The sequence below is a fragment of the Streptomyces sp. NPDC031479 genome, assembly GCF_055581065.1.
This window is the reverse complement of the sequence record NZ_JBVIKC010000004.1, coordinates 57,250-112,827: the sequence shown is the minus strand read 5'-3', so window position 1 is coordinate 112,827 and position 55,578 is coordinate 57,250. Positions and strand designations below refer to the sequence as shown.

The 55,578-nt window shown below is 73.4% G+C and carries 51 protein-coding genes and 1 pseudogene (2 of these 52 cut by a window edge); 19 read left to right on the top strand and 33 right to left on the bottom strand.

Annotation, left to right across the window (positions count from 1 at the left end):
* Positions 1 to 50, top strand: the 3' end of a protein-coding gene (locus tag ACZ5D2_RS06950) for a DUF4097 family beta strand repeat-containing protein (protein ID WP_371680260.1). 772 nt of this gene lie to the left of the window's left edge; only the last 50 of its 822 coding nucleotides appear in the window; its start codon lies beyond the left edge, outside the window; the stop codon is at positions 48 to 50.
* A 33-nt stretch (positions 51 to 83) separates the two neighbouring features.
* Here the strand turns inward: ACZ5D2_RS06950 and ACZ5D2_RS06945 are convergent, their stop codons facing one another.
* From ACZ5D2_RS06945 to ACZ5D2_RS06895, 11 genes are all read right to left on the bottom strand, one after another.
* Positions 84 to 791, bottom strand: coding sequence for a DUF6882 domain-containing protein (locus tag ACZ5D2_RS06945; protein ID WP_371680261.1), 708 nt, complete (start codon positions 789 to 791; stop codon positions 84 to 86).
* Positions 792 to 819: 28 nt separating this feature from the next.
* On the bottom strand, positions 820 to 1,332 hold the full coding sequence (locus tag ACZ5D2_RS06940; protein ID WP_371680262.1) for a mycothiol transferase: 513 nt from the start codon (positions 1,330 to 1,332) through the stop codon (positions 820 to 822).
* A gap of 108 nt (positions 1,333 to 1,440) precedes the next feature.
* Positions 1,441 to 2,088, bottom strand: coding sequence for a hypothetical protein (locus ACZ5D2_RS06935; RefSeq protein WP_371680263.1), 648 nt, complete (start codon positions 2,086 to 2,088; stop codon positions 1,441 to 1,443).
* A 172-nt stretch (positions 2,089 to 2,260) separates the two neighbouring features.
* On the bottom strand, positions 2,261 to 4,273 hold the full coding sequence (locus ACZ5D2_RS06930) for an RICIN domain-containing protein (protein WP_371680264.1): 2,013 nt from the start codon (positions 4,271 to 4,273) through the stop codon (positions 2,261 to 2,263).
* A gap of 445 nt (positions 4,274 to 4,718) precedes the next feature.
* On the bottom strand, positions 4,719 to 5,051 hold the full coding sequence (locus ACZ5D2_RS06925) for a TcmI family type II polyketide cyclase (RefSeq protein ID WP_371680265.1): 333 nt from the start codon (positions 5,049 to 5,051) through the stop codon (positions 4,719 to 4,721).
* Between the two features lie 45 nt (positions 5,052 to 5,096).
* Positions 5,097 to 5,564: an SRPBCC family protein gene (locus ACZ5D2_RS06920; protein WP_030234396.1), complete on the bottom strand. Its 468-nt coding sequence runs from the start codon at positions 5,562 to 5,564 to the stop codon at positions 5,097 to 5,099.
* Between the two features lies 1 nt (position 5,565).
* Positions 5,566 to 5,820 carry an acyl carrier protein gene (locus tag ACZ5D2_RS06915; RefSeq protein WP_266836585.1) on the bottom strand — a complete coding sequence of 85 codons (255 nt, stop codon included), beginning with the start codon at positions 5,818 to 5,820 and terminating at the stop codon, positions 5,566 to 5,568.
* Between the two features lie 76 nt (positions 5,821 to 5,896).
* A complete protein-coding gene (locus ACZ5D2_RS06910) occupies positions 5,897 to 7,150 on the bottom strand; it encodes a beta-ketoacyl synthase N-terminal-like domain-containing protein (protein ID WP_371680266.1) in 1,254 nt (417 codons plus the stop codon).
* Positions 7,147 to 8,418 (bottom strand): beta-ketoacyl-[acyl-carrier-protein] synthase family protein, encoded by a 1,272-nt coding sequence (locus tag ACZ5D2_RS06905; RefSeq protein ID WP_371680267.1) that lies wholly within the window; start codon positions 8,416 to 8,418, stop codon positions 7,147 to 7,149. The genes ACZ5D2_RS06910 and ACZ5D2_RS06905 overlap by 4 nt, the downstream gene beginning before the upstream one ends.
* Positions 8,415 to 8,861 carry a cupin domain-containing protein gene (locus ACZ5D2_RS06900; protein ID WP_371680268.1) on the bottom strand — a complete coding sequence of 149 codons (447 nt, stop codon included), beginning with the start codon at positions 8,859 to 8,861 and terminating at the stop codon, positions 8,415 to 8,417. Before ACZ5D2_RS06900 ends, ACZ5D2_RS06905 begins: the two co-directional genes overlap by 4 nt.
* A 105-nt stretch (positions 8,862 to 8,966) precedes the next feature.
* The gene (locus ACZ5D2_RS06895) at positions 8,967 to 10,064 is read right to left on the bottom strand and encodes a TcmI family type II polyketide cyclase (protein ID WP_371680269.1); all 1,098 of its coding nucleotides are present in this window, start codon (positions 10,062 to 10,064) and stop codon (positions 8,967 to 8,969) included.
* A 316-nt stretch (positions 10,065 to 10,380) separates the two neighbouring features.
* Between ACZ5D2_RS06895 and ACZ5D2_RS06890 the strand changes: the two genes are divergently transcribed.
* On the top strand, positions 10,381 to 12,015 hold the full coding sequence (locus ACZ5D2_RS06890) for an FAD-dependent oxidoreductase (RefSeq protein ID WP_371680270.1): 1,635 nt from the start codon (positions 10,381 to 10,383) through the stop codon (positions 12,013 to 12,015).
* 17 nt (positions 12,016 to 12,032) lie between these two features.
* On the opposite strand, the gene ACZ5D2_RS06885 is transcribed toward ACZ5D2_RS06890, so the two are convergent.
* Positions 12,033 to 12,242: an acyl-CoA carboxylase subunit epsilon gene (locus ACZ5D2_RS06885; protein WP_371680271.1), complete on the bottom strand. Its 210-nt coding sequence runs from the start codon at positions 12,240 to 12,242 to the stop codon at positions 12,033 to 12,035.
* 64 nt (positions 12,243 to 12,306) lie between these two features.
* A complete protein-coding gene (locus ACZ5D2_RS06880; protein WP_371680272.1) occupies positions 12,307 to 13,230 on the bottom strand; it encodes a DMT family transporter in 924 nt (307 codons plus the stop codon).
* 19 nt (positions 13,231 to 13,249) lie between these two features.
* On the opposite strand from ACZ5D2_RS06880, the gene ACZ5D2_RS06875 reads away from it, so the two are divergent.
* Positions 13,250 to 13,771 carry a MarR family winged helix-turn-helix transcriptional regulator gene (locus ACZ5D2_RS06875; protein ID WP_468927726.1) on the top strand — a complete coding sequence of 174 codons (522 nt, stop codon included), beginning with the start codon at positions 13,250 to 13,252 and terminating at the stop codon, positions 13,769 to 13,771.
* A gap of 15 nt (positions 13,772 to 13,786) precedes the next feature.
* On the opposite strand, the gene ACZ5D2_RS06870 is transcribed toward ACZ5D2_RS06875, so the two are convergent.
* Entirely contained in the window at positions 13,787 to 15,691 is a 1,905-nt protein-coding gene (locus ACZ5D2_RS06870) for a galactose oxidase-like domain-containing protein (RefSeq protein WP_371680274.1), read from the bottom strand.
* A 465-nt stretch (positions 15,692 to 16,156) separates the two neighbouring features.
* Between ACZ5D2_RS06870 and ACZ5D2_RS06865 the strand changes: the two genes are divergently transcribed.
* The 7 genes from ACZ5D2_RS06865 to ACZ5D2_RS06835 all read left to right on the top strand — a co-directional run bounded on the left by ACZ5D2_RS06865 (position 16,157) and on the right by ACZ5D2_RS06835 (position 24,474).
* Positions 16,157 to 16,921, top strand: a complete 765-nt coding sequence (locus ACZ5D2_RS06865) for a tannase/feruloyl esterase family alpha/beta hydrolase (protein WP_371680275.1) — start codon at positions 16,157 to 16,159, stop codon at positions 16,919 to 16,921.
* Between the two features lie 67 nt (positions 16,922 to 16,988).
* Entirely contained in the window at positions 16,989 to 19,250 is a 2,262-nt protein-coding gene (locus ACZ5D2_RS06860) for a HelD family protein (RefSeq protein ID WP_371680276.1), read from the top strand.
* Positions 19,251 to 19,332: 82 nt separating this feature from the next.
* On the top strand, positions 19,333 to 20,526 hold the full coding sequence (locus ACZ5D2_RS06855) for a cytochrome P450 family protein (protein WP_371680277.1): 1,194 nt from the start codon (positions 19,333 to 19,335) through the stop codon (positions 20,524 to 20,526).
* A gap of 120 nt (positions 20,527 to 20,646) precedes the next feature.
* Complete coding sequence (locus ACZ5D2_RS06850; RefSeq protein WP_371680278.1) at positions 20,647 to 21,912, top strand: VWA domain-containing protein; 1,266 nt, start codon at positions 20,647 to 20,649, stop codon at positions 21,910 to 21,912.
* Complete coding sequence (locus tag ACZ5D2_RS06845) at positions 21,912 to 22,706, top strand: hypothetical protein (RefSeq protein ID WP_371680279.1); 795 nt, start codon at positions 21,912 to 21,914, stop codon at positions 22,704 to 22,706. Before ACZ5D2_RS06850 ends, ACZ5D2_RS06845 begins: the two co-directional genes overlap by 1 nt.
* Before the next feature lie 126 nt (positions 22,707 to 22,832).
* Complete coding sequence (locus tag ACZ5D2_RS06840) at positions 22,833 to 23,750, top strand: MurR/RpiR family transcriptional regulator (RefSeq protein WP_371680280.1); 918 nt, start codon at positions 22,833 to 22,835, stop codon at positions 23,748 to 23,750.
* A gap of 337 nt (positions 23,751 to 24,087) precedes the next feature.
* On the top strand, positions 24,088 to 24,474 hold the full coding sequence (locus ACZ5D2_RS06835) for a hypothetical protein (RefSeq protein WP_285525501.1): 387 nt from the start codon (positions 24,088 to 24,090) through the stop codon (positions 24,472 to 24,474).
* A gap of 24 nt (positions 24,475 to 24,498) precedes the next feature.
* On the opposite strand, the gene ACZ5D2_RS06830 is transcribed toward ACZ5D2_RS06835, so the two are convergent.
* Positions 24,499 to 26,094, bottom strand: a complete 1,596-nt coding sequence (locus ACZ5D2_RS06830) for a phospholipase D-like domain-containing protein (RefSeq protein ID WP_371680281.1) — start codon at positions 26,092 to 26,094, stop codon at positions 24,499 to 24,501.
* Positions 26,095 to 26,411: 317 nt separating this feature from the next.
* On the opposite strand from ACZ5D2_RS06830, the gene ACZ5D2_RS06825 reads away from it, so the two are divergent.
* On the top strand, positions 26,412 to 26,612 hold the full coding sequence (locus ACZ5D2_RS06825) for a hypothetical protein (RefSeq protein WP_030234442.1): 201 nt from the start codon (positions 26,412 to 26,414) through the stop codon (positions 26,610 to 26,612).
* A gap of 66 nt (positions 26,613 to 26,678) precedes the next feature.
* Here ACZ5D2_RS06825 and ACZ5D2_RS06820 read toward each other — a convergent pair whose 3' ends face one another.
* The 4 genes from ACZ5D2_RS06820 to ACZ5D2_RS06805 are packed head-to-tail and all read right to left on the bottom strand — an operon-like array spanning position 26,679 to position 30,385.
* Positions 26,679 to 27,788, bottom strand: coding sequence for an aryl-sulfate sulfotransferase (locus ACZ5D2_RS06820; RefSeq protein WP_351029676.1), 1,110 nt, complete (start codon positions 27,786 to 27,788; stop codon positions 26,679 to 26,681).
* Positions 27,789 to 27,843: 55 nt separating this feature from the next.
* A complete protein-coding gene (locus ACZ5D2_RS06815; RefSeq protein ID WP_468927717.1) occupies positions 27,844 to 28,851 on the bottom strand; it encodes an ABC transporter substrate-binding protein in 1,008 nt (335 codons plus the stop codon).
* A gap of 41 nt (positions 28,852 to 28,892) precedes the next feature.
* A complete protein-coding gene (locus ACZ5D2_RS06810; RefSeq protein ID WP_359928447.1) occupies positions 28,893 to 29,609 on the bottom strand; it encodes an ABC transporter ATP-binding protein in 717 nt (238 codons plus the stop codon).
* Positions 29,606 to 30,385, bottom strand: coding sequence for an ABC transporter permease (locus ACZ5D2_RS06805; RefSeq protein ID WP_468927714.1), 780 nt, complete (start codon positions 30,383 to 30,385; stop codon positions 29,606 to 29,608). Before ACZ5D2_RS06805 ends, ACZ5D2_RS06810 begins: the two co-directional genes overlap by 4 nt.
* A 130-nt stretch (positions 30,386 to 30,515) precedes the next feature.
* Here ACZ5D2_RS06805 and ACZ5D2_RS06800 point away from each other — a divergent pair, with 130 nt between their 5' ends.
* Positions 30,516 to 31,088 (top strand): helix-turn-helix domain-containing protein, encoded by a 573-nt coding sequence (locus ACZ5D2_RS06800; RefSeq protein ID WP_468927711.1) that lies wholly within the window; start codon positions 30,516 to 30,518, stop codon positions 31,086 to 31,088.
* Positions 31,089 to 31,097: 9 nt separating this feature from the next.
* Here ACZ5D2_RS06800 and ACZ5D2_RS06795 read toward each other — a convergent pair whose 3' ends face one another.
* Together ACZ5D2_RS06795 and ACZ5D2_RS06790 are read right to left on the bottom strand one after the other, a co-directional pair.
* Complete coding sequence (locus ACZ5D2_RS06795) at positions 31,098 to 31,601, bottom strand: GNAT family N-acetyltransferase (RefSeq protein ID WP_468927708.1); 504 nt, start codon at positions 31,599 to 31,601, stop codon at positions 31,098 to 31,100.
* A 29-nt stretch (positions 31,602 to 31,630) separates the two neighbouring features.
* Positions 31,631 to 34,195, bottom strand: coding sequence for a serine hydrolase (locus ACZ5D2_RS06790; protein WP_468927705.1), 2,565 nt, complete (start codon positions 34,193 to 34,195; stop codon positions 31,631 to 31,633).
* Between the two features lie 250 nt (positions 34,196 to 34,445).
* Here ACZ5D2_RS06790 and ACZ5D2_RS06785 point away from each other — a divergent pair, with 250 nt between their 5' ends.
* From ACZ5D2_RS06785 to ACZ5D2_RS06765, 5 genes and pseudogenes are all read left to right on the top strand, one after another.
* Entirely contained in the window at positions 34,446 to 34,865 is a 420-nt protein-coding gene (locus ACZ5D2_RS06785) for a GntR family transcriptional regulator (RefSeq protein WP_266836529.1), read from the top strand.
* Positions 34,866 to 34,921: 56 nt separating this feature from the next.
* Positions 34,922 to 35,812: pseudogene (locus ACZ5D2_RS06780) on the top strand (ABC transporter ATP-binding protein); the annotation flags it as partial.
* Positions 35,809 to 36,762, top strand: coding sequence for an ABC transporter permease (locus ACZ5D2_RS06775; RefSeq protein ID WP_371680290.1), 954 nt, complete (start codon positions 35,809 to 35,811; stop codon positions 36,760 to 36,762). The pseudogene ACZ5D2_RS06780 and the gene ACZ5D2_RS06775, both read left to right, overlap by 4 nt.
* A 102-nt stretch (positions 36,763 to 36,864) precedes the next feature.
* Positions 36,865 to 37,641, top strand: coding sequence for a class I SAM-dependent methyltransferase (locus ACZ5D2_RS06770; RefSeq protein ID WP_371680291.1), 777 nt, complete (start codon positions 36,865 to 36,867; stop codon positions 37,639 to 37,641).
* A 195-nt stretch (positions 37,642 to 37,836) separates the two neighbouring features.
* Positions 37,837 to 41,055, top strand: a complete 3,219-nt coding sequence (locus ACZ5D2_RS06765; protein ID WP_371680292.1) for a TIM-barrel domain-containing protein — start codon at positions 37,837 to 37,839, stop codon at positions 41,053 to 41,055.
* Positions 41,056 to 41,076: 21 nt separating this feature from the next.
* On the opposite strand, the gene ACZ5D2_RS06760 is transcribed toward ACZ5D2_RS06765, so the two are convergent.
* From ACZ5D2_RS06760 to ACZ5D2_RS06745, 4 genes are all read right to left on the bottom strand, one after another.
* Positions 41,077 to 42,429, bottom strand: coding sequence for an MFS transporter (locus tag ACZ5D2_RS06760; RefSeq protein ID WP_371680293.1), 1,353 nt, complete (start codon positions 42,427 to 42,429; stop codon positions 41,077 to 41,079).
* Complete coding sequence (locus ACZ5D2_RS06755; protein ID WP_468927698.1) at positions 42,426 to 43,040, bottom strand: TetR/AcrR family transcriptional regulator; 615 nt, start codon at positions 43,038 to 43,040, stop codon at positions 42,426 to 42,428. The genes ACZ5D2_RS06760 and ACZ5D2_RS06755 overlap by 4 nt, the downstream gene beginning before the upstream one ends.
* A gap of 42 nt (positions 43,041 to 43,082) precedes the next feature.
* Positions 43,083 to 43,772 (bottom strand): hypothetical protein, encoded by a 690-nt coding sequence (locus tag ACZ5D2_RS06750; protein WP_468927695.1) that lies wholly within the window; start codon positions 43,770 to 43,772, stop codon positions 43,083 to 43,085.
* 109 nt (positions 43,773 to 43,881) lie between these two features.
* On the bottom strand, positions 43,882 to 44,892 hold the full coding sequence (locus tag ACZ5D2_RS06745) for an ArsR/SmtB family transcription factor (protein ID WP_468927692.1): 1,011 nt from the start codon (positions 44,890 to 44,892) through the stop codon (positions 43,882 to 43,884).
* Between the two features lie 81 nt (positions 44,893 to 44,973).
* Between ACZ5D2_RS06745 and ACZ5D2_RS06740 the strand changes: the two genes are divergently transcribed.
* A complete protein-coding gene (locus ACZ5D2_RS06740; RefSeq protein WP_468927689.1) occupies positions 44,974 to 45,903 on the top strand; it encodes an oxidoreductase in 930 nt (309 codons plus the stop codon).
* On the opposite strand, the gene ACZ5D2_RS06735 is transcribed toward ACZ5D2_RS06740, so the two are convergent.
* The 8 genes from ACZ5D2_RS06735 to ACZ5D2_RS06700 form a co-directional block, all read right to left on the bottom strand.
* Positions 45,900 to 47,183: an ATP-grasp domain-containing protein gene (locus tag ACZ5D2_RS06735; RefSeq protein WP_468927686.1), complete on the bottom strand. Its 1,284-nt coding sequence runs from the start codon at positions 47,181 to 47,183 to the stop codon at positions 45,900 to 45,902. The genes ACZ5D2_RS06740 and ACZ5D2_RS06735 overlap by 4 nt on opposite strands.
* Positions 47,180 to 48,739, bottom strand: coding sequence for an amino acid adenylation domain-containing protein (locus ACZ5D2_RS06730; RefSeq protein WP_371680299.1), 1,560 nt, complete (start codon positions 48,737 to 48,739; stop codon positions 47,180 to 47,182). Before ACZ5D2_RS06730 ends, ACZ5D2_RS06735 begins: the two co-directional genes overlap by 4 nt.
* 2 nt (positions 48,740 to 48,741) lie before the next feature.
* Positions 48,742 to 50,046: an MFS transporter gene (locus ACZ5D2_RS06725; RefSeq protein WP_371680300.1), complete on the bottom strand. Its 1,305-nt coding sequence runs from the start codon at positions 50,044 to 50,046 to the stop codon at positions 48,742 to 48,744.
* The gene (locus ACZ5D2_RS06720; RefSeq protein WP_371680301.1) at positions 50,043 to 51,269 is read right to left on the bottom strand and encodes a condensation domain-containing protein; all 1,227 of its coding nucleotides are present in this window, start codon (positions 51,267 to 51,269) and stop codon (positions 50,043 to 50,045) included. The genes ACZ5D2_RS06725 and ACZ5D2_RS06720 overlap by 4 nt, the downstream gene beginning before the upstream one ends.
* Before the next feature lie 201 nt (positions 51,270 to 51,470).
* Positions 51,471 to 51,728, bottom strand: coding sequence for an acyl carrier protein (locus ACZ5D2_RS06715; protein WP_371680302.1), 258 nt, complete (start codon positions 51,726 to 51,728; stop codon positions 51,471 to 51,473).
* Positions 51,725 to 52,684, bottom strand: coding sequence for a 4-(cytidine 5'-diphospho)-2-C-methyl-D-erythritol kinase (locus ACZ5D2_RS06710; protein ID WP_468927680.1), 960 nt, complete (start codon positions 52,682 to 52,684; stop codon positions 51,725 to 51,727). The genes ACZ5D2_RS06715 and ACZ5D2_RS06710 overlap by 4 nt, the downstream gene beginning before the upstream one ends.
* 26 nt (positions 52,685 to 52,710) lie before the next feature.
* Complete coding sequence (locus tag ACZ5D2_RS06705; RefSeq protein WP_371680305.1) at positions 52,711 to 53,430, bottom strand: SDR family oxidoreductase; 720 nt, start codon at positions 53,428 to 53,430, stop codon at positions 52,711 to 52,713.
* On the bottom strand, positions 53,423 to 54,208 hold the full coding sequence (locus ACZ5D2_RS06700; RefSeq protein WP_468927677.1) for an IspD/TarI family cytidylyltransferase: 786 nt from the start codon (positions 54,206 to 54,208) through the stop codon (positions 53,423 to 53,425). The genes ACZ5D2_RS06705 and ACZ5D2_RS06700 overlap by 8 nt, the downstream gene beginning before the upstream one ends.
* Positions 54,209 to 54,444: 236 nt before the next feature.
* Here ACZ5D2_RS06700 and ACZ5D2_RS06695 point away from each other — a divergent pair, with 236 nt between their 5' ends.
* Positions 54,445 to 55,578: the 5' portion of a prolyl oligopeptidase family serine peptidase gene (locus ACZ5D2_RS06695; RefSeq protein WP_371680307.1), read on the top strand. 936 nt of this gene lie beyond the right edge of the window; 1,134 of the gene's 2,070 nt are visible here — the first part of the coding sequence; the start codon lies at positions 54,445 to 54,447; the stop codon falls past the right edge of the window.

Below are 55,578 nucleotides of genomic sequence, written 5' to 3'. Positions count from 1 at the left end.
CCGCCGACTCCGGCACCGCCACGGCGGGCCACCGGGCCCCGTCCGACTGAACGGGCGGCCGGGACCCGCGGACCGGGCACGGGTCAGTGGTGGCCGGCGAGGGTCACGCGGATGTTCGCGATGCGGCCCAGTTCGTCGAAGGTGACCTCGGCTCCCAGGTTCCCGGGCAGGGTGGCCGTGATGCGGCCGGGCTCCTGGTGCTGGGGCAGGCCGTAGTGCTCGAAGTAGCCCGCCGCCATGGCGTACGGGGAGTGGCCGATCAGGCCCATCGCCGAGGTGAGCGCCCCCGGGAGCGCCTTGGAGTCGAAGACGGGGCGCGGCACCCGCGGGTCGTCGGCGAGCAGGTACAGCTGCGTGTCCGGACCGGCCTGCACGCTGAGGTAACCCGGCGCGCCGGTCACCCCCATCGCGGCGAAGGCGAGGGTCTCCGCGGCCCGGCGCGGGTCGGCGAAGCCCGACAGGTCCAGCGTCTCCTGCGCGAACTCGGCCATGCCGTACGTCCTGCCGTACTCCCCGGCGCGCCCGGCGAGCGCGACCACGGGAGTGCCCTGCAGCCCCGGGTTGGCCCAGCCCCACATCCAGGAGCCCCGGGAGAGGTCGTAGGTGCCCAGTACGGACACGCGCAGGTCGAGGCCGCCCTGGCGGTAGAGGCAGGCGTCGAGGTCGGCGGTCCAGTCACCCGCGGGCACGAAGGCCGTCAGGGCCTGGAGCTGCGCCGCGCCCCAGGCGGCGTGGCGTTCGGCTTCGAACAGGAAGGCGTCGCCGAAACGGGAGTTCACAGATGTCGTCACGGGCCACCACCCTAAGCCCGCCCGTGCGCTACTCCAGCCGCTCCAGGGCGCCCCGGACGAAGGCGGCCTGGCCCGCGTGCTGGAGGTCGTCCGCCAGCACGCTGACCAGGCGCACGCCCAGGGTGACCGGCGGGTCCCACCGTTCGTCCACGACCCGGTCGAGGTCGGCCGCCGCGAGGCCGTGCACGAACCGCAGGGTCTGCTCGTGCACGGCGTCGAAGTAGCCCAGCAGCAGCGCGAACTCGTCCACGCGGACCGCCGCGGCCTGGTGCGCGGTGTGCCCGTACCCGGTGGCCCCGACGGGCAGCCGCAGGCCGAAGCGGTCGGCCCAGCCCTGCTCCGGCCACACCTGGGCCAGTCCGGCGGCGTCGGCCACGTGGTCGTCCTGGACCCGCGTCAGGTGCCAGACGAGCCAGGCGATCGAGTTCGCCGCCGGGTCGGTCCGGGCGTTGAGTTCCTCGGCCGAGAGCCCGTCGACCACCTCGTGGACCACGTCCCGGACGCGTTCGAAGCCGTCCACGAGTACCTCGGTGCCCTTCATCGCCCTCTCCCGCCTCTCCCGCCACGTCCGCCGGACCGCCGGTCACCGCCGTTCACCGCCGGGACCACCATGCCGGTCCGCGGCGCGAGGGCGCGGGGCGACACTCCGTCAGGGCCGCCGCAGCCGCCTGCGGCGCAGCAGGATGCCGGCGGCGGCGCCGGCCAGGGCTATTGCGGCCACCCCGGCGGTGGTCCACCAGCCGGCGGCGCCGGTGTCGGAGGCGGGGGAGGCGGCCGGGGAGGCGCTCGGGGCGCCGGCCGGGGTGGCGGACGCCGGCGGAGCCTGCGGGGTCGTGGTCGCCGGGGCGCCGGAGGGGGAGGCGGTGGGAGAGGCGGCGGCGGAGGCGGTGGGCGGGGCCGGGTCAACCACCGGGACGGCCACCTCCTGCTGCGCGTGCCCCAGGGAGGGGAAGCCCGCGTCGACGGTCACCGTCCACGTGCCGGGCGGCAGCGCCTCGGCCGTCGTCCACGTCGCGGCCCCGCCGCTGCCGCGGACCAGCCGCCAGGGTCCCGCCGTACGGGTCCCGTCGGCACTGACCGCGTTCACGGTGGCCGCGACGGCCTCCTCGACGGCGTCGCCGTCGTTCTCCCAGGTGACGTCGGCGGTGACCCGCCCGGCCTGCTGACCGGTGATCACCACTTTGAGGGTGTCCCCGTGGGCGTGCGCGGCTCCGGCCAGGGCGACGGCCTGCACGGGCAGCAGCAGGGCCAGTCCGAGGACGGCGGGGAACGGGAGGGGACGCGGGCGCGTGGTCATGGTGCTCCAGGCGGGAGGTGGGGAGGCGGCGGGATGAGGGGATGTGGGGGGCGAGGGGCGAGGGGCGAGGGGCTTGGGGGGCCTGGGGGGCCTGGGGGAAGCGTGTGGGGAATGCGTGGGGGAGCGGAGCCGGAGGGCGGCCGGGGGAGCGGCCGCCCTCCGGAGCGGTGGGTCAGCCCGCCTTGCGGGCCGTCCAGGCCTGCGCGGGACGGCCGTCCGCGCGCTGGAGTTCGAGCAGCCAGTTCCCGTAGTAGGGACGGTTGCTCACCGCGAGGGCGAAGCCGCCGCTCGGGTCGGAGACGGTCGTCGAGCCGTCCCGGGTGGTCAGCCGCCACTGCTGCGCTGCGGCGTTCCCGCAGGGCTGCTGGGAGACCCACATCCCGGCGGCCGGGGCGCCGCCCGGCTGCAGGCACTTGCCGGAGACGGCGGACCGGATGCGGACGAGCCCGCTGCCGGCGTCGTCGAAGTACCACTGCTGCTGCGCGTAGCCGTTGGTGCGGCCCGCCACCAGGACGGTCCCGTCGGCGGTGCGGCCGTCCCACATCTCGGCGGCCATGCCGCTGCTGCCGTTGCCGAGCACGTAGCGGGTGCCCGGGGTGGTGGCGCCGCCGCCGGTGGCGGTCGTACGGAAGGAGGTGGCCTTGCCGGCGCCGCTGTCACGGCCGGCCGTGTCGCGGACCGAGACGGCGGCGGTGTAGTCGGTCCCGGCGCGCAGGCCGTAGACGCGCAGGGAGGTGGACTGCACCCAGGTCAGGTGCTTGCCGTTCAGCAGCACCTGGTACCAGGCGGCGCCCTCCGTGCGGGGCCAGCTCAGCACCACCGAGTCGGCCTGGATCTGGCCGGCCGTCACGACCGGTCCGCCCGTGGGCTTCTTGGTGGGCGAGGGCGAGGGGGTGGGCTTGGTCGTCGGGCCGGGGTTCGGGTTCGGACCGGGCCCGGTGCCGCCGCCGTCGGCGCGCATCAGGAACTGGTTGTCGGCGATGTTCCAGTGGGTCGCCAGGTAGCTGCCGGGCTTCGGGCTGGTGTGGAAGTAGTCGTCGTGGTTGCAGTCCAGGATGTTCTCGGACGCCTGGTTCGTGCACACGTTGCGCATCTGCGGGTAGTACGGGGTGTCCGAGTAGCACATGACGTCGAACTCGTCGGTGCAGTGCGCGCCGCGGCTGGTGTTGGGGGCGCTGTTGTTGACCGCGCCGAGGTTGTGTCCGAGTTCGTGCGCGGCGGTGTGACCGCCCCAGCAGCCCGAGTCCGTGCGCCCGTAGGAGGGGCCGAAGTTGCTCAGGTTGTTCTGGCCGGGCCGCTCGTCGCCGTTGAAGGTGCCGATGCCGCAGTAGATCTGGGTGTCCGAGAAGATCATGTACTTGCGGTCGCGGCGGTCCAGGCCCTTGCCTGCGAGCGCGGCGTTGGTGGCGCTGAACTCGGCGAGGGCCGAGTCCGGGAGCTCGATGCTGATCACGGACGGGGTGCAGTCGGCGGCCGTCACGTAGCGGATGTGCCGGATGCCGCCGGTCTCCTTGGCGCTGGCCGCGTAGATGAGGTCGGCGTCGGCCGCCCACTTGCGGAAGGACGCCAGGTACTCGGCGTAGCGGTCGCGGCCGGGGCCGTGGGCGTAGACGACCTGGACCCGGTTGCCCGAGGTCCCGTCGCCGTCGCACTGGACGGTCTGTCCGGCCGGTCCGGCCGCGATGCCCTGGCTGCCGGAGGCCGGCGGGGCGGGGGTCGCCGCGGAGGCGGCCGTACGGGCGTCGGCCGCGGGCGCGTCCTGAGGACGCCCGCCGCCCTCCGTGGCCGCCGGGTCGGCGGAGGCGGGCGCCGCGGGATCGGCGGCCGGGGCCTTGGTGCGGACCACGGGCTGGACGTCCTTCTTGATGTCCACGCCCCCGGGGGGAGCGTCGGGCCCGTGGGTGCAGAGTCCGGCGTCCGTGCGGTAGACGCCGACGCAGCGGTCGCCCTTGGGGGCGGCCTCCAGGCCGTCGTAGACCATGCCGCGGGCGTTCTCGTTCGCCGGGGCGCTGGAGAGGGCGGCCGGTTCCGCGTCCCGGGCCGGTGCGGCGGCCGGTTCGGCGGGCGCGCCGGCCCCCGAGGCCTGCGCGGGGGTGCCTGCCTCGGCGTCCGCGTCGAGTCCCGCGTAGGCGATGCCGCCCGCGATCATCGCCGCCGTGGCCATGGCGGCGGTCAGGAGTATCAACCTGCGCGGTTTGCGCCGGTGTTCACGCTGTCTGCGTCGTCGGCCGGTGGATCGTGCTGTCATGCGCACCTCAAGTCCTGGTCAGGAGAGTGGGTGCGCGGAAGCTTGCCAGACGGGAGCCTCGGAGAATTCGGACAAACGGGAGCCGGGTCCGGGAAATCTATCCGTTACCTTGTGACTTGATTTGATGAACTGTCAACTCGCTTTGAAATCAAGCGAGTTACGCGCGTTGCGCGGAAAGGTCCAGGCCTTTTCGGGCGATGTCGTTATCAAATCGAGATAAGCGGGCAATGCTTATTGACGGCAATTCAGTCAGGTATTCATGTAAAAACTACCTGCCGAATTCTCCCCGTCACGAGCGGTGAAGCGCGACGGGGATCCGGACGTGGCCGTGGGTGCCCAGGCCGCCCGGCCGGTGCGGCGCCGGCTTGGGCACCCGTACGGACTAGCGCGCGGCGTCCCGCTCCCAGCGGTAGAACCGGGTGGCCATGGCGTCCTTCGGGCCCCGCCAGGTCTTCGGGTCGTGCGGGCTGATGAAGGCCGAGAGCCGTTCGCTGAGGTCGCGGAACTCCGGGTGGCCGGTGACCTGCGCGATGGCCGGACCGGGGTCCTTCTCGGACTCGATCAGGTGCAGGTACACGTCCCCGAACTGGAAGAGACTGCGGCGGCTGACGCCGACCAGTCGGGGGAGCTCGCCCGCGTCCGAGGTGGCGAACAGGTCGGCGATGTCGGGTGCCGATCCGGGCGCCATGCGGGCCACGATGAGGGCTTGGTGCATCGGGAGGGTTGCCTTTCGACTCTGAGGGTGCGGAGGGCGGTGCGCTCAGCGGCGGGAGGCCACCCGCTCGCGGCGCTCGATCTTGTCCCGGATCAGTTCCATCTGGATGCGGGAGTTGTGGTTGATGCGGTCGGTCATCCCCGCGTCGTCGATCGGCGCGTCCGGCTTCATCGCGAAGTCCTGGACCCACCGCATGCGGGTGCCGCCGCCGGGCGCCTCGCCGTACTCCCAGTGGATGTCCATGTGCGCGAACGGACCCGTCTCGACCCGGCGCGCCTTCACCGTCAGGCCCGCGCGGTCCACCGTCCGCTCCGAGACCCAGCTCCACACCACCCCGTTCTCGTCCGGGTGCATGGCGAGACGGAACCGGGTGGTGTTCCCGGCCTTCTCCAGGATCTCGATCGACGCGTACTCGCTGAACAGCTCCGGCCAGTTGGGGAGGTCGTTCGTGACGTCCCAGACGACGTCGACGGGCGCGTTGACGGTGATCTCGTTGTCGGTGTGTCCAGGCATCTCAGGCTCCGGTCATGAGGCTGTTGTTGACGAGGTCGACGAACTCGCGGGGGCTCTTGCAGCGGTCCGCGTCGGTGGGCAGCGCGCGGCCGCGCCGGTTCTCCAGCTCACCGACGATGCCCAGCAGGCCCAGCGAGTCCAGGCCGTAGTCGTCGAACCGGGAGTCCGGACGACTCGCCAGCTCGGTGGGGTCGACGGTGATGCCGGCGGACTTCATGAGCGTCGCCAGCTCTTCCATGGTCAGTCGGTCGGACATGGTGCCTTCTCTCTCTTCCAGCTTCCGGGGGCCGCGCCGAACCCTGCGCGGCCCTGACCAGCCGGGGTCCCGGTCCCTACGCGCGGGATTCGGGCCCCTTGCGGAGGACGAGTGCCGCGTTCGACCCCATCCGGCCGCGGCTCAGGACGAGCGCGGTCCGCACGGGGGCGACCCGGGCGCTGCCGGTGACCACGTCGAGGTCGTGGCAGACGTCGAACACGTTCGGGGTCGGCGGCACGACCCCGTGTTCCAGGGCCAGCACGGCCGCGGCCGTGTCGAGGGTGCCGGCCGCGCAGTACGCACGTCCGATCCCCGTCTTGGGGGCGGTCACCGCCACCTTGGAGCCGTGACCGCCGAGCGCGTCGCGGATCGCCCGCGCCTCCGCCGCGTCGGCCTCGGGCGTACCCAGGGCGTCCGCGAAGACCACGTCCACCTCCTCGGGCGCGCAGCCCGCCTCCCGCAGCGCACCGCGGATGGCGTGGGCCAGGCCCTCGCCGTCCCCGTCCGGCCGCCGCGTCCCGGTGAAGGTGGCGGCGTGGCCGGCCAGCAGGGCCCGGACCGTCGCGCCCCGCCGCCGGGCGGCCTCCGCGTCCTCGACGACGAACATCGCGCCGCCCTCGGCCGGGACGAACCCGCACGCCTTGGCCGTGAAGGGCCGGTAGGCGCGCTCCGGGTCGTCCCAGGTGCTGAGGCCCTCGTAGCCGAGCTGGCAGACCACCGAGTACGGGGCGAGCGGGGCCTCCGTCGCGCCGGCCAGCATGGCCCGGCTGCCCTGCCGGATCGCCCGGGTGGCGTGCGCGAAGGCGTCCAGGCCGCCCGCCTCGTCGCTCGCGACGACCCCGCACGGGCCCTTGAACCCGCGCCGGATGGAGATCTGGCCGGTGCTGGCCGCGTAGAACCAGGCGATCGACTGGTACGGGCCGACGAAGCGGGGGCCCTGCCCCCACAGCCGTTGCAGCTCGCGCTGCCCGAACTCGCCGCCGCCCGAGCCGGCCGCGGTGACGACGCCCACCGCGTACGGGTCGTCCTCGTAGTCGGCCCGCCCCAGCCGGGCGTGCTCCAGCGCCAGATCGGCGGCGGCCAGCGCGTAGTGGCTGAAGCGGTCGGTCTGCACGAGGAAGCGGTCCTCGACCAGCGCCCCGGGATCGAATCCCCGGACCTCGCCCGCGACCCGCACGGGAAGGTGCTCGCAGCCCTGCCGGGTCACCCGGTCCAGGACGCTGTCGCCCGCCTGCGTCGCCTTCCAGAAGGCGTCCGCGCCGATCCCGTTGGGGGCGACGACCCCGATGCCGGTGACGGCCACCGACGTGCCGGCAGTACGGCTCTTCACGCGCGTACCTCCTTGGGCTGGGTCAGGACCACGGCGGACTGGAAGCCGCCGAACCCGCTGCCGACGGACAGCACGCTGCGCAGGGTGTGGCTGCGGGCGGTGCGCGGCACGTAGTCCAGGTCGCATTCGGGGTCGGGGGTCTCGTAGTTCGCGGTCGGCGGCACCACGTGATGGGTCATCGCCAGGACGCAGGCCGCGAGTTCGATCGCCCCGATGGCGCCGAGGGAGTGTCCCACCATGGACTTGATGGAGGTCATCGGCGTCCTGTAGGCGTGGTCCCCGAGCACCCGCTTGACGGCCGCCGTCTCGTGGCGGTCGTTCTGCTTGGTGCCGGAGCCGTGCGCGTTGACGTAGTCGATCTCACCGGCGCCGACCCGGGCCTGGGCCAGGGCCCTTTCGATGGCCCGCGCCATCTCCAGGCCCTCGGTGGTCAGCCCCGTCATGTGGTGGGCGTTGCCGAAGGTGGCGTACCCGCCGATCTCGCAGTAGACGGTCGCGCCGCGGGCCCGGGCGTGCTCCAGCTCCTCCAGGACCAGCACGGCGCCGCCCTCGCCGAGGACGAAACCGTCCCGGTCTGCGTCGAAGGGCCGAGAGGCGTGCGCCGGGTCGTCGTTGTTCGCCGAGGTCGCCTTGATGGCGTCGAAGCAGGCCACGGTGATGGGGGAGACCGGGGAGTCCGACGCCCCGGCTATGCACACGTCCATCCGGCCCTCCTGGATGGAGTGCACGGCGTAGCCGACGGCGTCGAGCCCGGACGTGCAGCCCGTGGAGACGGTCTGCACCGGCCCGCGCGCCCCCGTCTGCTCCGCCACCGCCGAGGCGAGGGTGGCGGGGGTGAACGCGCGGTGCAGGAAGGGGGAGGACAGCCGGTGGTCCACGTCCCACCAGTCGCCGTGCTGGCTGACCGCCACGTAGTCGTGCTCCAGCCGGGTGGTACCGCCGACCGCCGTGCCCAGGGAGACGCCGGTGCGCCAGGCGCTCTCGTCGTCGAGTTCCAGGCCGGAGTCGGCCACCGCCTCGCGGGCGGCGACCAGGGCGAACTGGATGTACCGGTCCGCGCGGGCCGCCTCGTCCTCGCTCAGGCCGTGCTCGGCCGGGTCGAAATCGACCTCGGCGGCTATCCGGGAGCGGAACCCGGCCGGGTCGAAGAGGGTGATGCCACGCGTCGCCGTACGGCCGTTGGACAGCAGGTCCCAGAAGGCGGGGGCGCCGATGCCCCCCGGAGCCACGACACCGACCCCGGTCACGGCCACCCGCCGGCGGGTCACGAAACCGCTCCGGTGCGCTCCGGCGGACGCTCCGCCCACCCGGAGGCCTCCGGGTGGGCCGCCTCCTCGGTGTCGACGTGGCCCAGTTCCGGGCGCGGGGCGAGCGGACCCAGGTGGAAGACCATCCGGGCCTCGGTGGAGCCGACGTTGCGGAACCGGTGGCGCATGTTCAGCGGGACGAGCAGCCCCTGGTCGACGCGCAGCGGGTGCGGCTCGCCGTCCAGGTCGACTTCGAGGGTCCCGGCGACCACGTACACGAACTCCTCGGAGTACGGGTGGTAGTGCTCGGCGATCGACTCGCCCGGGGCCATCACCGCCAGTCCCATGAAGCCGCTGGTCGAGCCCACCGACGTCGGGGTGAGCACGGCGCGCAGATCACCTCCGCGCCTGCGGTTGGGCTGGGTCTCGCTGAGGTCGACGATGCGCGGGTGATGTCTGGTCATGCTGGCTTCCTCCTGGCGGATCGGGAGCCCGCGGTGCGCACGGACTGCCGGATGGGTGGTGGGGACGGGACGGGGTACGGGGGCTCCGGGCGCGGGGCGCCCGGATCAGTCCCGCGCCGGCGCGCGCCGGTCGGTGATGGGGGTCATGGGGCGGGGGGCGTCGGCCGCGGTGGCGGGATCCCCGGTGAGCAGGCGCCGCAGCACGGCCGCCCGCCGGGGGCCCTCGATGCCGAAGCCGCCGGCGAAGCGGCCGTCGGCCGGTCCGTCCACGTCGAGGAGGCGGACCACCACGTCGTCCCGCTGGAAGATGCTGCTGCTGAGCACGGGACTCGTGGGGAGCTTCGCCGCCGCCTCGTCCTGCCGGGCGAGGAAGCGGGCCACGAGCGGGCCGCAGCCGGGCTTGGCCGGATACAGGAGCGCGTGCCGCGTCACCTCCGCCGGCTGCTGCCCGTGCGCCGCCACGTGGTGCACGGCGGGCAGCGCCGCGCGCATGAAGAACATCCGCGCCGACTCCGGATCGGCCAGGTCCCGGTCCTGTTCCAGGTACGGGTTGATGGCGTGCTCCACGGCACGGACCTCGGGCTGCTCCGACACGTGCCGCAGCGCCGCCGTCAGGTCGCCCTCGACCTCCACCGCCCGCACCACCCGGTTGCCGTACATGAACAGGGAGGTGCGGCACAGCCGGGTGTGGTCGTCGACGCGGGCCTGCGGGGAGTCGTAGGACGACAGGATCCGAGCGACCTTCTCCTCGCTGCCCGGCTTGACCGTGAAGGTCAGCGCGTGCCGGACGATCCCCGCGCCGAGCCGGGGCGAGCCCTGGAGCCGGGCGCGGAGCGCCCGCTCGGGAGCCTCGTAGCGCTTGCCGGTCTCCCGCAGCACGGTGAACGTCAGCGGGCGCATCGAGCGGGCGCAGGCACCCAGCGGCCGGACCTGCGCCGCGTGCTCCTCGCTGTTCACCCAGGCGAGGTACTGCGGGGCGCTCTCCCACTCACTGGTGATCAGCCACTGCGAGGGGTTCGCGAAGGACTGGCAGAGCTGGTCGCCCAGGTGCCCGGGCACCGACGCGATGTCGTGCCGGAGCTGCTCGTACGCCTCGAAGAAGCGCTGTTGGGCGCCCTCGTGGAGATCCATCAGCAGGACGACCCGGAGCATGGAGCCGTCGAAGGCGGACTGCGACACCCGTTCGGACAGGGTGGTTGTCATCTGCTCACTCCTTCGTGAGTGCACGGAGACCGCCACGTACGCGTTCCGGTGCGTGATCGGCGGCAACGGCCCGGGGGCGGGCGGTCCGCCGGCCGGTGGGCCGGTGGGTCCCGCGGGCTCGCGGGCCTCCGCGGTCGGGGACGGCGGGCGGTGTGGCCGAAAGGGCTCCCGCTGTCGCTCATCGTCATCCGGCGGGGTACGGATCGCTACATCTCCGGATCAAGCGGGTGACAAGACGCGACTCGCCAGGGCAAGAACCCTGATCGGGGGCATAAGGCGTCCACTGCCCCCCACACGAAACAGGAGCCCGCAGCCGATGGAAGAGCATGCCGATGTCCGCGTACCGGTCCTCGTCGTGGGAGGCTCCCTCGTGGGCCTGTCCACCTCGCTGTTCCTGAGCCGTCACGGCATCAGGCACCTGTTGGTCGAGAAGCACGCCGGTACCTCGGTCCACCCCCGCGGCCGGGGGATCAACGCCCGCACGATGGAACTGTTCCGCACGGCGGGCGTCGAACCCGCCATCCGCAAGGAAGCTTCCGCCCTGGAGGCCAATCAGGGCATCCTGCAGACCCGGTCGTCGCTCGTCGACGGCGAGCACAAGTGGCTCGTCAAGGCCGTCGACCCGTCCGGCGCGCTCAAGAAGTTCAGCCCCACCGGCTGGTGCCTGTGCAGCCAGAACAACATCGAGCCGGTACTCGCCGCGCAGAGCCGCGCCCAGGGCGCCGACGTGCGCTTCGCCACCGAACTGATGAGCTTCGACCAGGACGAGACCGGTGTGAGCGCCGTGGTGAAGGACCGGGAGACCGGCGAACACCTCACCGTCCGCGCCGACTACCTGATCGCCGCCGACGGACCGCGCAGCCCCGTCCGTGAGGCGCTGCGCATCCGCCAGACGGGCAACGGCGAGCTCTTCCACAACGTGAGCATCGTCTTCCGCTCGGAGCGGCTCGCCGACGTCCTGGGCGACCTGCGCTTCATCGTCTGCTACCTGATGAAGCCGGGCGCCGACGGGGCGCTGCTGCCGGTGGACAACGAGACCCAGTGGGTCTTCCACGCCCCCTGGCACCCGGAGACGGGCGAGACCCTGGAGGACTTCACCGACGAGCGCTGCAGGGAGCAGATCCGCTCGGCGATCGGCGTGCCCGACCTGGACGTGGAGATCGGCGGCAAGGCGCCCTGGCACGCCGCCGAACGGGTCGCGGAGCAGTACGGCGTCGGCCGGGTCTTCGTGGTGGGCGACGCCGCCCACGAGATGTGCCCGACCGGCGCCTTCGGCTCCAACACCGGCATCCAGGACGCGCACAACCTCGCCTGGAAGGTCGCCGCGGTCCTCGAAGGCGCCGCCGGACCGGAGCTGCTGCACACCTACGAGCAGGAGCGGCTCCCCGTGGCCCGGGCCACCAGCGAGCGCGCCTCGGCCCGTTCGGCCGAACACAGCCACCCCGGGTACGTACCGCCCCCCACCATGGGCGGCGGTCCGGGCAGCGGGGTCCTCACCACCGCGATGGGCTACTGCTACCCCGAGGGCGCGGTCCTCGGCGGCGACCCGTCCCGGCCGGTCATCCCCGAGACCATGCGGCTGCGGGGCGACGTGGGTACCCGCGCCCCGCACATGTGGCTGACCCGGGCCGGCGAGCGGATCTCCGCCCTCGACCTCTACGAGCGCTCCTTCGTGCTGCTCAGCGGACCGGGCACGCCCTGGCGGGAGGCGGCGCGGGAGGTGGCGCGGCAGACGGGCGTGCGCCTGGACGCCTACGCGATCGGCTCCGGAGCCGACGCCGACCTGGTCCAGCCGGACGGCGCCGACTGGGCCGAGCTGCACGAGGTGCCGGCCGACGGGGCGGTCCTGGTGCGCCCGGACGGGTTCGTCGCCTGGCGTTCGGAAGGGGCCGCTGCGGACCCGCGGGCCGTCCTGACGGACGCGCTGACGCGGCTGCTGCGCCGCCCCTGACACCACTCGGGCAGGGCCTATTGGCAGGCCCAGCACCCCGCCCAGCATCCGTGGCCCGCGGGCCGCGGACGCTGGCGGTGGTGCGCGGTGCGCTCGGTGCGGTCGCAGGAGGGCGTGACCCGGCCGGCGAGGCAGGCGACCACCACGGTGATCGCGGCCAGTTCCTCGGGTTCGGCGGTGCCCCGGTGGACCCGGAGCAGGCTCGATATGGCGGCGTCGCTTCGCATCGGCACGGCCTCCCGGCAGGAGAGTTCGCCCTCGCCGGGCCGTCCGGCGCCGACGCTGACGACGCTACGAGCCGGCGGGTGGGCTGTCGTGCCGGGGAGCTCCGTCCACAGCCATCCGTGCGACGCGCGCGGGCCGGGCGGCCGCGGCCCCCGGGCGGCCGAGGAAGACGCCGGCCACCGCCAGCAGCAGCCCGCACAGCTGGCGCGCCGTCAGGCTCTCCCCGGCCACCGCGAGCCCCAGCAGCACTCCCGTCACCGGATTGAGCAGCCCGAGCAGCCCGACCGTGGCCGCGGGCAGCCGCCGCAGCCCCGCGAACCAGGTGGTGAAGGCGAGGGCCGTCGCCACCAGGACCGCGTAGCCGAACCCGATCGCCGCCCGGCCGTCGACGGCCGGCGGCGCGCCCTCCACCGCGACGGCGAAGGGCAGCAGCAGGAGCCCGCCGCCGAGCAGCTGCCAGGAGGCCGAGGCGAGCACCCCGGCGCCGGCGCTCCAGCGTTTGGCCAGGACGTAGCCGAGCGCGGACATGGCCATGGCGACGGCGGCGGCCAGGACCCCGAGCGCGTCGGCGGGCACGCTGCCCGTGAACAGCATCAGCGCCACCCCGCCCGCCCCCAGCCCCGCCCCGGCCAGGTGCCGCGAGGCCGGCCGCTCGCCCACCAGGGGCCAGGCGATCAGCATCATGGTCAGCGGTCCGGTCGCCATCACCGTCGCGGCCACACTGCTCGGCAGCCGTTGCGCGGCCACGTACACGAGGGCGAAGAACCCGCCCATGTTGAGCACGCCCAGCAGGAGCGACTTCCACCACCAGGAGCCGCGCGGCAGCTCGCGGCTCACGGCCAGGAGCAGCAGCCCGGCGGGCAGGGCGCGGATCGCCGATCCGTAGAGGGGGTGGCCGTCGGGGAGGAACGCGCGGGTGACGTAGTAGTTGGCGCCCCAGGCCACCGGGGCTATCGCCGTGACCAGGGACCACCGTAGATTCGCTTCCATGGAAGGTACAGTACCTTCCATGGAAGACATCAAGAGCGGTCCGCCGGACCACGTCGCCCGCATCCAGGCGGAGTGGGCCCGTGAGCGCCCCGACCTGGACGTGGCCCCCCAGGCGGTGATCGGCCGGCTGCACCGCCTCGGCCTGCTGCTGACCGAACGCCTCACCCCCGTCTACCGGCGCCACGGCCTGGGCGAGGGCGAGTTCGACGTCCTGGCCGCGCTGCGCCGGGCGGGCGAACCCTTCGAGCGGGCGCCCGGCGAGCTGGCCGCCCACACGATGGTCACCACGGGAGCCATGACCAAGCGGATCGACCGGCTCGAACGGGACGGGCTGGTCACCCGCCGCCGGTCGGCCGTCGACGGCCGCGGCCGCGTGGTCGCCCTCACCCCGGCGGGCCGCGAGGTGATCGACCGCGCCTTCGCCGACCACATCCGCAACGAACGCGCCCTCCTCGACGCGCTGACCCCCGCCGAGGCCGCCGGACTGGAGGTGCTCCTCACCGCCTGGCTCTCCCGCGTCGAACCGCCCGCGGAGGTCTGAGCGGAGTCCGGTCCGCTAGCGGACCCCGAGCTTCAGCCACTTCGCCGTACTGGGGACGCCCCGGCCGTCCAGGAGGAAGAGCATGTAGTACCCGGGCGGCGCGTCGGCCGGCGTGGCCGGCGTGCGCAGGGTGATCGTGTCGCCGCGCACCCCGCTGACCGGCAGCTCCAGGTGGCGCTGGCTGGTGTTCACCGCGTGGGTGACCGTGGTCGGCGCCAGCAGGACGGCCCGTCGCACGGCGGACGCGGTGGAGCTGCGCACCTCGAAGGCCGCGCCGTGGGGGAGCTCGCCGCCCGGGGCCCGGTCGAGGGCGGGCCGGGGACCCCGGTGCAGGTACGCGGGCTCGTAGAGCTCGATGCTGCCGTCCATCGCGTCGCGGATGTCGGGGTCGTTGGCGATCTGCTGGAGCTCGTCACCGGTCACCATGACCCGGCCGTCCGGCATGACCAGGGCGTTGGAGTGGTAGCCGCGCGGCAGCCGCTGGGCGGGGCCCAGCCGCCAGCGGCCGTCCGCGCCGCGCAGTTCGGTCTGCCGGTACTTGAGGTCGGCCTTCGGGTTGAAGGGGCCGTTGCCGTAGTCCCGGGTGCTCAGGGCGCCGTTGACGGTGAGCAGGGTGGCGTCGGGCAGGATCAGGGTGTCGTCCTGGGTGCGGCCGAAGGCCCGGGGCTCCTCGGTGGTCCACCCCGCCCCCGACAGCCTGTACGTGTTCGGGTCGAGCGGGTCGCCGCCGAGGACCAGGATGGAGTCGGGGCCGCGCAGGCCGGCCGGGAGCGGTACGGCGGATCCGTACCCGCGGAAGTCGGCCGGACGCCGGGGGAGGTCGCGGCGGGTCTCCTTGACGGGGTCGAACAGCCATTGCTGGTCGGCGTCGCGGCCCAGGCCGTAGATCATGCCGTCGCGCAGGGAGAAGAGGTGCGGGTAGTCGTTGCGGAAGGGCGCGTCCGCGCCGAAGCGTTCCGAGGCGATGTCGAGGGGGATGTCGTACGGGCGCCAGGGGACGGGCAGCCGCTTCGCCGGGAACCGCTCCACCACCGGGGTGGGGGTGCCCGTACCGCGCTCGGACTGGCCCGACATGATGATCTGGCGGCCGTCCGCGCCGGTGACCACCGAGGGGTACCAGCGGCCCACGGACATGTCCCGGTTGCGGTACCAGTTCTCGGTCCAGGGGTCGAACACGAAGGAGAGGCGGGCGCCGCTGCCCCCCTTGCCGCCGTTGTTGCCGCCGAACACGGCGACCATCCCGTTGGGCAGGAAGGCGTGTCCGGCACAGAAGAACGGAGCGGGGCGCGGGGAGTGGGTGCCGTCCGGGATCAGGACGGTCGGCGGCCGGACCTCCTTGAAGGCCCGCGCGCCCGTTCCGCGGGCCGGGTCCCAGAGGAAGGCGCGGCCGGCGTTGGTCCGTCCGAGCCGGTCGGTGGGGCCGGTCTCCTTGGTGGGGTCGGTCTCGATCCGTTCGAAGGAGAACAGCAGCACCTTGCCGGTGGGGAGCTGGGCGACGTGGACACCGAAGTCGGGGGAGGGGAAGAACTCGGCGAACCGGCCGAACCGGGCGGCCGGGAAAGCGGCGTTGGCGCGGGCCTGGGAGTCCGTCAGAGCGGCCAGGCTCGCCGTACGGGTGGCCTGCGGGTAGCCGCCGGCGTCCCGGGCGGCCCGGCGCCGCCCCGCGTGGGCCCGTGCGTGCTCCTCGCCGATCAGGGCCGCTTCGCCGGGGTCGGCCGCGGCGGGAGCCGCTCCGGCCGGGGCCGGCCCGCCGTGGTGCGCGTCCCCGCGGCCGCCGTCGTGCGCCGGGGGCCGGAGCGGCCCGGAGGCGGCGGCCGCGGCAGGGACGGCGGCCGAGGCCGCCACGGCCAGCGCGGAGACGAGGACGCCCGCGGACAGGACGGCGGATCGTACGGCGGACCGGTGTGCTGCTCGGGGCATGCGTCTCCTCGGTGGGCAACCGCCGGGTCGGGACGGCCCATGGTAGAAGAACCGGGATGAATCACCTCATACCGCGCGAGTGTGTTTCCCCGGGACCGCTGTTTCCCGGGATCACCGACGGGACGCCGCCCGCGCGCGGTGCCCGTTCTCCTCCTCGGACCGGTTCAGAGCAGCCCGTTGTCCCGGGCGTACAGGGCGGCCTGCTGACGGCCCCGGCGGCCGCCCGGACGGGCCCCCGACGGCGTACGGGTCCCGGGTGCCGAGTACACCGTCTCCGCCCGTCTCGCCGACCTGAGCACGACGGGCACGGTCCCCACCGGGCACACCGACCCCGTCGACTGGGCGGGTCTGGAGGCCTCCGGCACCACGACCCCGTCCGGGGTCCCCGGGGTCCAGATCGACGGCTACTTCCCCGATACCTCCACGACCAACACCAACCACCACTGGAACCACGACAGTCAGTTCGTGATCCGGCTGCCCGACCACTGGAACGGCGGGCTCGTCGTCGCCGGGCCGCCGGGGCTGCGCGAGCAGTACGCCGACGACCGGATCATCAGCGACCAGATCCTCGCGAAGGGATACGCCTACGCCGCCACCGACAAGGGGAACACCGGCGAGGAGATCTACAAGGACGGGGAACGTCCCGGCGACGCCATCATGGAATGGCACCGCAGGTTCACCGAAATCACCGTCGCCGCCGAGAAGGTGACCGACCGGCACTACGGCCGCACCCCGCGCTTCACCTACGCCGCGGGCCTGTCCGCGGGCGGCCACCCCGTCCGCCGGCAGCTCGAACACCGCCCGGACCTGTACACCGGGGGGCTGGACTGGAACGCCCTCACCTTCACCACCGACGGTGGTCTGCTCAAGACCCTGCCGCCCGCGCTCGACGCCCTCACCCCGCAGACCGCCTTCGGCGACGTCTACCACCGCATGGTCACCGACTCCGGACGCGGCGCCCTGCACCGCTACATCACGGTCCCCGGCGGTGCGCACGCCGACGGCCTGGTCGCGCTGGACGAGGAGCACCTGCGCCCGATGCCGGGGAACTTCACGGCCGCCTTCGCAGACCTCGAAACCTGGACCCGGCCGACCTCGGGCCGGCAGTCCCGGACGGCCGCGAGCCGCTCCGGCCCCGGGTGGACATCCCCGCGACGCACCTGCCCCGGAATACAGGAAATGCCCCGGACGAATTGGCGTCCGGGGCATGCATTCGCGTATATTCAATAGTTCACGCCCTGTTGATTGAGGGCGTAGCTATGCTGTGTAGAGGCATCGTATCGCGCCGGGAGTGGAATTGTCAAACATCGCATTTCAGAGTGAGCAGCGATTCGTCACCGAGCTGTACGCGCGCCTCGAAGATCTGCGGGACCGGGCCGATCGCGCCGTCCGGGCGGCGCTGCGCCAGGGCGGCAACGGATTTCAGGAACGGCTGGAGCGCGACGTTGCCGTCGCCGAACAGTCCGGTCTCCTCGCCGCGCTGAACGCCGCCGAACACGGTCTCTGTTTCGGCCGGCTGGAATTCTCGGACGGCCGGGACCACCACATCGGCCGGATCGGAATCAGGCAGGACGACGCCGAACGCACACCCCTCGTACTCGACTGGCGCGCCGAAACGGCCCGCCCGTTCTATCTCGCCACCGGGTACGTCCCGATGGGGCTGCGCCGCCGCCGGCACATCACCACCCTGGGGCGGGAGGTGACCGCCCTGCACGACGAGATCCTCGACCTCGCCGACACCGAACGCACCGGTTACGAGGGCGCCGACGCGGACGCCGTGCTGCTCGCCGCCCTCGACGCCGCCCGCACCGGCCGCATGCACGACATCGTGCAGACCATCCAGGCCGAACAGGACGGGATCATCCGCTCCTCCCACCGCGGCGTCCTGGTCGTCGAGGGCGGCCCCGGCACCGGCAAGACCGCCGTCGCCCTGCACCGTGCCGCCTTCCTCCTGTACGCGCACCGCGAGCTCCTCGCCCGGCGCGGCGTACTGATCGTCGGCCCGAACCCCGCCTTCCTCGGCTACATCGGCGAGGTGCTGCCCTCCCTCGGCGAGACCGGGGTGCTCCTGTCCTCCCCGGGCGACCTCTTCCCCGGCGTGCGCGCCACCGGCACCGACCGCCCCGGAGCCGCCGAGGTCAAGGGCCGTGCCGCCATGGCGGAAGTCCTCGCCCGGGTAGTCGCCGACCGCCAGACCCTCCCCGAGGGAGTGCCCGCGGGCAGCGGCGAGGACAGCGACACGGTGCCGGAGCCGGCCCTGGAGATCGACCACGAGGACTACGGGACGCTCCTGCTCGACCGGACCATGGCCCACGCCGCGCGCGACCGGGCCCGCGCCACCGCCCTGCCGCACAACCTGGCCCGCCCCTACTTCGCGTTCGCCGTCATCGACGCCCTCACCGCGCAGCTCGTCGACCGGCTCGGCGCCGACCCCTACGGCGGCCCCAACCTGCTCGGCCCCGACGACGCGGCCCAACTCGGCAAGGAGATCGCCACCAGCGCCGACGTGCACGCCGCCATCGACAGCCTCTGGCCGCCGCTCACCCCGGAGCAGCTGGTCACCGAGTTCCTCGCCGAACCCTCCCACCTCGCCGAGGCGGACGCCGACCTGATCCGCCGGCCCGCGGGGGAGTGGACCCCGGCCGACGTCCCGCTCCTCGACGAGGCCGCGGAACTGCTCGGGACCGACGACAGCGCCGAACGCGCCGCCGCCGAGCGGGCCCGGCTGGAGCGCATCGACTACGCCCAGGGCGTCCTGGACCTCTCCCAGGGCTCCGAGTCCTACGAGTTCGAGGACATGGAGAACGAATACCTCGCCGCCCACGACATCATCGACGCGGAACGGATGGCCGAGCGCCACGAGGAGGCCGACCGCCGCACCACGGCCGAACGCGCCGCCGCCGACCGCACCTGGGCCTTCGGGCACGTGATCGTCGACGAGGCGCAGGAGCTGTCCGAGATGGCCTGGCGCCTGCTGATGCGCCGCTGCCCCACCCGCTCCATGACCCTCGTCGGAGACCCGGCCCAGACCGGCGACGAGGCGGGCTGCGGCTCCTGGCACCAGATCCTGGACCCGTACGTCGGCGACCGCTGGGAACGCGTCCGGCTCGCCGTCAACTACCGTACGCCCGCCGAGATCATGGAGGTCGCCGCCGCCGTCCTGCGCGCCCACCACCCCGGCTTCGAACCGCCGAGCTCGGTGCGCTCCACCGGCGTGCGCCCCTGGGTGCGCGGGACCGGGGACCTGCCGGGGGCCGTCGCCGAGGCCGTCCGCGCCGACGCCCCGGCCGAGGGCCGCCTCGCGGTGATCGCACCCCGCCCCCTGCACCCCGCGCTGGCCGCGGCCCTGCCCGGCGTACGGGCCGGAGAGGAGCCCGACCTCACCCGGCCCGTCGTGCTGCTCGACCCGCGCCAGGCCAAGGGGCTGGAGTTCGACACGGTGATCGTGGCCGAGCCGGCCGGCTTCCCGCCCAGCGACCTCTACGTGGCACTCACCCGCGCCACCCAGCACCTGGGCGTGCTGCACACCGGCCGCCTGCCCGAAGGACTGGACGGCTGAGCCGCGGCGGACCGGCCACACGCGCGACAAGTGGCCGGATCCGCCCGTCTCCGGGGGGCGTCGGCCGTCGTACCGTGAACAGATGCCCGTGGTCGACATCAGCTCCGGCGCCGAGGACTTCGCCGCCGACCCCTACTCCTTCTACGCGGCGCTGCGCGCGGCCGGACCGGTCCACCGGGTCGGCGGCGGCTCCCCCGACGACAGCCCCTGCTGGATCGTCGTCGGGTACGAGGAGGCCCGCCAGGCCCTGAGCCACCCGTCCCTGCTGAAGGACTGGCGCAGCGCCGGGACGTTCCCCGGCATCGAGCCCACCGCGGCCAACTCCAACATGCTGGAGTCCGATCCGCCCCAGCACACCCGGCTGCGCCGCCTGGTGGCCCGCGAGTTCACCGGCCGCCGGGTCCAGACGATGCGCCCGCTCGTCGAACGGACCACCGGCGAGCTCCTCGACGCCATGGCCGCCCGCCCCGAGCGCACCGCCGACCTGGTCCGGGACCTGGCCTTCCCCTTGCCGATGACGGTGATCTGCGAGCTCCTCGGCGTCCCCGACCTCGACCGCGACCGCTTCCGCCACTGGTCGAACGCGGTCGTCACCCCGCTGCCGGGCACCGTCGGCAACGAGGCGCACCGGCAGTTGAGCGGTTACCTCGCGGAGCTCGTCGCGCGGAAGGCCGCCCACCCGGGCGACGACCTGTTCAGCGCTCTGATCCGGACCCGCGACGAGGACGGCGACTCGCTCTCGCCCGACGAGCTGATCGGGATGGCCTTCCTGCTGCTGGTCGCCGGCCACGAGACCACCGTCAACCTCATCTCGAACGGCGTCCGCGCCCTGCTGGCCCACCCCGCCCAGCTGGCCGAGCTGCGCGCCGACCCGGACAAACTGCTCGACGCGGCGGTGGAGGAGATGCTCCGCTACGACGGCCCCGTCCAGAACTCCACCTACCGCTACGCCGCCACCGACGTGCAGCTCGGCGGTGTGGTCATACCCGCCGGGTCCATCGTGCTCGCCTCGCTGGCCGGGGCCGACCGCGACCCCGGCCGCTTCGCCGACCCGGACGTCTTCGACATCCACCGGGCCCCGCAGGGCCACCTCGCCTTCGGACACGGGCTGCACTTCTGCATCGGCGCCCCGTTGGCCCGCATGGAGGGCAGGATCGCGGTGCGCGGCCTGCTGGAGCGCTTCCCCGGGCTGGCCGAGGACCCGGCGGCCGGACCCCGCCAGTGGCTGCCCGGCAGCCTGATGCGCGGGGTGAGAAGCCTCCCGGTGCGCTGGTAGCCCGCGTCCCGTACCGGCGGCCGGGGGCGGCCCGACCGCCGTACCGGGCCGCCCCACGGGTGAACGCCGCCCGCCGGGGGACGTTTTGGTTTGCCGTCGGATCCTCAATACGATCCGGCGATGATCACAAGAAAACGGCTGGCGGCCGGGGCCTGCGGCCTGTTCGTCGCCTTGACCGCGGGGCTCCTGCCCACGAACGCCGTCGCCGCCGACGGACCCGCGAAAGAGCCCCCCAAGGTCGAGCTGGTGCTCGACGTCAGCGGATCGATGCGCGCGACCGACATCGACGGCCAGTCCCGGATGGCCGCCGCCAAGCAGGCCTTCAACGAGGTCCTGGACGCGGTGCCCGACGAAGTCCGGCTCGGCATAAGGACCCTGGGGGCCACCTACCCCGGTGACGACCGGGCGCTGGGCTGCAAGGACACCAAGCAGCTCTACCCCGTCGGCACGGTCAACCGCACCGAGGCGAAGACCGCCGTCGCCACCCTCGCCCCCACCGGCTGGACGCCGATCGGCCCCGCCCTGCAGGCCGCCGCCCAGGACCTCGACGGGGGCAACGCCACCCGCCGCATCGTGCTCATCACCGACGGCGAGGACACCTGCGCCCCGCTCGACCCGTGCGAAGTGGCCCGCGACATCGCGGCCAAGGGCATCCACCTCGTCGTCGACACCCTCGGCCTCGTCCCCGACGCCAAGACCCGCGCCCAGCTCACCTGCATCGCGGAGGCCACCGGCGGCACGTACACCTCGGTGGCGCACACCGCCGAACTCTCCGGCAGGGTCAGACAACTGGTCGACCGGGCCGCCGACCCGGTGGTCACCCCGGTGGCCACCGAGGGCGCCAAGCAGTGCGAAGGCGCCCCGCAGCTGAAGGCCGGCCTCTACAGCGACCGCGAGACCTTCGGCGAGCACCGCTGGTACCGCGTCGACGTCCGCCCCGGACAGGAACTGCGCGCCTCGGTCAGCATCGGCGCCGACCGCGCCGTCAACAACGACTACGGCGTCCTGCTGCGCGCGTCCACCGTCCACGGGCGGGAGATCGTCCGGGGTTCCGAGGCCGGCGACGGCCGCACCGATGTCGTCTCGACCGGCCTGCGCTACCCGAAGGCACCCCTGGACGGGGACGCCTCGAAGACCCCGGAGACCGTCTGCCTCCAGGTCAGCAACTCCTTCTCCGCCGGTCCGGCCGTCAAGACCGCGCCCGGCATGCCCGTCGAGCTGACCATCGACCTGGTCGACGGCCCGGACGAGCCCTCCGACGTGGCCTCCTTCGGCCTCGGCCGGGGCTGGTGGCTGCTGGGCCTGCTGGTGCTCACCGGTCTGCTCGCGGGGCTGGTCTGGGGCTGGATCTCGCGCTGGCGCATCTCCGTCTGGAGGACCAACTGATGCGTACCGTACGCACCCTGACGGCCGCCCTGCTGGCGGGGGCCGCCCTCCTCGCCCCGGCGTCCGCCGCCACCGCCGCCCCGAGCCCCACGCCGAGCGCCGGCCAGAAGGGTGAGGGTCCCACCGAGGCCGGCACAGGCTTCCGCACGGCGACCGCGTTCCGTCCGGGCCAGAAGGCCACCGCCGCCGGCTCCACCGGCGACTACCTGTACTGGGTCCTGCCCGTGGACGCGGGCCAACGGGCCACCGTACGGGCTGCGGTGACCCTCCCGGAGTCCGCCGCCCGGCACGGCGCCTCCACCTGGCGCCTCGACGTCTACGACGGGCTGCGCCGCCGACAGGCCTGCACCTACGGAACCCAGACCGCCGCGGCGGCCCGGGAGGCCTCCACCGTGGAGCTCGACTGCGTGCTGCGCACGGTCCGCTCCGGGGCCGAGGCCTGGTCCAACGATCCCCTGCCGGGCAGCTACTACGTCCGCCTGACGGTGGCCGGGCTGCCCGAGGAGGACCTGGGCCTGCCCGTACGGGCCCAGGTCGAGGCCGAGATCAAGGAGATGGGCGGCGCCGCAGCGGTGGACGCGGCCCTGGCCGAACCCCTGGTCCCGGGCATCACGGGCGCCTCCGAGCAGCAGCGCGCGGCGCGCGCGCCCGAGGACGGCTGGTCCGGCGGCTGGTGGTCCGACCGGTGGCTGTGGACCGCCGCCGGAGGGATCCTCGGCGCCCTCGCGGGCATCTACGGGTACTCCCTGACCCGGGGCTCGGGCCGGCCCGGACGGCCCCGGTCCGAGGCCTGACGGGACCGGAGGGAGAGGGGGCCGTCCAGTCCGCAGGACGGGACGGCCCCGCACGGCACAATGATCAACCGGCCACGGAGCGTGGGCTATGTTGGAAGGCGAGTGACGTGAGAAGGAGGCCCTCCGGTGTCATCGGGGCAGCAGGCGCGCGCACAGGCGGCCGCGATCACGCCGGGCACGGTCCCGCAGGAGCGGGAGAAGCCGCCGGCCGACCGGCTGCTCGCGCTCTTCGACGGCCACCGGCTGTCCCCGGGCCAGCGGCGGATCGCCCAGTACCTGATCGACCACCTCACCGAGGCCGCGTTCCTCTCCATCACCGAGCTCGCCGAACGCGTCGGGGTCAGCCAGCCCTCCGTGACCCGTTTCGCCGCCGCGCTCGGATTCAGCGGCTATCCCGCGCTGCGCGAGGTGCTCCAGCCGATGGCGCTGAGCGCGGTGGCCGGCACCCCCGACAGCCGTGAGCAGATCCGCCACAACGAGCTCCAGGCCGCCGTCGACGCCGAGATCGAGAACCTGGAAAGCGTGCGCCGGCTGCTCGCCGACACCAACCGGGTGCTGGAGATCGGCCGGGACCTGGCCCACTCGGTCCCGCTGACGGTCCTGGGCCTGCGGATCTCGGTGTCCCTCGCCGAATACTTCGCCTACGCCGCCCGCCGCATCCACCCGGACGTCCGCGTGGTGACCCGGGGCGGCAGCGTGGCCTACGACGCCCTGCTCCAGTCCCGGGCGGCCGGCGGCAGCTGGGTGATCGCCTTCGCCATGCCCCGGCACGCCAACGAGACCCTGGCGGCCCTGCGGGCGGCCCGCAGCACCGGCCTGCGGGTCGTGCTGATCACCGACCCCACCCTCGGCCCGCTGGTGGAGGAGGCGGACGTGGTGCTGACGGCCGGCGCCGGATCCCGGTTGGTCTTCGACTCGTACGCGGCTCCCGGCATGCTCTCCGCCGCCCTGCTCCAGGCGATGGCCGACGCCGATCCCGAGCGGACCCAGGCCCGGCTCGAACAGTACGAGCAGGTCGCTGACCAGCACGGATTCTTCCTCTAGCGGGCTCGGCGGAGGCCTCGGGGGACCCCCGGCGGCAGGCGGATATTCACCGCCCGGCCATGTATGAAATTTTTCATACCCTTGCGTACTCGACGGTATATATGTTTACTGACGGCGGCGTTCCGGATCCACCAGATGCCAGGGAGGGCGACCCCACGTCCTCTTCGAACAGCCACCCAGTACGCCGCTCCTCCTCACGGCGCGACCGGGTGACGGGTCAGGGCTTTCGGATCCGGCGGAGCGCCCCCCTGGCGGCCTCGGTCAACCCCTGGGCCGAGGCCGCCCCCCTACGCAGTGTCTCGATCAGTGCTTCGACCACCACTCGGAAGTGACGAGAATGTCCCAGACGGCCACCCTCACGCGCAGCCCGGACTGGCCCCTCCAGGTGAAGTCCCCCGGCTCGCACGACTGGGAGCGCAGCGCCACCCGCTGGCTGCGGGACCTGCTCCCGGCCCGCTACGGCAGCTACCTGACGCTGACCCGTCACCACGCCCTGCTCGCCCGCCACGTCCAGCTCCAGCTGCAGCACGAGATGCGCGCGGTGCGCGTGGCCCTGCACACCAGCCGGGCCGAGCTGCCGATGATGGGGGTCGCCGAGTCCGTGATCGAGAACACGATCAGGATGTACGCCATCGAGCTCGAACAGCTCGGCCGCCTCTCCCGGGGCGTCCGCCTCGTCTCCGAGGCGCTCCTCGTGGGAACCCCGGCCCAGCGCAAGCGCTGACCCGGGGCGCCCCGCCGCCGGGCGTCAGCCCTGGCAGATGCCGCGCGCGTAGTCGTACGTGGCGGTCGCCTGCGAGTACTTCCACTGGGAGGCGAGCAGGCCGTCCGCCAGCTGCTTCGCGGCGGCCGGGCTCTCGACGACGTAGCCGAAGTCCTGGAGCCAGGACGGGTACAGGTTCTTCGAGCCGATGTAGAAGGCCGAGTCGTCCACCGAGACCAGCTTGTGGTGCTGGGCGTACGGCTTGCCGTCCGCCCACGTCGCCTTGTCGGAGGCGCGGAACGTCGCCAGCTGCAGACCGTCGCACATCGCGGCCTTCGCCCGGCCCGCGTCGCCGGTCAGGGCCTGGAGGCGGCCCCGCAGGACGTCGCTCACCTCGGACAGCGACTTGATCTGGGAGTAGCCGTCACTGCCGACCGCGCCCCGGTTCGCCGGGTCGCTGACGACGATGCGCACCTTCACCCCGGCCGCCAGCTTCGCGGCGAGGGCGTCGTAGAGCCGGATGTCGTAGCGGGGCAGCGGCGGGCAGGTCGCGTTCAGGTCCTGCTGGGAGATCTCGATGTGCCCGGTCGCGCTCGCGACCAGCGCCCGCAGCGCGCTCTCCTCCGGGTTGACCGTGTCGTAGTCCCGGTCGGCGTTGGTGTTGTCGTGCACCCCGATGACGCACTTGGTGTCGGGGGCCGTCGGCAGGACGGGCTTGAACGCCGAGGTCGGGTCGCTCTGCCGGATGCCGACGCCGAGGCCGCCGACCGCCAGGGCCGGGACGTCCCCGCCGCCCGTCGGGGCCGCGGGGCGGGGCAGGGTGGGCATGCAGCCCGCGTTGTTGGAGGACGCGAACCAGACGCTGGCCCAGCTGCTCTTGTTGCGGCAGGTCCAGTCCCACAGGGTGTCGAGGTAGCGGCCGGCCGAGCCCGCCGCCGGACCGGACAGCGCGAGATCGACGTCGTTCACCGGGTGGGCGGTGTCGAGGTAGTCGTCCTTCCAGCTGTTGATGCCACCGGTGATCACCGAACCGCCGTCCACCACCACCAGCTTGGAGTGGTTCCAGGAGAAGCCGGTCTTCGAGGTCGTCATCGACGCCACGTTCAGCGTGATGTTCGCCGCCGCGGGCCCCAGCTTGGCCACCATCTCGTCGCGGTACGAGGACGGGATCACATTGGCGTGGTAGATCGGCGCGGCACCGACCAGGATGCGCACCTGGAGCCGGTTGCCCTTCTGCGCCGCCTCCTTCAGACCGGCCACGATCGCGTCCTGGAACCCGCCGTTGGGGAAGGGGGCCAGGGTGGATATGTCCACGCTCTGCCGCGCCTGCGCGATGTCCTCGCGCATCTTCTCCAGCAGCCGGCGGGAGCCGGGGCGCTCGGTGCAGGCCGGGTCGCCCCAGCAGCCGGGGCTCTGCAGCAGCCAGTCGGAACCGCCGGGGGCGGAGGCGCCGAGGCGGTTGCCGGCGGTGCGCTCCCAGACCGAGCCCTCCAGGCCGGGGGAGACCTGGCGCAGGGTCTGCTCCACCGCGTCCAGGTGCGGGGTGGGGGAGTCGGCGTACGCCGGGGCGGCGGACAGCAGGGCGAAGGAGGAGAGGGAGAGCGCGAGCGTGAGGGCCGTCGTGCGGACGGTGCGTGCCAATGTGGTTCCTTGGATGGGGGTGGCTCAGGCCGGACGGCACCGGGAATCGGGCCCCAGCCTTGATCAACTCGCGCAAGTTACCAGCCCGTAGGGCGTTGTTCATCTCCGTCCGTCGGCTTCCGGCCACCTCCGGAGGGACCCCTCTGCGGGCATGGCCGAAAAGTGCTGACGGAATCGCGGCGTCCGGTGGGCCGTCGGGGAGCAGGCGTATCGGCCATTCGGATTGGAGTCGGCGCGACGCGGAACGCCGCCCGGACAGCGGGAGCCCCCCGCCCTACCTTCGGGGACTGTTCCGCTTCTTCCCGAAAGGTGCATCCATGCGATCTGTCCGTTCCGCATTCGCCGTCCTCGCCACCGCCGCCATCGTGCTCGCCGGCGCGGGCGCCGCGAGCGCCGACGTGAACGTGACCGTCCCGGAAGGCAGCCAGTACAACCTCGTCTTCGGCGACTGGTTCCAGTTCGCCGCCGACGACATCTTCAACGCGGGCAAGGACAACACCGTCGGTTCCAACAACTGACGCGACGAGCCGTACGGGCCCGGCCCGCCCCCGGTCGTACGGGGGCGGGCCGGGCCCTGCCGCGCGTCAGAGCCAGGGGATCTGCTCCGCCCCGTACCGGTAGGCGCGGAAGACGGAGTTCTGCGCGCCGCGCGAGGACTCCAGGCCGGTGCCGCGGCTGAACGAGCCGAACTCCGGCACGACGAACTCCCAGACCACGTCCCCCTCGGGGGTCACCTCGAAGAGCCGCCCGAAGGAACCCTCGGCGATGAACGTGTTGCCGTTGGGCAGGCGCTGGGCGCTGGACATGTACGGGCTGTAGAAGTTCTGCGGCGGATTGTCCTCGTACGACCACACCTGCTCGCCCGTCGTCGGGTCGAGCTCCAGCACCCGCGAGTACGGCACGGACGTCGTGTCGCGGTAGGTCCCGTTGTCGAACACCAGGATGGTGCCGCCCGGCAGCTCGTGCGGGTGGTGCTGCTGCGCGAGGACGTCGGGGCCTATCCGCCAGCGCACGGAGCCGTCGGCGCGGTCCACGGCCACCGTCGTCGACGCGCTGCGGAAGCCCACGACGATGCCGCCGTCGGCGAGTTCGTTGACGGTGTTGGCCATCGGCCAGTGCTCGCGGGCGAAGTGCGGGTTGAGCGGTACCTCCTCCGGGTCGAGGTGCTCGATCGCCGCCCAGCGCCAGACCGTCTCGCCCTCCCAGGTCAGCTCGTACACCACGTCCCCGTAGATCACCCCGCCCGGTGCCTCCGAGCCGGGGATGCCGCCGCGGATCCGGGCCGCGTCCGCCGGGGACAGCGGCTCCACGACGGTGATCAGCAGGTTGCCGTTGCGCAGGACGGAGGCGTCGTGGTGGTGGAAGGGGTGGCGGACCTCGCGCAGCACGGTGGAGTCCGGGGCGAGTTCCTGGAAGATGCCGCCGTGGTAGACGTCCCAGATGGGGAAGAGGCTCGGGCCGCCGGTGTCCTTGGCCGCGTAGAAGAGGGTGCCTCCCGGGAGCAGCTGGGCCTGACGGCCGGGCGGGTGCGGGGAGTTCCAGGTGTGGGCGGGCTCGCCGTCGATGCCGACGAGGTGGATCCGGCCGTCACCGGTGATCGGGGTGTAGAGGGTGTAGCCGCCGAAGCTGCGCCGCGGATCGTGGGCGCGCAGGCCGGTGCCGCGGCGGCGCAGGGTGTTCTGGTCGACGCTCATGGAGGGTCCTCCCTGGGTGGGTGGGGTGGGTGGGGTGGGTCGTACGGGGGCCGGTTCAGGGGGTGGTGACCGTGACGGCCGCCGGATCGGCCGCCCGCAGGGGGCCGGGCCGCAGCCGGGCCGACAGCGCGGACCGGTCGGCGGCGCCCGGCAGGGACCGGGCGGCCTTGGCCCAGGCGGCCTCGTCCGACAGATCGGCGAGCAGCTCGGGCGTCAGGCTCGCCCCGTAGGCGTAGCGGGGCTGGAAGGCGTCGACGTACCCGGCCTGGAGCGCGCCCTTGGACTGGGCCACCACGGCCGCCCGCGCCGCGGCCGGATCGGCGGCGGCGGCGCGCTGCGCGCCGAGCACCGTGCGCAGGACGGCGGTGGTCTCCTCGTCGCCCGCCGAGGGGCCCGCGACGAGGAGGGTGTGGGCGGTGTAGCCGGTGAAGGGGAGCTCGGCGTAACGGGCGCCGAGGGCGGTGCGGGCGGCGTCGTAGAAGCTGGGGAAGGTGACGCCGGCGTCGACGTCGCCGCGGGCGAGGGCGGGGGCGACCTGGTTCGGGGCCAGGTTGACCACCGTCACGTCCGCCGCGGTCAGCCCGGCGGAGGCGAGCATCCGGGACAGGGCGTACTCGACGTTCGTGCCCTGCGGGACCCCGACCTTGAGGCCCTTGAGCGCGCCGAAACCGGTGACGGAGCGGTCGGTGCGGGTGAGCAGGCGCCAGTCCGAGAAGCGGGACAGGTCGGCCACGATCCGCACGTCGCGCCCGCCGAGCGCGGCCGTGACCGCGGGCAGGTCGCCCACGACCCCGAACCGGGCCTGGCCGCCGAGGACGGCGTTCAGTGCGTCGCGGCCGGTGGGCAGGGTGGTCAGGGTGGCGTCGAGGCCCTCGGCGGCCCAGAGCGAGCGCTCCTGGGCGAGGTAGACGGGCGCGGCGGCCAGCTGGTCGCTTCCGGCCAGGGTCACGGCGCGCCGTCCGCCGCCGCCCCCGGCCCCGCCGTCGGCGTCGGCGCAGGCGGTGGCGAGGAGCGGGAACAGCGCGGCCAGCAGTACGACGGCCAGCGCGCGGGGTCTGGGCATGGTGGGTTCCTTCCGGGGATGGGGGATGGGGGATCGGGGGTTCAGGGGGTGGTGAGGTGGGCCGCGACGCTCTCGCGCAGGGCCGGGTCCGGGGGGCCCGCAGGGACCGGGTGGTCCGCGAGGACCCGGCCCGGGGAACCTCCGAGGACCACCACCCGCCCGGCCAGGGCGAGCGCCTCGTCGATGTCGTGCGTCACGAACAGCACGGTGGTGCCGCTGCGCTCCCACAGCTCGCGCAGCAGCGCCTGCATCCGCGTCCGCGTCAGCGCGTCCAGGGCCCCGAACGGCTCGTCCATCAGCAGCACCTCCGGCCGCGCGGCCAGCGCCCGCGCCAGCGCCACCCGCTGCTGCATCCCGCCGGACAACTGCGCCGGGTACTTCTCGGCACCGTCCGCCAGCCCGACCTCCGCGAGCGCGGCCAGAGCCAGTTCGCGCCGGCGCGCACGCGGCAGTCCGAGCCGCTTGAGGGCGAACTCGACGTTGCCGCGGGCCGTGCGCCAGGGGAAGAGCGCGTAGTGCTGGAAGACCACGCCCCGGTCCGGGCCCGGCCCCGTCACCTCCGTACCGCCGGCCGTCACCCGTCCCGTCGCGGGCCGCACGAAACCGGCGACCGTGTTCAGCACCGTGGACTTCCCGCAGCCGCTCGGCCCGAGCAGCGCCGTGAACGACCCCGCAGGGAACACCAGGTCCGTCGGCCGCAGCACCGGCGCGGCCCCGTACCCGACCGACAGCCCCTCCAGCCGTACCTCCAGGCTCATGACGCGCTCCAGTGCACCCAGCGACGCCCGACGGCGGCCAGCAGCAGGTCGGCGGCCACGCCCAGCAGCCCGAGGACCAGCAGCCCCGCGAACATCCGGTCCACCCGCAGGAACTGGCCGTCCACCTGCAGCCGGTACGCCAAACCACTGTCCGCGCCGCCCAGTTCGGCGGCGACCAGTGCCAGCAGGGCCACCGAGGCCCCGTAGCGCAGGGCGGCCAGCAGCGTGGGCGCCGCGGCGGGCAGCAGGACCTCGGTGAACCGCCGGTGCAGGGGCGCCCCCAGCGACCGGGCGGCCCGCAGGTGCGACACCGGTACCCGCGACACCCCGTCGTGCACGTAGAGCCAGACCGCGAGGAGGACGGCGTAGGCGATCAGCAGCCGCTTGGCGTTCTCGCCGATGCCGAACCAGGCGGTCGCCAGCGGCACCAGCGCGACGGCCGGGATCGGGCGGAGGAAGGAGACCACCGGCGTGACGGCGGCCGACAGCCGGGGAAGGTACCCCGTCGCGAAGCCGAGGGCGCCACCGGTCACCGCCCCCAGCGCGAAACCCTGCCCCGCACGGGTCAGGCTGGCGCCGAGGTCGGTGGCCAGGGTCCCCTCGCGGGCACTGTCCGCCAGGGCCGCCGCGGTGTCGGCGGGGGAGGGCAGCAGTCCCGGGGCCACCGCCCCGGACCGGGCGAGCAGGTACCAGAGCGCGAGGACGGCACCGGCCGCGCCCAGGGCCGGGCCGAGCCGGCCGAGGGCCCGGCCGGCGGGGGAGGGGGAGGCTTGCACGGGACGACTCCTCGGGGGTGTTGATAAGTGAGGTCAATAATTGACCACGCTTATCAACGGGGTGTTGCGGCGGTGTGAAACCGTCCGGGTCCACCCGGGCCCGTGCGGGCGATGGGATACGTTCACCTGCGTGTCTCGACCCGAACCCACACCCGAAGCGCTGGAGGTCGGCCGGGCGATCCGCGAGTGCCGCACCGCGCGCCGCGTGTCCATGGCCGCGCTCGCCACCCGCTCGGGCCTCTCCCAGCCCTTCCTCAGCCAGCTGGAACGCGGACTGGCCACCCCCAGCCTGAGCTCGATCTACCGCATCGCCGAGGCGCTCGACGTCACGCCCGGTACCTTCCTGCGCCCCCCGGAGCGCCCCGGAGTCGTCAGCCACGAGAGCGACCCGCAGGTGATCCAGGTGAGCGAGGCCGCCGGACAGGTGGCGCGGGTGCTCATCCCGGGCGGACGCAGCGGCCTGATGGAGGCCTACGAGCACCACTTCGAGCCCGGCCGGGGCGAGCGCGGCTGGTTCGCGCACCCCGGCGAGGACTTCCTCTACGTACTGGAGGGCGAGGTCCTGCTCGAAGTCGAGGGCGAGGAGCCCTTGTTGCTGCGAGCGGGCCGGAGCGCCCACCACCGGGGCGACCTGCCGCACCGCTGCTCGCTGCCGGAGGGCGGCTCGGCGGCCCGCACCCTGCTGGTCATCGCGAACGCGTAGCGGCGTCCCTCACGCGGGGGCGGCGTAGCACCGCACGGTCACCGTGCGCCCGGGGCCCCAGTGCTGCTCGACGCTTCCCAGCGGGCTCCAGCCGAGGCGGTCGTAGAGGGCGACGGCCGCCGTGTCGGAGGCCAGTACGTCGAGCACGGGACGCAGTCCGCGCGCCCGCGCCTCGCGCACGGCCCGTGCCATCAGCAGGGCGCCGGCCCCCAGCCCCCGTGCGGTCGGGGCGACGAAGAGCCGGCCGACCACGGCCACTGCCTCCACGGGTGCGCCGGACCGCCGGCACCACAGCGCGGGCGCGGCATCGTCCGGCCGGCTGCGGGACAGCGCGACATGACCGGCCGGCACCCCTTCGCGCTCGGCCACCCAGGCGTCGAGGAGCGCCGGCGGCGACAGCCACCGCTCGGGCCGCTCCGGCCAGTCCACGGGATAGCCGTCGGCGCGGTGGACCTCGGCGAGCACGCGGGCGCACGCGCCGAGGTCACGGGGTTCACGGCGTCGGACGTCCATGCCGCCATGCAACCACGGGGGTCCCGCCGTCAGGACAGCCGGGTCACCCGCGCGCCGAACGACGGCTCCGCCAGGTCCTTGCCCACGGCCACCGGGATGCTCCTCGCGCCCTCCCCGTCGCCGACCGTCAGCACACCGACCTCGGTGCCCGCCTTCGCCTCGTGCGGCAGGGACTTGCCGCCCGCGCCGAGCGAGAGCTTCAGTCGCTGCCCCGGTACGCCGATCACGGAGAGGTCCTTCGTGGCCACCAGCGGGGTGCGGCCGCCGAGCCCGTCGTCGACGTAGCCCACCGTCTGCCCCTTGCGCACGGCGGGGGCCTCGGCGAGCGCGGCGCGGACGGCCCCGATGACCTTGCCGCTGTTCTCCTTCACCAGCTCCAGGCTCCGCCGGGCCTCCGGGTCCGGCCCGTCCACGTGCTGGTCCATCATGGTGCCGAGGATCAGTTGGGTCTGCGTCCCGACCGTCTTGTACGCGGCCCACATCAGGGTGCCGCCTGCGGGGGTGCTCGAACCGGTCTTGATGCCCTTGACGCTCAGGTCGCGGTCGAGGAGCAGGCTGGCGTTGTTGTTGAGGAGCGGCTCGGACAGACCCGGGATGGTTTCCTGCGGCAGGGCGACCACCGCGCGGAACACCTCGTCCTTCATCGCCGCCTCGGCGAGCTTCAGCTGGTCGGCGGCGGTACTGACGGTGGCGGCGTCCAGGCCGCTGGGATCCGTGTACGTGGTGTCCTTCATCCCGAGCTCCTTCGCGGCGGCGTTCATCTTCGCGACGAAGGCGTCCGTGGTGGTGGAGCCGGTGTCCCAACGGGCCAGCAGGCGGGCGATGTTGTTGCCCGACGGGATCATCAGCATCTTGAGCATGTCCAGCTGGCTGTACTTCGTCCCGGCCGTGAGCCCCTTGATGCGGGACTGGTCCAGGGCGTTTCCTTCGGCCGCGGCCGCCGCGTCCACCTCGATACGGGGGCCGGCGTCGTTCTTGCGCAGGGGGTGGCCCTTGAGGATCACGTACGCCGTCATCACCTTCGCCACGCTGGCCGTCGGCATCGGCTTCTGCTCGCCGAAGGTGGCGACGTCACCGGAGCCGGGCAGCCGGACGGCACCCTGGCCCTTGGCCGGCCACGGGATCGTGGTGGTCCCCTCCAGGGTGTACGAGGACTCGCCGCCCGCCAGCATCGGGGCGGGCAGCGGGCGCACCAGCTGCGCGGCGACGGCGACGGCGCCCAGCAGCAGCACGAGCGGCGTCCACACCTTGACCCGGCGGGTGAGGGTGCGGCGGGGGGTCTCCGGCGGGGGAGCGGTGTTGGTCAGCTCGGCCAGCAGTTCGAGCGGGGGCAGCGGCGCCTCCCGCGTCACCTCCGGCCAGGCGGGGGGCTGGGGGCGGGGCGGCTCGACGGCCTCGGGCGCGGGCGCCGCCCCGCCGTCGAGCTCCTTGAGCGCGACGAACCGACTGGTCCGCTCGGCGTCGCTCTCCTCGTCACCGTCGGCCCGGCGGGCGGGAGCGGCGCCGGTCCCGTCGCCCTTCGTCCGGGGTCCGCCGGCGGCACCGGGCGCGGCGGGGGCGGCGGCGGCTGCGGTGGCGCCTGCCGCGGCCGGCTTCCGCGGCCCGTCGGCCGTGCTGGGACCGTCGCCCTCGGGTGCCTCCGGGCCGTCGTCCTCCGTGTCCCGCGCGGGGCGGGCGGAGGCTTCCTCGGCGGAGTCCGCCGCGGAGTCCACGTTGCCGGGCGGGGTGGACTTCCCGGCGGCGGGCTTCTCCGCCGGCTGGTCCGCGGGCTCGTTCGTGTCGCTGTCGCTGTCGCTGTCGCTGTCGCTGTCGCTGTCGCCGTGTTCCGGTCGGGTGGGGGTGGCCGAGGTGTCCTTCGCGTCGTCGGGGGCCCCGGCCGTCGACGCTGCCGGGGACCGCGGATCGGCCGGGCCGTCGCCCTGCGGGGCGGTGGCGGCCGTGGCGTCCGGGTCCCGGGACCCGGTGGGCTCCTGGTCCTCGGGGTCGCTCATGGCGGGCGCGGCGTCGGCATCGGTGTCGCCGTCGGCGTCCCGTGCGGGGGCCGTCTTCGCGTCCCGGAGCCGGGGTTCCGCCGTGCCGGGCCCCTCGGACTGCCGGTCCTCGGGGGCGCCTTCGGCGGCGGTCGTCGAGGGGTTCGCCTCGTCGTCGGACGCCGAACCCTCACGCGGGGCGGGAGCGGATTCCTTCGTCCCGGTCCTGGCCCAGGAAGGGGCCGGCCTCCCGGTGGCGGAGGGCTTCCCTTCGGCGGGGTCGCCCTCGGCAGAGGCCCCGTCGGACTTCGCGGCTGCCGCGTCTCCGCCGTCGACGCCGTCCCGCTCCGGACGTCGCCCGGAGGTCTCCTGCGACGGGTCGGCTCCCTCTGTCCGCGGCGCGGCGGAGTCGGAGGTGGGGCCGGTACCGGCCTCCTCCGCATCCGCATCCGCATCCGCACGGGTATCGGTATCGGTATCGGTGGCCCCGGCGGGGTCCGCAGGGGTTCCGTCCGGAGTTTCCCGAAGGGCGCCGGGTTCGGTCACACCGTCCCCCTCAGCCGCCCGCAGGGCACCCGGCACGCCCTCCGGGTCCGTCCGCTCCGTCACCGTCTCCGCCTTCATCCAGCGCCCCACCTTGCTGCTCACACCCGGCCCGGCCGGTTCTCGCCGTAGTCGTCATCACCATCGGCGCGGCCGCAGGCCGGCCCGCCGATCACCTAGATGTGCCGCGCACCCTGCGCGTTCCCCCGGTTCGAACCTGTGACCGTTCGGTCATACTCCCGCCTCCGCCGCTCCCTTCGGCATCCGGTTTGACGCGCCCGCGATGACTCTGCACTATTCCACTAACGTGTTAGTGGAATGAGGTGGAGGTATGGAGTTCCGGGTCGACCGGCGCAGCGGCGTCGCCACCTACCTGCAGCTCGTGACCCAGGTGAAGCAGGCGCTGCGCCTGGGCGTGCTGGAACCGGGGGACCGGCTGCCGACAGCCCGTGAAGTGGTCGCGGCCACCGCGATCAACCCCAACACCGTCCTCAAGGCGTACCGGGAGCTGGAGCGCGAAGGGCTCGTGGAGCCCCGTCCCGGCGCGGGCACCTTCGTACGCCGGTCCCTGTCCCGCCCCGAGGCGGCGGCGGACTCCCCGCTGCGCACCGCCCTGGCCGCCTGGATGGTCCGGGCGCGCGAGGCGGGCCTGGACCGGGAGGACATCACGGCGCTCATCACGGCCGCCGTGGAGGACAGCTTCAACAACTCCGGGCCCCGGCCCGGACCGTCGAGAGAGGACACGGCGTGAGCGATCCGACCCACGCGCCGGCACTACGGGCAACCCGGCTCGGACGGGCGTACGGAGGCCGGCCGGCCCTGCACGCGTGCGACGTCGAACTGCCCGCCGGGCACATCACCGCACTCGTCGGCCCCAACGGGGCCGGCAAGAGCACCCTGCTCCAGCTCGGTGCCGGGCTGCTCCGCCCCGACAGCGGGCGGATACACGTCTTCGGCCACGCCCCCGGCACCGCCGAGGCCCGCCACCGCACCGCGTTCCTCGCGCAGGAGAAGCCGCTGCACGCCCGCTTCACCGTCGCCGACACCCTGCGCCTGGGCCGCATGCTGAACCCGGGCCGCTGGGACCAGGCCGTCGCCGAACGCCTCGTACGCTCCGGGGACATCCCCCTGAACGCCCGCGTCGGCGCCCTGTCCGGCGGCAACCGCACCAGGGTCGCCCTGGCCCTGGTCCTCGGCAAGCGCGCCGATCTGCTCCTGCTGGACGAGCCGCTCGCCGACCTCGACCCGCTCGCCCGTCACGAGGTGATGTCCCTGCTCATGGCCGAGGCCGCCGAGCGGGGCACGACCATCGTGATGTCCTCGCACGTCCTGGCCGAACTGGACGAGGTCTGCGACCGCGTGCTCCTCCTCAAGGGCGGCGTCCCCCGCCTGTCGGGTGACATCCAGGAGCTCTGCGACGGGCACGCCTGGCTCACCGGGCGCGCCGACCCGATGGAGAAGGACGGACTGCCACGTGCCTTCGACCGCGGCGCGGTCGTGCATTCCGCCGTCAGCGGCCGTCAGGTCACCGCCCTCGTCCGTACGGCGCCCGGCGCCCCGCTGCCCGCGGGGACCGATGAGCGCTGGATCGTCGAAACCCCCTCCCTGGAAACCCTGTTGCTCGCACACCTCCGCGGCGCCGCGACCCCCGCGACCCCCGTGACCACCGCCCCGACCACCGAGGAGGCCGCCGCGTGAAGGGCGTCCTCTGGCTGGCCTGGCGCCAGCAGCGGCCGATGATCCTGGCGGGCGCCGCCGTGCTGGTCGCCTGCGCGGCCTGGGTGGTCTACCGGCGCTCCGAGATGATGTCGCTGATCGACGCCACCGGATGGGTGCCCTGTCCGGGCTGGAACGGCGGCTGCGAGAGCCCCGCCACCTTCCAGATCATGGACGGCAACTCCACCGGGATCCGCGCGCTCGGCACCCTCGGGCTCGCACTGCCCGCCCTCATCGGCGTGTTCTGGGGCGCTCCGCTCATCGGCCGGGAGCTGGAGACCGGCACGATCAAGCCGGCCCTCACCCAAGGGGTCGGCCCGCGCCGCTGGTTCGCCGCCCGCTTCGGTCTCGCGGCGCTCTTCACCCTGCTCGCCTCGACGGTCATCGCGGCCCTCGTCGCCTGGTGGTGGGCCCCCATCGCCAACACCCTCGACGGGCCGTACTGGCACGACCCCTCCATCTACAACGCCACCGGCCCGGCCTCCGTGGCCTGCGCCCTCTTCGCGCTCACCGTCGGCACCCTCGCGGGACTGCTGGTGCGCCGGGTACTGCCCGCCATGGGCGCGGCCCTGCTGGCGATCGGCACGGTCATGGCGTTCGTGACCTACTTCCGCCGCAGCTGGATCGACCCCGAGACCCGGATCACCCCGGGCATGACGCCCAAGCGGCCCGTCGGAAGCGCCTGGTCCACCGGGGAGTTCGGCTACCTGACGCCCGACGGGCGCGAGCACTCCATCTGGAACGTCTGCCAGACCTCGGGGGAGGAACTGCGGCAGTGCATGGCCGAGCACGACTTCGTCGCCCGGTACCACAAGGTCTACCCCAGCGGCGACTTCTGGACGTTCCAGTGGATCGACACGGCCCTCTACGCGGGCGCCGCCGCCCTGCTCCTCGCGCTCACCGTCGCCCTGCTGCGCCGCCGCCTCGCCTGACGGCCGCCGCGGCCCGACCCGCAGCGGCGGCGGCCCCGTACCACCCCGTACCACCCCGCACCGTCCAGTTCGCCTTCCGCCCGCATCCCAGGGGGACCCCTCATGGCAACGAAGAAGAACCTCACCGCCGACCGCGCGAGCGTCGGCCACAAGGTCCGTTACGCGCTGAGCAACCCGACCCGCATCGCGCCGTACGTCAGGCGTGCCGCGCGCGACAGCTGGCTGCGCTTCAAGCACCCCGACCACGTGGGCTACTACCGGGCGGTCATGGCCTCCGACACCGGTCGCAACCCGGAGGCCGCGGTCGGCAGCCAGACCCACGACCGCTGGCTGGCCCTCGGGAAGATGCAGTTCGACTACCTCCTGGAGCACGGGCTCGCCCCGCGCCACCGGATGCTCGACATCGGGTGCGGGAACCTGCGGGCGGGCTGGCGCTTCATCGACCACCTGGAAACGGGCCACTACTACGGCATAGACATCTCGCCCGACATCCTCATCGCCGCCAAGCGCACGCTGACGGACCGGGGACTTCAGGCCAAGTTGCCGCACCTGACCATCACCCAGGACCTGACCCTCGACTTCCTGCCCGACCGCCACTTCGACGTGGTGCACGCGCACAGCGTGTTCTCCCACTCGCCGCTGTCGATCATCGACGAGTGCCTCGCCCACGTGGAACGGGTCCTGGCGCCGGGCGGCCGGTTCGACTTCACCTTCGACCGTACCGAGGGCGCCGAGCACCAGGTCCTGCGCGAGGACTTCTACTACCGCACCCAGACCCTCGTCGACCTGGCCGCCGGGCACGGCCTCAAGGCCCGGTTCATGGACGACTGGGAGAAGCTCGGCCACGGCCAGTCCAAGATCCGCGTCACCGCCGCCTGAGACCGCGCCACGGCCCGGGCCGGGAAGCCGCCGCTACGGCTCCCCGGCCCGGGCCGTGGTGTCACATGCTCAAAACTGCGTGCATGGAGACCACTTCGAGCAACTTCCTTCAAAAAGGCCACTGCTCTCGGCTATCTTGCCGAGAGCATGCCAAAGCGGTGTGTCCGCGACCCGGACCGCACGAGGAGCTGCCCGATGAGTGTCATCGACCCGCCACCCCAGCCCCGCCGCCCCGCCCGCCCCGCCCGCAGGTCCCCGCTCGCGGCCGTGCTCGCCGCGGCCCTCGCGATCGCCGGACTCGCCGCCGCCGGTCCCGCCACCGCCCGCGCCGCGGCCGCACCGGCGCCAGCCGCCCCGGTGTCCACGGCCGGTTCCGTCACCGGCCTCGCGCAGGCGGGCGGCACCTTCACCGTCAGCACCACCAGCGGCGCGAAGGCCCGCGTGGTCGTCGCCCGCGCCGACATCTTCCGGCTCTGGCTGTCCCCCGACGGCTCCTTCTCCGACGACCCGGCCGGCTCCGACCTCGCTCCCACCACCGACTTCGGCCCCGTCGCCGCGACCTCCACCGACGCGGGCACGTACTACCGGATCACCACCGGCGGCCTGTCCATCCACGTCAACAAATCGCCCCTGCGCTTCTCCGTCTTCCGCGCCGACGACTCCACGCCCGTCTGGGAGGAGACCCAGCCCACCAGCTGGGGCGGCGGCCACACGACCCAGTACCTGGCCCGCGGCGCCGACGAGCAGTTCTACGGCACCGGGCTGCGCCTCGGCGAGTGGGCACTGCGCGGCAAGACCGTCCCGGTCGCCGTCGACAACAAGTGGCGCGAGAACGACAACGCCAGCCCCGCCCCCTTCTACATGTCCACCAACCGCTACGGCGTCATGCGCAACACCTGGGCCCCGGGCTCGTACGCCTTCGACGCCCCCACCACCCTGACCCACGACGAGAACCGCTTCGACGCCTGGTACTTCACCGGCGACTCCCTCAAGTCGGTCCTCGACGCGTACACCGACGTGAGCGGCAAACCCTTCCTGGCCCCGGCCTGGGGCTTCGAGCTCGGCAACGCCGACTGCTTCAACGCCTCGAACCCGGACTACCAGGGCGACCACAACCGCCTCCGCCACCAGACGACCGCCGACGTGGCCGGCTATGCCGCCGACGCCCGCGCGGCCGACATGCCGTCGGGCTGGTTCCTGCCCAACGACGGCTACGGCTGCGGTTATACGGCCCCCCTGAAGTCCACCGTCGACGCCCTGAAGGCGAAGGGCTTCCAGACCGGCCTGTGGACCTCCACCGGCCTGGGCTCCATCGCCGACGAGGTGGGCACGGCCGGCAGCCGGGGCGTCAAGACCGACGTGGCCTGGATCGGCGGCGGCTACAAGTACGCCTTCAACGGAGTCCAGCAGGCCGTCGACGGCATCGAGAAGAACTCCGACGCCCGCCGCTACGTGTGGACCGTCGACGGCTGGGCCGGTACCCAGCGCAACGCCGTCGTCTGGACCGGTGACACCAGCGGCACCTGGGACGCCATGCGCTGGCACGTCCCCGCCATCGCCGGAGCGGGCCTGTCCGCCCTCAACTACGCCTCCGGCGACGTCGACGGCATCTTCGGCGGCAGCCCCAAGACCTACGTCCGCGACCTGCAGTGGAAGGCCTTCACCCCCGCCTTCATGACCATGTCGGGCTGGGGCGCCGTCAACCCGTCGGCCGGCTACCAGGACAAGCAGCCCTGGCGCTTCGCCGAGCCGTACCTGTCCGTCAACCGCAAGTACCTCCAGCTCAAGATGCGGCTGATGCCCTACCTCTACACGATGAGCCGGGCCGCCCACGACACCGGCGTCCCCAGCACGCGCGCCATGGTCCTGGAGTACCCCGACGACCCGGTCGCCCGCGGGAACCTCACCAGCGGCCAGTTCATGGCCGGGGACTCCTTCCTCGTCGCCCCCGTCGTCTCCGACACCTCCGTCCGCGACGGCATCTACCTGCCCGCAGGGACCTGGACCGACTACTGGACCGGCAGGACGTACGCCGGACCGGGCTGGCTGAACGGCTACCAGGCCCCCCTCGACACGCTCCCGCTGTTCGTCAAGGGCGGCGCCGTCGTCCCGATGTGGCCGCAGATGAACCACACGGGGGAGAAGCCCGTCTCCACCCTCACCTACGACGTCCACCCGCGCGGGAACTCCACCTTCAGCCTCTACGAGGACGACGGCCGCACCCGTGCGTTCGAGTCCGGCGCCTACGCCCGCCAGCGCGTGGACGTCACCGCGCCCACCACCGGCTCCGGCACGGTCACCGTCTCCGTCGGCGCGCCCGCCGGCTCCTACGCCGGACAACCGGCCTCGCGGGGCTACGAGTTCACCCTCCACGTGGCCTCCGCCCCCGCGGCGCTCACCGTGGACGGGAGCGCACTGTCCCGCCTCGGGTCGAAGGCCGCCTACGACTCGGCCGCCACCGGCTGGTTCTTCGACCCCGCCGACCGCTCCGGGGTCCTGTGGGTCAAGACGGGCACGAAGAGCGGCGCGTTCACCGTGACCGCCACCGGTACCGCCGTCCCCGCGGCCGACCCGGTCCCCGCCGGCTCCGCGCCGATCCCGCAGACGGCCTGGAGCCTGGTCTCCGCCGACAGCCAGGAGACCGCCGCCGAGAACGGCGCGGCCCGCAACGCCTTCGACGGCGACCCGTCCACGATCTGGCACACGGCCTGGTCCTCCGGCAAGCCGGCGGCCCTCCCGCACGAGATCCGCCTCGACCTCGGTGCCCGGTACACCGTCGACTCCCTCGGCTACCTCCCGCGGCAGGACGGCGGGGTCAACGGCCGGATCGGCGGGTACGAGGTCTACGTCTCCGACACCACCGCCGACTGGGGCACCCCGGCCGCCGCCGGCACGTTGGCGGACACCCCGGCCGCCAAAACCGTCCCCCTCGCCCCCAGGACGGGCCGCTACCTGCGCCTGCGGGCCCTGACCGAAGCGGGCGGGCGCGGCCCGTGGACCAGCGCCGCCGAACTCACCCTCACCGGCCGGCCGACGCCCTTCCCCGCCGACGCCACCCTCGTCAACTCCGCCTCCACGAGCTGTCTGGACCTCCCGCACAGCGCCACCGCCCCCGGGACACGGCCCACCCTGTACACCTGCCACGGCGGTCCGAACCAGCGCTGGACCCTCCAGCCGGACGGCCGCCTCACCGGCCTCGCCGGGGTCTGCCTCGACGGCACCGACCCCGCCGCGGTCACCGTCCAGACCTGCGCCGGCACGCCCGGCCAGAGCTGGCAGCCCGGCCCGGATGGCAGTCTCCGTACGGGCGGCCAGTGCCTGACCCCGGCCGGATCCGGCACCGCCGACGGCACCGCCCTCACCCGCGCCGCCTGCGCCGGCACCCCCGCCCAGCGCTGGACCCTCACGCCGTGACGCCCCTCCGGCGCCGGAACCTCACCCCGTGACCCCAGCCGGGTCGGACACCTCCCCCACGGGTGTCCGGCCCGGCAGCAGCGCCGCCGCGGCCAGCCCCACGGCGGCCAGCCCGGCCAGCACCGGCAGCGCCGGTCCCGCGTCCGGCCCCGTGCCCGCCGCTCCGGCGCCCGCGGCGACCGCGATCCCCAGCGACGGGCCGACGTTCGCGGCCGTCTGCTTGAGTCCGCCCACCACCCCCGCGTACCCGGGCGGAGCTTCCCCGACCACCGTCCCGGTGGCCGTGACCATCACCGCGGTGAACCCCGCGCCCAGCACCCCGAACGCCACGGGCCCGCCCGAGCCCAGGCCGGCGATCCCGGCCACCACCAGCCCCGTCCCGGTCAGCGCCGTCGCCCGCGCCCCGTACCGGCGTACGGCCCGGGCCGCCACCGGCGCCCCGGCCACCATCAGCGCGGTCAGCGGCAGGACCCGCACGCCGGTCTCCAGCGGGCCGAGCCCCCGTACGTCCTGGAGCAGGAACGTGGCCGTGAACAGAGCCCCGAACATCCCGGCGGAGACCGCCATCAGCAGTGCCATCGACGCCGCCACCGGCCTCGACCGGGCCACCGCCGCCGGCACCAGCGGCCGCTTCCCGCGCCGCTCGACCCGGACGAACAGCGCCCCGAGCCCCGCGGCCGCCGCGGAACCGAGCAGCGTGGGCGCCCCCGTCCAGCCGTGCTCCGGTACGCCGGACAGCGCGTACACGCAGGCCCCGAGCGCCGCCGCGAGCAGGGCGGGCGCAGCCGTCCCCAGCCGGCCGGCACCGGCGTCGGCGCGCGCGGGCGGCGGGACCCGCAGGGCCGACGTCAGCACCGCGACGGCCAGCGCCACGGGCACGTTGAGCACGAACACCGACCGCCAGTCCGCCCGCGCGACCAGGACCCCGCCGATCAGCGGCCCCGCCGCCGCGGCCACCGCGATCGTCCCGGTCCGCACGGCGACCGCCGACCCCAGCCGCTCCCGTGGGTACGCGACCCGCAGCAGGGCCAGCGTGGCGGGCTGCAACAGCGCCCCGAACAGGCCCTGGACGGCGCGCAGCGCGATCACCCAGCCGACTCCGGGAGCCAGTGCGATCCCCGCCGAGGCGGCGGCGAAGCCGAGCGAGCCCGTCAGCAGCAGCCGGGGGTGCCCGTACCGGTCCCCGAGCCGTCCGGCGATCACCAGGAAGGCGGCGACGGCGAGCAGGTAGGCGGTGCTGGTCCACTGCACCTGGGCGGCGCTCGCCCCCAGATCGCGGCGCAGGGCGGGCTGCACCACGATCAGCACCGTGCCGTCGAGGGCCACGAGGGCCGCCCCGGCCGCGCTGGCCGCCAGCGCGATCGACGGCCTCACGAGGGCTCCGGACCGAGATGCGCGTCGAGCGCGGCGCCGACGAGCCGGGCGACGCGGACCCCCGTGTCCGTACCGGCCCCGTCCGCCCCGCCCCCGAGCACCAGGGGCAGGCTGCCCGCCCCCCACAGCTGGGCCACCCCGTGCAGGTTCGCCCACAGCGCGGCGGCCGTGACCTGCGGATCGGCCGCACCGCAGCGGGACACGAGCCCGACGAGCATGGCGAACAGCGGCCGCGTCGATTCCCGCAGCCGCGGCCCGTCGGAGCCCTCCTGCCCGGTGCTGTCCAGCAGGTCGTGGCGGAACATCAGCTCGAACATCCCGCGCTGCTCCAGGGCGTAGGCCACGTACGTCGTCGCCAGCGCCCGCACCCGCTCCCTCGGGGTGGCCTGCCCGGCGCCGGCCGCCGCGAAGCGGGCCCCGAGATCGGCGAACCCGCGCCGGGCGATGGCCGACAGCAGGGACTGGTGGGTGGGGAAGTACCGCCGGGGAGCGCCGTGCGACACCCCGGCCCGCCGGGCGATCTCCCGCAGCCCGAGGGCGGCGGTCCCCTCCGCCGTGACCATCTCCACGCCGACGTCGATCAGCCGCTCGCGCAGCGGGCTCTCATCCATGGACACTGTCTACCAGTCGGAGTAGACAGTGTCTACTCCATACTACCGGGGGACGACCTCGAACGTGACCGTGGCGCTCGCCGTCTGGTTCCAGTCGGTGGTGACGTCGGCCGTCAGGGTGTAGGAACCGACCTCCCGCAGGCTGCCGCTGTCGAAGTTGAACAGCGTGATGCTCGGCGGCCTGCACCGCTCGCTGCGCGCGAGCTGCACCACCTCGCCACCGCGCTTGAGCGTCCACTGGACGTAGCAGCCCCGGTCCAGGCGGCCCCCCGAGTCCTGGACGTAGGTGTCGGCGCCGGGCGTGGACCGCGCCCGATAGGTGCTCGGCCCGACCTTCCCGCCCGTGCCCATGTCGATGCGCACGAGCAGGGGGCCCGCGTGGGCGGGGGGCTGGGCCTTGGCGCTCGGTACGCCGACGGCCGCGGGCGCCGAGGTGCGGGACTCCGGCAGTGAGCCCCCGGACTCCGGATCCTCGGGCTCCGCGCCCGGCCCGGGTTCGTCCGTGCGCGTCGGCGTCGGCGTCGGCGACGGCGTGGGCGTGGGCGTGTCGCCCGTGCCGTCCGGCGTCGACGCGGGCCCCGGGACGGCCGGAGCCGCGGCGGAGGTCCTGGGCGGCGGATCCTCCGAGGAGAACAGGTCCTTGCCCGCCGCCACCGCGCCGATGATCGTGGCGATGACGCCGATGACGACCAGCACCGGGTGCTCGGCCAGTTTTGTCTGCCCACCACTCAAAGCGGCCTCTTCCTCCCCGGCCCCGGCCTGCCCTCGGCCGCCGGGGCGACGCTGTGCGTTGCCGACCCTAACGCTCCGTGGTCCACCGGGGTGGGTGAATGCGCAACCTTCAGGCGGAGCCCGCCGTGAGCAGGGACTGGCCCACCGCCGTACGGGCGTAGAGGACCGAGCGGCCCGCGCGGTGGGCGCTGACCAGGCCCGCGTCACGCAGGGCCGTCAGGTACTGGGACACCCCGCCCGGCGAGAGCCCCGTACGGGCCGCCAGCTCCGTGGTGGAGGCCGGAGTGTCCAGCTCCGCCAGCAGCCGGGCCCGCGAACGGCCGAGCACGGCGGCCAGGGCGGCGTCGGCGACGGCCGGGCGGGACGCCCACAGCGCGCCGGTACCCCGCGCCGGGTAGGCCAGTTGCGGCGGCTCCGGCGGCGCCACCCGGGTCAGCGGCACCGGCCCGGTGAAGGCCGACGGGATCAGCACCAGCCCGGACCCCGCCGTCCTGCGGGACAGGGAACGCTGCCGCAGCGCCAGCCGCAGCGCGTTGTCGGACCAGCTCAGCGAGGAGTGCAGGCCGTTCAGGAGACGGGCGGCGCCCTCCTCGGCCACCTGCCGGGACCGGTGGAAGACGTCCGCGTCGAGCACGGTGCGGATCTGCGCCCAGTACGGGCCCAGAGCCAGCTCCCAGTACTGCTCGACCTCCTCCGCCACCCGGGCCAGCCGCCCCTGCGGATCCGCGTACAGGGCCCGCGACCGGGGACCGAGCCGCCCCTGCTCCCGGGCCAGCCGGTCCAGGTCCCGGCGCACCGCGGCCGCGGGCGCGCTCCTGACGCGGTCCAGCTCCTGCGCCAGGGCGGGGGCGGGCCCGTCGGGCGCGGGGTTCAGGAAGTCCGGCACGAAGCCCTTCGGTGCGACCAGTTCGGCCAGCAGGCCCCGGTCCAGCCCGGCCGCCGCCAGCCGCGGCCGGACCTGTGCCGTCCACCGGCCGTGCACGGGATGGACGGCGCCGGACCTCAGCAGCCGCATGCTCGTCCCGACCTCCCACATCGGGGAGACGGCGAAGCGCATCTGCGCCAGGTCGCCGGTGGAGAACGCCAGCCTGACAGGAACGTCCGGCCCCTCGCGCCGCATCAAGACGCCCCTGCCTTCCGATGGATTCACACATGCCCCAATCCGTGGCCGTGAGCGTACCGGCTGGTGGATCATTCCTGCATGACCACTGAAACGATCACCGCCGCGGCGTCGGGGACCTGGAAGCTCGGCGACCTGGAGGTGAACCGCATCGGCTTCGGAGCGATGCGCATCCCCCAGAACGGTGCGGCCCTGCACGCCGGTGCCGCCTCCAGCGACCGGGACCGGGCCCTGGCGGTCCTGCGCCGCGCCGTCGAACTCGGCGTCAACCACATCGACACCGCCGCCTTCTACTTCTCCCCGCTCCGCTCCGCCAACGAGCTGATCAACAGCGCCCTCGGCGGCCCCTACCCCGAGGACCTGGTCATCGCCACCAAGGTCGGCCCCGCCCGCGGGGCGTCGGGGGAGTGGGTGGAGCACGCCGGCCCCGACGGCCTGCGCGGCCAGGTCGAGGAGAACCTCCGCCAGCTCGGCCGCGACCACCTCGACCTGGTGAACCTGCGCGTGTCCGGGATCCCGGGCGGCAGCGCCTCCGTCGCCGAGCGCTTCGGAGTGCTGGCGGAGCTGCGCGAGGCCGGCCTCATCCGGAACCTCGGCGTCTCCAACGTCACCCCCGAACAGCTCGCGGAGGCCCGGTCCGTGGCCCCGGTGGTGTGCGTGCAGAACCCGTACGGCATCGGGATGCGTCCCGACCAGGACGAGTTCGTCCGCTTCTGCGGCGAGGAGGGGATCGCCTTCGTGCCCTTCTACTCGATCGCCACCACCGGCCGCGAGGGCGGCGCGAGCGGCACGGAGGGCGAGGAACTGCTCGCCGTGGCCCGTGCGCACGACGCGAGCCCCGCACAGGTCCGGCTGGCCTGGACCCTGCAGCGGGGCCCGCACGTCCTCGCCATCCCCGGCACGGGCAACCCCGACCACCTCACCGCCAACGTGGCCGCCGGAGCCCTGCGCCTGACGGAAGCGGAACTGACCGCCCTGGACGCCGTCCACCGGCGCGCAGAGGAGGCCTAGCACTCCGACGGAGGTCCGAGGGCGGGGAGTTCGGGTGCGGTGATCCGCACCGGTGCCGCGCACGCATCGGGAGTGAAGGTGAAGGTGAGGTGGCGCAGGGCTTCGTCCAGGACCCCGAACATCAGCGCGTGGTCCCGTGCCTCCCCCAGGACCAGGTCCAGGTCATGGGTCATCGCCCCGCCCCCGATGGACGTGCCGGGCCGGGTCCAGGCGCGATAGCCGGTGATACCCGGGGTGGCGCGCAGGCCCCGCCGGCCGGTGACGGAATCGAACCGGCAGGGGTAGGGGGGTGCCGGGTTCGAGTACTGGAACACGACCCGGTCGTGCGTCACCGGAGGCGGCGCGACGGACTCGCCGAGCGCCGCGCGCCCGGCCAGCTCGACGAGGTCGAGCCCCGCCGCGCGGAGGGACAGTTCGTTGATGTAGCCGCCCAGCCGGCCGTTCACCTCGATGACCCGGGGGCCGCTGCCGGTGAGCTTGATCTCGGTGTGGGTGATGCCGGTGGTGATGCCGAGGGACGCGATAGCCTCCGAGGCGAGGTCCCGCAGGCGACGCTGCTCCACCTCGGGCAGGGCGGCCGGCCAGAACTGGCCGGTTTCCCTGAACGGCGGGAGCAGCGGGAACTTGCCGGTGACGGCGATGTGGGAGACCACTCCGCGGGAGGTGACGCTCTCCACGGACACGTAGTCGCCGTACGGGGCGGACGGCCTCCCCTCCAGGAACTGCTCAAGGACGAGGGCCGATTCGGTGTTCAGCAGCCCGGTGACGAGCCCGAGTCCCTCGGTGGGGTCGTCGACCCGGTACGTGTTGCGGCTTCCTTCGCCGCGTGCGGGCTTGACGACGGCCGGCAGGCCCACGCGCCGGACGGCATCGGGCCAGTCCTGCGGCCGGGTCAGCAGCGATCCGGCGACGCCGGCGGTGCCGCTTTCGTTCAGCCGCCGACGCTGGAGGAACTTGTCGGTGAGCAGACGTACCGTCTCCCGGCTGTGAAAGGGCAGGCCGAGCCCGGCCGCCAGTTCGGCCGTGTCGTTCAGCATGGCCTCGCTGAACGTGGTGATGCCACCGGGGCCGATCGCCTTCAGCCGGCCGGCGACCTCCCCGGGCGCGTGCCGGAACGTGACGACCTCTCCCATGTCGCGCAGGAGCGGGAGCAGCGGCTCGGCGTGCTCGGATCCGTGCCGGGTCACGAAGACGAGGGGCGCCACCTTGGTGAGCGACGCGGCGATCTCGCTGACGTTGGCCGCACCGCGGTCGTACACGACGACGAGGGGGGAGCTCATGCGTGCCTCGCCGGGGAGGGGGCCCAGTCCAGCACGGGAAGGGCGTGCAGGACGGCGCGGTCGAGCTTGCCGTTCGCCGTGACCGGAAGGCCCCGGACCCGCTGGAACCGGTGGGGGTGCAGGTGGGCCGGAAGCAGGGTGTCGAGGTGTGCGCGCAGCCGTCGCGGCTCCAGTCCGGCGCCCGCGGATGTGACGAGGTAGGCCACGAGGACGCTCTGCCCCGCCCGGTTCGTCCGCGTCGCACAGGCGGCGCCGTGCACCCCTTCGAGTGAGGCGAGCGCGGCCTCCACCTCCGCGAGTTCCACGCGGTGTCCCCGCAGCTTGACCTGGCCGTCCATCCGGCCGATGTACTGGAGGGTTCCGTCCTCCTCGCGGACCGCCCAGTCCCCGCTGCGGTAGTGGCGGACCGGCTCTCCGTTGGAAAGTTCCACCACGAACCGCTCGTCGGTGAGCTCGGGCCGTCCCAGGTAGCCGGACGTGACGCCGGTTCCGGCCACCCAGATCTCGCCGGGAGTCCCGTCGGGCACCGGGCTGCCCGCCGCGTCCCGCAACGAGACGTCGAGGTGGGGGAGCGGCCGTCCGATGGGCGTACGACCGGGTTCCGCGGCGCGGCACGCGTGGGCGTCGAGCTCCGCATGCGTGACGTGCACGGTGGTCTCGGTGATCCCGTACATGTTGACGAGCCTTGCGTTCGGCGCCATTTCCGCATCGAGCCAGGTCACAGCGTCCTGGAGGTTGACGGCCTCGCCACCGAGCACGACGTGGCGAAGACGGGGGAGGCACTGGCGGACCCGGCCCAGCTGTCCGACCAGGAAGCCGAACATGGACGGTGTCTGGCTCAGGACCGTGACCCGCTGCGAGAGCAGGAGACGGGTGAAGGCATCGGGGTCGCGGGCCACGTCCGGCGGGACGAGCACGGCGGTGCCGCCGCTCAGCAGGGCACCCCAGAGCTCCCAGACGCTGAAGTCGAAGCTGAAGGAGTGGGTCACCGTCCAGACGTCGCCCGGGTGGAAGGAGAACACGGTCGCGCAGGCGTCCAGGAGCGCGAGCACTTGTGCGTGACCGACGACGCACCCCTTGGGCGTACCGGTGGACCCGGAGGTGTAGATGACGTAGGCGATCGCGGCCGGGAGCCCGCCGTGGCGGCGGTCCGGCCGGCCGGAGCGGGCCGCGATGGTGAGTCCGCCCACCTCGGCCAGTGGGGACTCGCCGTCCTCCAGCGGGCCGTCGGTGACGACGAGCCGGGCCCCGCTGTCATCGAGCAGGAAGTTCCGGCGTTCCCGCGGATAGGCGGGGTCGACGGGCAGGTAGCCCCGGCCGCTGCCGAGGATGCCGAGGAACGCGACGGGGGCCGATCTGCCGCGGCCGAGGCGGGCGGCGATCAGCCGGTCCCCGTCCGTACACAAGGAGGCGAGCGCGTCGGCCGTTTCGCCGCAGGCGGCGCGTAGTTCGGCGTACGACATCGGGCCTTCGTCGTCGACGAGGGCCGTGGCGTCGGGGAAACGCCGTGCCACGTCGTCGAAGCGCTGGTGCAGCGTCGGGCGGACTCCGGGCATGGTCAACTCCTGGCACTCGGTGCTGAGGTGGGGGACGTGTCCTTCTCGTCCTCGGGGCCGTGTCCGTCACCGTGGAGGCCGGACACCCAGCGCGTCATGGGGGCGATCAGTGCCGCGCCGACGACGAACACCGCGGCCAGCGCGAGCCAGCCGCCCGGGACGTAGGCGATGGCCACGCCGCCCACGACGGCGGGGCCGACGATGTCCTGGACGGTCGTCCCGACGGTGAAGGCACCGATGTACTTGCCTTGGGCGTTCGCGGGGGCGAGACCGAACGACAGCCCCCACTCCCCGGCGGACTGGAGCAGCTCGCCGACGGTCAGGACCACGGTGGCGAGGAAGAGGGTGGCGATCAGGAACGTTCCGGTGCCCTTGGCGGTCGTCGCGAACAGGACGCACGCGAGGGCCGTGAAGACGGCGGAGACGGCGAGGGCCCTCGCGGCGCCGCGCACGGTCGAGGAGCCGCGGCTCGCCGGTACCTGGAGCAGGATCGCGAGGACCGTGTTCACGAACGCCAGGGTGGCGACGGTCCATGCGGGGGCGTCCGTGTGCTGGGTGATCCAGAGCGGCAGTCCCACTTCGAGGATGCTGATGTGCAGTGCGAACAGGCCGTTCAGCAGGCCGAGGGCGGTGAAGGAGGCAAGACGTCGCCGGGCCGGCCCCGTTGCCCGCGCCGGTGGGTCCGGGGTGGCGGGACCGGTCCCGGTGGGCGGCGCGGTGAGCTCGGAGTCCGCCGGGAGCCGCACGGTGGTGACGGCGACCAGCACGTAGGCCGCCATCGTGATGGCGATGAGGACCAGGAACGCCGTCCGGGTACCGACGGCGAGCAGGGGAGTCACCGCGAGTGCCCCGATGGACATGCCCGTGTTGGCCACGCTCCGCAGGTACGCCTGGGTACGCACCCGCGTCGCCTCTCCCATCACGTGGGAGACCAGCGTGCGTCGCGCGATGGAGTTCACGCGGTCCGCGGCGCCGAGGACGATCACCAACGGCACCACGACGACGGACGATCCGCAGAAGAGCATCGGGGCGAGCAGCGACGCCTGGACGATGGTCACCGCGATGGTCATGGGACGGGGGCCCCAGCGGTCGGCCAGGTACCCGGCCGGTACCGCCGCGCAGAACGCGGCGATGCCGGCCGCGGACAGCGCCAGTGCGATCTGCTGTACGGAGAGCCCGAAGGAGAGGGTGAAGAAGACGATGCTGCCGGTGCTGTACATGCCACGGCCGAGCGCGTAGGCGAACGTCCCCACGAACAGGGGCCGGGCGGGGCCGTCCAGGCGTGGCAGCCCGGAGATGATCCTCACGGGGCCTCATCGCCGGTTCCGGCTTCACGTGCCCAGTCCCAGAGGGTGCGTTCGGTGACCTGCCAGAGCCTCTCCACGGCCTCCGCGGGGTACCAGTCCGTCTTGTGGTAGAGCGAGACCGAGACGTCCCCCTCCACCTCGGTGAGGGAGATCACCACGGCCGCGTCCGGTGTGCTGCCGCCGAGGTCCAGGGGATCGCTCTCGCACCCGGGGAACCGCCAGCCGCCGAGCCACCGCCGCATGGTGGAGTTCTGGGGGTTGAACGAGATGTAGGGGACCCGGGCGTGGCGGCCGAGGGCGGAGGGCTCCATGTGCGCGATGAGCCGCGGCCACGGTATCGCCATGGAGTCGAGGGCGTTCATCATCGCGTGCTGGAATCCGCGCAGGAACGCGGCGGTGCCGGCCCGGTCGTCGCGCTGCGTCGCGATGACCACCTTGCTCGCGAGGAAGCCGACGGTCTGGTGGACCGCTGTCGACTCCCGGTTGGCCGTCATCAGCGTGGTGCCGACGGACGGTTGATCGCTCAATTCGTACAGTGCGTGGTGGACGGCCGCGTGCACGAGGGCCCACGGAGTCATGCGGTGACCTCGTGCGCAGGCGAAGACGGCCCGCGTGAGGCCGGTGCCGAAGGCGGCGCGGACGAGCCCCGTGCGGTCGTAGCCGGCGTGGGTCCGTCCCGAGAAGCCCTCGAAGCGGGTCTCGGGAACCGGACCGACCGCTTCGAGAGCGGCGGACAGGGCGTCCAGCGCCCGGATCCCGGCGGCCGAGTCCAGGTGGGCGTTCTGCTGCCGTACCTGTTCGGGGTAGGGGAGGGTGACCGGAGGCAAGGGTTGCGGGGCCAGGCCGAGCTCGTCCGAGTAGAGAGCGGTCAGGTCGTTCATGAGGAGGTCGAGCGACCAGAAATCCGCGACCAGATGGTCGAGGACCAGCGCGAACAGGGCTTCCTCGGGGCGTCGAAGAAGGACCAGCCGGGCCAAGGGGCCCTGGGCGAAGTCGAACGGGGCGTCGACGAGACGCTCCATCAGTGCCGCCGCGGAGCTCGCGGATTCGTCCGGCGCCGAGACGGCCAGGACGACGCCGCTCGCCGTGGCCGGCGTGTCGAGCCGCCAGGTGAAGTCCGCGAGGTCGAAGCCGCAACGAATGACCGGATGGCGTTCCTGGAGACGGAACCACGCTCGCTCCAGCGCGGCCGTCTGCAGGGGACCACGGATCCGGAGCGTCACCGAGGGGTGGTGCGGACGGTAGACACCGGCGTCCGCCTCGCTCCGGATCTGACCGAGCCGGTGTCGCTGGTTCCAGGAGACAGGGTGCCGCGGGGACAATGGGACACAGCCTTTCGTTGGTTCTCGTGGGGTCGGCCGCACATCACGAGGCTCCCGCAGACCGAGCGCCTCAAAGACGGCGACGTGAGGTGCGGCGACCCGCTACCACTGCTCGAACTGGCGCGGATCCATCACCGCTTCGGCGAGCCCGCGCAGCGTCGGCCGGCGAAGCACTCCGGTGGGTGGCATCGCGAGGCCCGCCTCCTGGGCGCGGTTGGCCACGACGAGTGCCAACAGGGAGTCCCCGCCCAGGTCGATGAAGTTCTCGTCGGGATCGTCGACCGTGGTCTCCAGGACGTCCTCCCAGATCCGGCGGAGGATCGTCAGCAGTTCCTCGTGCGAGTGGGCCTGGGTCGTCATGCGTTCTCTCCCGTCGTGATGGTCTCTTCCGGTTCCGGTTCCGGTCCGGGTACGGGCCCGTCCGCGACGTGGGCCGCGGCGCAGGTTCCCGAAGCCATGAGTTTCTCCGCGACGGTCCGCGCGGCGTCGCGATCGGCCACGAGGAAACCGATCGTGGCCCCGGAGCCGCAGAGGACGCCCGCCAGGGCGCCGGCGTCTGTGCCGGTCCTGAGGGTCGCGGCCAGCTCCGGCCGCATCGAAGTGGCCACCGGTTGGAGGTCGTTGCTCAGCGCGTCGGCCAACATGGCGGTGTCGCCGCGGGCCAGGGCGTCGACGAGCCTCTGCGACACCCGCGGCGAGGGGATGCCGTCGGCGGTCCACGGCATTCCCGCGTCTCTTCGGCGGCGTTCCTGCTCCGCGAAGACCGCCGGTGTGGACAGGCCGAAACCGGCGGTGGCGAAGACCCAGTGCGTCGTGGCGCCGACCGGAAGCACGGTGAGCCGTTCACCGCGGCCCGACCCGAAGGCCGCTCCTCCCAGGACGCTGAAGGGCACGTCGCTGCCGAGTTCCGCCGCCAGCGACACGAGCTCGGTGCGGCTGACGCCCAGGTTCCACAGGGCGTTGCAGCCCACCAGCGCGCCGGCCGCGTCCGCGCTGCCTCCCGCCATGCCGCCCTGCACGGGGATGCGCTTGTCGATGTGGACGTGGACGCCCGGGTGCAGACCGTTCCTCTCGGCGAGGAGTCCGACGGCCCGCGCGGCGATGTTGGACCCGTCGGCCGGCACGTCGCCGGCTCCGGCTCCGGCCACGGTGACGCGGAGCTCCTCCGCGGGAGTCAGCGTTATTCGGTCGAACAGGGAGACGGTGAGGAAAATGCTGGCGAGTTCGTGATAGCCGTCATCACGGCGACCGCCCACCCCCAATTGCAGGTTGACCTTGGCCGGTGCGCGCACGGCAATGGACTTCACGTATGACATGTCACGGGCTTTCGAGTCCTTTTGCTTCAGTTCTCGGATGCCATGCTGCGCATGCTCCACAGCAGGGTCCGCATGGATTCGGGCTGCATGAGGGAATACGCGATGGCGTCGGCCACGTCCTCGGCCCGCATCATCGATGTGAGCTCGGGCATTCCGGGTGACCGTCCGTTGCCCATGGCGAATTCCGTGTCGGTCGCTCCCGGGCACAAGGCGGTGACGCGAATCCTCTTCTGCCGCAGTTCACGGTCGAGGGATCCCGCGAGCCCGACCACGGCGTGCTTGGTGGCCGCGTACACGGCTTCGTCCGGTCGTCCGCGGAGGCCGGCCACGGAGCTCACCAGGACGATGTCGCCGCCCCGGGCGCTCAAGAGCGGGACGGCCTGGCGCACCGACCGGATCGTTCCCGTGAGGTTGGTGTCCACGAGCTCTTCGATCTGCGTGTCCGAGAGGTCGAGGATGCCGCCGTAGAACCCCACGCCCGCGTTGGCCACCAGGCAGTCGATCCCGTCGAAGGCGTCGACCGCGCAGGAGAAGAGGTCCTCCACCTGCCCGGGCGAGCGGATGTCCACCTCCGCCCAGGCGACGCGCTCGTCGCCCAGCTCGTCGGCCAGCTCCTTGAGGCGGTCTCCCCTGCGGGCTCCCAGTACCACGCGGGCGCCCAGTGCGTGCAGCCTCCGTGCCGTCGCGGCGCCGATGCCCGAGCTGGCACCGGTGACCACGGCCACCTTGCCGTGCAGGTCATCCATGCGCCGGCGCCCCGGCCGCGGCCGCCGTGGAGAGGTGGGCGTGGAACGCTTCCGCAAGCGCCAGGTCGCGCTCGTAAGTGATCTTGAAGTTGGCGGCGTCGCCGCGCCCGGCGGCCACCGAACCGCCGAAGTGCCGGATCATGCCGGCGTCGTCCGTGAACTCCAGGCCGTCGCGGGCCGCGGCCGCGTAGGCGTCGGTCGCGCAGCTCCGGTCGAAGATCTGGGGGGTCTGGGCCGCCCGCAGCAGTCCCCTGTCGAACGGTGTCCCCAGGAAGGGGCCCTCATCGACGAGGTGCAGGCTGTCGACCAGGGGCAGAGAGGGGATGATTCCGCAGGCCGGACGTCCGGACCGTCCCGCGCCGGGCGAGAGCGGCAGCTCGTGGAGCAACGCGTCGATCGCCCCGCGCGGAGTGAAGGGGCGCGCCACGTCGGTGACCGCCACCCAGTCCGCCTCCGGCGGCAGTGCCTCGACCCCCAGTCGCGCACTCTGCTGCCGCGTCGATCCTCCAGGGGTGACGCGGACGGGAACCCGCTGCTCCGCCGAGTCGATCAGAGCCTGGAAATCCGACGTCAGGGAATTCGGAGCGGTCACCACCACGGATTGTACGGCCGAGTTGGATCCGATGGATTCCAGTACGTGTAAGAGGAGTGGTTTCCCGCCGACTTTCAACAAGGCCTTCGGTCCGGCGCCGATGCGTTCTCCGTGTCCGGCGGCCAGTATCACCGCCCCGACGTGCCGAGGTCGTTCGGAATCGCGTAAATGCTGATGATGTGCCATGAGCCCCCGCTTTTAATGGCATTCTCGTCAGATGGTCCGTCATGGACTGGGCAATCGATCGTAGCATGATCAAGAGTTGGACGAGGGATTAATTTTCGGCGTCCGATTGGTACCGTTCAGCACTTCTTGGACCGCAGTTCGGCACTCTCCGTCCACGCGTATTCCACTGGTCGTGACCGGGCCGCGCCCGGCCCGCGATCGGCTCCGGGGCGCGGTGGGTCGGGCACAATCGACGGATGAGCGACGAAGCCCCCGGCGTGCCCCACGAGCCCTCCGGTCCCCACGATCACGACCCGTACCTCTGGCTGGAGGACGTGTCCGGCGAGGCCGCCCTCGCCTGGGTCCGCGAGCGCAACGCCGAGACCGTCGACGCGCTGACCACCGGCACCGACTTCAAGGTGCTGGAGCGCGAGGTGCGCGAGGTCCTCGACGACGACGGGCGCATCCCGTACGTCGTCCGGCGCGGCCCCCACCTCTACAACTTCTGGCAGGACGCGGACCGCCTGCGCGGCGTCTGGCGGCGCACCACCCTGGAGGAGTACCGCACCGACGACCCGGCCTGGGAGACCGTCCTGGACCTGGACGCCCTCGCCGAGGCCGAGGGCGAGAAGTGGGCCTGGGCCGGCAGCGCGGTCCTGGCCCCCGGACACCGCCACGCCCTCGTCATGCTCTCCCGGGACGGCGCCGACGCCTGCGTGGTGCGCGAGTTCGACCTGGAGACCCTCCGCTTCGTGGACGGCGGCTTCGCCGTCGAGGAGGCCAAGACCCGGATCGGCTGGATCGATCACGACCACGTGTGGATCGGTACCGACCTCGGCCCCGGATCCATGTCCCCCTCCGGCTACCCCCTCCAGGTCCGCCGCTGGCGCCGCGGCACGCCCGTCGAGTCCGCCGGGACCGTCTACGAGGGCCGCCCCTCGGACCTCTCCGCCTCCGGCTGGCGCGACCACACACCCGGCTTCGAACGGGACTTCGTCTCCCGCCAGATCGACTTCTGGAACCAGGAGCTGTTCCTCCTCCCGGCGGACCCCGACGGTCCGCCCGAGAAGATCGACGTGCCGGACGACGCCGTCGCCTCCGTCCACCGCCAGTGGCTGCTGGTGACCCCCCGCTCGCCCTGGCTCGGCCACGCCCCCGGCAGCCTCCTCGCCTTCGACCTCGACGCCTTCCGGGCCGGCGGGCGCGAACCCGACGTGCTGTTCACCCCCGACGCGCACACCGCGCTCGGCGGCCACAGCTGGACCCGCAACCACCTCCTCCTCACCACCCGCGCCGACGTCTCCTCCCGCCTGGAGCTCCTCACCCCCGGCCCCGACGGCTGGACCCGCGCCCCGCTGGCCGGCGTACCGCCGCTGTCCACGGCGTCCGTC

Excerpts from the sequence above, each read along its gene's own strand:
- ACZ5D2_RS06745 (WP_468927692.1), bottom strand. The coding sequence starts at position 44,892 with ATGCGGCGCGAGGGGCCGGACGTTCCTGTCAGGCTGGCGTTCTCCACC.
- ACZ5D2_RS06925 (WP_371680265.1), bottom strand. The coding sequence starts at position 5,051 with ATGCACCAAGCCCTCATCGTGGCCCGCATGGCGCCCGGATCGGCACCC.
- ACZ5D2_RS06820 (WP_351029676.1), bottom strand. The coding sequence starts at position 27,788 with ATGAGCGTCGACCAGAACACCCTGCGCCGCCGCGGCACCGGCCTGCGC.
- ACZ5D2_RS06710 (WP_468927680.1), bottom strand. The coding sequence starts at position 52,684 with ATGTCATACGTGAAGTCCATTGCCGTGCGCGCACCGGCCAAGGTCAAC.
- ACZ5D2_RS06835 (WP_285525501.1), top strand. The coding sequence starts at position 24,088 with ATGTCCCAGACGGCCACCCTCACGCGCAGCCCGGACTGGCCCCTCCAG.
- ACZ5D2_RS06895 (WP_371680269.1), bottom strand. The coding sequence starts at position 10,064 with ATGACAACCACCCTGTCCGAACGGGTGTCGCAGTCCGCCTTCGACGGC.
- ACZ5D2_RS06790 (WP_468927705.1), bottom strand. The coding sequence starts at position 34,195 with ATGAAGGCGGAGACGGTGACGGAGCGGACGGACCCGGAGGGCGTGCCG.
- ACZ5D2_RS06880 (WP_371680272.1), bottom strand. The coding sequence starts at position 13,230 with ATGGAAGCGAATCTACGGTGGTCCCTGGTCACGGCGATAGCCCCGGTG.
- ACZ5D2_RS06715 (WP_371680302.1), bottom strand. The coding sequence starts at position 51,728 with ATGACGACCCAGGCCCACTCGCACGAGGAACTGCTGACGATCCTCCGC.
- ACZ5D2_RS06870 (WP_371680274.1), bottom strand. The coding sequence starts at position 15,691 with ATGCCCCGAGCAGCACACCGGTCCGCCGTACGATCCGCCGTCCTGTCC.
- ACZ5D2_RS06735 (WP_468927686.1), bottom strand. The coding sequence starts at position 47,183 with ATGAGCTCCCCCCTCGTCGTCGTGTACGACCGCGGTGCGGCCAACGTC.
- ACZ5D2_RS06730 (WP_371680299.1), bottom strand. The coding sequence starts at position 48,739 with ATGCCCGGAGTCCGCCCGACGCTGCACCAGCGCTTCGACGACGTGGCA.
- ACZ5D2_RS06875 (WP_468927726.1), top strand. The coding sequence starts at position 13,250 with ATGGAAGACATCAAGAGCGGTCCGCCGGACCACGTCGCCCGCATCCAG.
- ACZ5D2_RS06785 (WP_266836529.1), top strand. The coding sequence starts at position 34,446 with ATGGAGTTCCGGGTCGACCGGCGCAGCGGCGTCGCCACCTACCTGCAG.
- ACZ5D2_RS06850 (WP_371680278.1), top strand. The coding sequence starts at position 20,647 with ATGATCACAAGAAAACGGCTGGCGGCCGGGGCCTGCGGCCTGTTCGTC.
- ACZ5D2_RS06740 (WP_468927689.1), top strand. The coding sequence starts at position 44,974 with ATGACCACTGAAACGATCACCGCCGCGGCGTCGGGGACCTGGAAGCTC.
- ACZ5D2_RS06795 (WP_468927708.1), bottom strand. The coding sequence starts at position 31,601 with ATGGACGTCCGACGCCGTGAACCCCGTGACCTCGGCGCGTGCGCCCGC.
- ACZ5D2_RS06770 (WP_371680291.1), top strand. The coding sequence starts at position 36,865 with ATGGCAACGAAGAAGAACCTCACCGCCGACCGCGCGAGCGTCGGCCAC.
- ACZ5D2_RS06810 (WP_359928447.1), bottom strand. The coding sequence starts at position 29,609 with ATGAGCCTGGAGGTACGGCTGGAGGGGCTGTCGGTCGGGTACGGGGCC.
- ACZ5D2_RS06920 (WP_030234396.1), bottom strand. The coding sequence starts at position 5,564 with ATGCCTGGACACACCGACAACGAGATCACCGTCAACGCGCCCGTCGAC.
- ACZ5D2_RS06885 (WP_371680271.1), bottom strand. The coding sequence starts at position 12,242 with ATGCGAAGCGACGCCGCCATATCGAGCCTGCTCCGGGTCCACCGGGGC.
- ACZ5D2_RS06815 (WP_468927717.1), bottom strand. The coding sequence starts at position 28,851 with ATGCCCAGACCCCGCGCGCTGGCCGTCGTACTGCTGGCCGCGCTGTTC.
- ACZ5D2_RS06755 (WP_468927698.1), bottom strand. The coding sequence starts at position 43,040 with ATGGATGAGAGCCCGCTGCGCGAGCGGCTGATCGACGTCGGCGTGGAG.
- ACZ5D2_RS06705 (WP_371680305.1), bottom strand. The coding sequence starts at position 53,430 with ATGGATGACCTGCACGGCAAGGTGGCCGTGGTCACCGGTGCCAGCTCG.
- ACZ5D2_RS06845 (WP_371680279.1), top strand. The coding sequence starts at position 21,912 with ATGCGTACCGTACGCACCCTGACGGCCGCCCTGCTGGCGGGGGCCGCC.
- ACZ5D2_RS06900 (WP_371680268.1), bottom strand. The coding sequence starts at position 8,861 with ATGACCAGACATCACCCGCGCATCGTCGACCTCAGCGAGACCCAGCCC.
- ACZ5D2_RS06855 (WP_371680277.1), top strand. The coding sequence starts at position 19,333 with ATGCCCGTGGTCGACATCAGCTCCGGCGCCGAGGACTTCGCCGCCGAC.
- ACZ5D2_RS06890 (WP_371680270.1), top strand. The coding sequence starts at position 10,381 with ATGGAAGAGCATGCCGATGTCCGCGTACCGGTCCTCGTCGTGGGAGGC.
- ACZ5D2_RS06700 (WP_468927677.1), bottom strand. The coding sequence starts at position 54,208 with ATGGCACATCATCAGCATTTACGCGATTCCGAACGACCTCGGCACGTC.
- ACZ5D2_RS06935 (WP_371680263.1), bottom strand. The coding sequence starts at position 2,088 with ATGACCACGCGCCCGCGTCCCCTCCCGTTCCCCGCCGTCCTCGGACTG.
- ACZ5D2_RS06940 (WP_371680262.1), bottom strand. The coding sequence starts at position 1,332 with ATGAAGGGCACCGAGGTACTCGTGGACGGCTTCGAACGCGTCCGGGAC.
- ACZ5D2_RS06915 (WP_266836585.1), bottom strand. The coding sequence starts at position 5,820 with ATGTCCGACCGACTGACCATGGAAGAGCTGGCGACGCTCATGAAGTCC.
- ACZ5D2_RS06765 (WP_371680292.1), top strand. The coding sequence starts at position 37,837 with ATGAGTGTCATCGACCCGCCACCCCAGCCCCGCCGCCCCGCCCGCCCC.
- ACZ5D2_RS06825 (WP_030234442.1), top strand. The coding sequence starts at position 26,412 with ATGCGATCTGTCCGTTCCGCATTCGCCGTCCTCGCCACCGCCGCCATC.